The following is a 55,395-nucleotide window of genomic DNA, read 5'->3' on the forward strand; positions in this document are numbered from 1 at the left end:
GTAGGGGTCGCCGCCATCGGCCAGCGCCGCACCTTCCTCGCGCCGCAGACGCAGCACTTCGGCCAGCACCGGCAGGAAGGACGCGGCATCCTGGGTCGCGCGGGCGGTGGCCCATTGCCCCTGCGCCAGCGAGGTGACGCGCGCCAGTTCGGCGGCCAGCCGGGCGGGCACCTTGCGGTTGCGCTCGAAGGTCCGGCGTACCTCGCGCAGGTTGGCGCGGGCCACGTCGTCCGGGGCTTCGGCCGCCTCCAGCCACTCGCCCAGCCGGGGGTCGGTGCGGCGGGCGTGCAGCACCTCCTCCAGCGCGGCCATCTCCTCCGCCCGCTGGGGCGCGGCGCCGCGCGGCATCACCGTCTCCTGGTCCCAGCCGGTGCGGGCGGCCACTTCGGCCAGCGCCTCGGTCGTGCGCTGGAACGCCATCAGGTCGTCGTAGGCGGTCATGGTCTCAGGCCCTCACCGATTGGGGCAGCGGGTATTTCGCCCGATGCCGCGCGCGCACCGCCAGCGCCAGCAGGATCACCGCGCCGAACTGATGCAGGATCGCGAGATACCAGGGCGAGGAATGCATCACCGTCACGATGCCCAGCACCATCTGCACGATCGCCATGTGCATCACGCCCATGAAAGCCAGCGTCGTCTTGCGGTTGGCCGACCGGCGCGACACCCACCAGACGCCGACGATCACCGCGAACAGGATGTAGCCCGTGATGCGGTGGAAGAACTGCACGGTTCCGTCATTCTCGAACAGGTTGCGCCACCACGGCTCCAGATCCCACATGCCGGGCGGGGTGAAGCCGCCGGCCATGAGCGGCCAGTCGATGTAGTTGCGCCCCGCGTCGATCCCCGCCACCAGCGCGCCCAGCACCACCTGAAAGAACGTGAGCCCGATGAGCCAGGACCCCGCCCGCACCAGCCGCCCCTCCGACAGGCGGCGGGCCTGCATCAGCGCCCCGCCGGGCCGCGACATCGACAGCATGTACCAGGCGATCAGCCCGAGGATCACGAAAGCCAGCCCCAGATGGACGGCCAGCCGGTAGGAGGCGACCGACAGCATGGTGCCCGTCAGGCCCGACGACACCATCCACCAGCCGATGACCCCTTGCAGCCCGCCCAGCACGCCGAGCGCCAGGAACTGCCCCGTCCACCCCACCGGCATGCTCCGCGTCACCAGCAGGCCGAAGAACCCGATGGCCCAGACCAGCCCGATGATCCGGCCCAGTTGCCGGTGGCCCCATTCCCACCAGTAGATGAACTGGAACTCCGACAGCTCCATCCCCTTGTTGAGAAGCTGGTACTGCGGAATGACGCGATACTTGTCGAACTCCGCCTGCCAGGCTTCGGCCGACATGGGCGGCAGGGCCCCGGTCACGGGGCGCCATTCGGTGATCGACAGGCCCGAGCCCGTCAACCGCGTCAGCCCGCCCACGGCGATCATCGCCACGACCAGCGCGAACAGGACGGCGAGCCAGACGCGCGCCGCGCCGCGCGATCCGCGCCGCGCGGCGTCGATCGCGCCGCCGCGGGCCGCGGGGCGTTCCGCCGTGGTGACTTCCTCGAATATCGGACGTTTGGCCATGTCGCTTCCCCTTCGTCGGGCGTGACGTATCGCGTCAGCCCCGCTCCTTCCAGCGCACCATCTGTCGCATCATCCCGTGGAACGTCTGCACGTCCGCCCGCGTCAGCGGCAGCCGCGACCAGAGGTTCCTCAGATGCCGCTTCATCGCGGGCGCCTTGCCTTCGGGCCAGAAGAACCCGGCGGTGTCGAGCGTCCGCTCGAAATGCTCCGACAGGGCGGAAACCTCGGCCTGCGTGGCCCATTCGGTGCCTGCCATGGCCGTGCTGACCGGCACCTGCGCGGCGCAGGCCCGGCGCCATTCGTAGGCGATGAGCAGCACGCATTGCGCCAGGTTCAGCGACGCGAAGGCCGGGTTCGTCGGCACCGAGACGATGGCATTGGCCAGCGCGATGTCGTCGTTCTCGAGCCCCGTCCGCTCCGGCCCGAACAGGATGGCGACGCGTTCGCCGCGCAGGCCCCGCGCGCGGGCCTCGGCCATCGCCGCCTCGGGCGAGTAGACGGGTTTCGTCAGGTCGCGGTCGCGCGCCGTGGTGGCGAAGACGAAGCTGCAGTCGCCCACCGCCGCGCCTGTGTCCTGCGCCAGCATCGCCGCGTCCAGCACCCGCCCCGCGCCCGAGGCCAGGGCAACCGCGCGTTCGTTGGGCCAGCCGTCGCGCGGCGCCACGACGCGCATGTGATCCAGCCCGAAGTTGAGCATCGAGCGCGCGGCCGCGCCGATGTTCTCGCCCATCTGCGGGCGGACGAGGATGAAGGCCGGGGGGGTATCCGTCATGATCCGCGCCCTACCCCGGCCCGGCTTGCGGTGCAATGTCCGGCCCGCTAATCCGGGCGGCAACCAGGGGAACATGACCATGACCGAGACACCGCAGATCTACCTCGTCACCCCGCCCGAGATCGACGCCGCCTTCGCAGACCGCCTGTCGGCCGTGCTCGACGCGCGGGACATCGCCTGCCTGCGCCTTGATCTGGCGACACGGGACGAAGACCGGGTGATGCGCGCGGGCGATCTCTGCCGCGAGGTCGCGCATCGCTTCGACGTGCCGATCGTCGTCAGCGATCACGTCGCCCTCGTGCAGTCGCTGGGCCTCGACGGCGTCCATCTGACCGACCCGCGCCTGACGCGAAAGCTGCGCACCGATTGGGGACCGGACCCGATCATCGGGGCCTTCTGCGGCACCTCGCGCCACGACGGGATGGCGGCGGGCGAGGCCGGCGCCGATTACGTCGCTTTCGGTCCCGCCGGCCCCACACCCCTGGGCAGCGGCGAGCGGGCCGATCCCGAACTGTTCCAATGGTGGTCCGAGATGATCGAGCTTCCGGTCGTGGCCGAAGGCGCGCTCGACGCCGACACCATTGCCACGCTGGCGCAATCCACCGATTTCATCGCCCTGGGCGAGGAGATCTGGTCCAGCGACGACCCGGCCGCCGAACTGGCCCGCCTGACGGCAGCCTTCACCGCCTGACCGTCAGATGGTCCGGGGATCGCGGGGGGCTGGCCCCCCGCCTGCCGCCAGCAGACCCGACTCCCGCATTCCGTCGCGCACCGCCCGTTCCGCCGCCCGCGCCAGCGCCTTGCGGTCGCCGTGGTCGGCCACACGCAGCGGCGGGTGATAGATGACCTCCACCCGCCCATGGCGCGGCGCCGCGAGCATCCGCAGCAGATGCTCCCCGAACCCCTGCCCGCCCCACCAGCCATAGAAGGTCGCAGGCTCCCCCGGCGGCGCGTGATAGGCAAGCGTCACGGGCTGCACCTGCATGTCCGGCAACCCGTCCGAGAAGAAGGCCGCGAACAGCGTCGTCTTGAACGGCAGCACGCGCAAGCCGTCGGTGCTGGTGCCCTCGGGAAAGAACAGAAGCCTATGGCCCACGCGCAGCCGTTCCTCGAACACCGCCTTCTGCTGCCGGGCGTCGCGCGGGTCGCGGCGGATGAAGACCGTGCCCGTCGCCCGCGCCAGCCAACCGATGCCGGGCCAAGCGGCGACCTCGGACTTCGAGACGAAATAGATGCGCTTCGACGCGTTGAGCGCGAAGATGTCGAGCCAGGACGAATGGTTCGCCACCACCGCGCCCGTGCCGCGCATCACGGCGCCCTGCACCTCGCGCCGCAGGCCGATGATGACGAAGGCGCCCTTGCAGACGCCCTGCGTGATCCAGGGCGTCACCGAACGGCGCAGGCCGAACAGCGGCCGTTCGACCAGCCGCAGGAGAATGAGCAGAAGGAGACCGCCGAACACCAGCATCGCCAGCGCCGTGCCCCGCAGCGCCACGCGCAGCCAGGCGCCGGCCGTCATGCGGGGCGCGGGCGGGTCGATCCCGTCGTCCCAGGTCACGAGCCGTCGCCCGTCCATGCGCCCGCGAAGGCCGGCAGGCGGACCCGTGCGAGGTCGAGCACCATGCAGACGTCGACAGTGTTGAAGGCCCGGTCCACATAGGCGCCGTCGCCCACCCAGGCCCCGGCCCTCAGGTACGACTTGACCAGCGCGGGCACCTCGCCCATCGCGGCCCTGGGTGCCTCGCCCGTGACGGCGATGGCGCCCGGCCCGCGTGCGACGGGGCGCAGGTTCGGGGGTGCCAGCGCCTCCTGCCGGAGGCGGCGCAGGGCGGGCATGTGGCGGACAGGATCGGCGCCGGGGAAGGACGCGGCACCAACGGCGAAATCGACCTTGCGCGCACGAAGAACGTCCAGCATCCCCTTGAAAAGGATGAAACCTGCCGTGCCTCCGCGATAGTCGGGGTGCAGGCAGACCCGCCCCGGCTCGGCCAGCCGCGGCCCTTGGCGCTCGAGGACCGACAGGTCGAACTCGCGCGCGGTCAGGTCCGCGCCATCGGCGATCCGCAGGGTGGCCACGACGCCCAGGTCGGTGCGGGCGGGGTCGTGCAGGATCAGGTGGTCGCAGGCGTCGTCGAAGGCATCGCCCTCGGCCTCCGGCGTGGTCGCGCCCATCTCGTCCACGAAGACCGCGTGGCGCAGGGCGCGGGCGGCGCGCACCTGCTCGGGGTCGCGCGTCAGGGACAGGGTCAGGCGGGACATGGGCCGCTGCCTACGGCGCGCGCCGCCCCCGCGCAACCGCCGGCGACGTAGGGGAATTCGGGTTGGGTCAACCTTTTGGTAACCATTCCCGTGCGATCCGGAGATCAGTCATAGACGGGGACCAGCGCGATGACATTTCCATCCAGCACCAGCTTGCCGGTATTCTCGAAGTTGACGGTAATCCGCGCACCGATGACGGACTGCACCTGCCCCACGCCCCAGTCGGGTTGCGCGGGATGGCGGACCAGCATACCCGGCTCCAGAAACGAATTGAGATCCTGCATGACTCTGACCCGCCGATGAGGGATGCGATGGTGGACACGAACCGACCCGACGAACCGGAGGGGCCCGACCTTCTGGCCCTGCTTGGATCGCGGCTTTGCCATGATCTCGTCAACCCCATCGGTGCGATCGGCAACGGTCTCGAACTGCTGGAGATGGCCGAAGACGACGGCAAGGAGGAGATGAAGCTGATCCGCGCCTCGCTCGACGCCGCGATGGCACGGATCCGGTTCTTCCGCCTGGCCTTCGGCGCGGGTCAGGACGACGCGATGCTGCCCGCCCGCGACGTGCGCGATACGCTGGACGCGATGTATGCCGAGACGCGGACGCGGGTTCTCTGGCGCGACGACGCCGACCGGCCCCGCGCCGAAGTGCGGCTCGCCTGCCTCGCGCTCAACTGCATCGAGGTGGCGACCCCCTGGGGCGCCAAGGTCGAAGTCATCCGCAACGAGGCCGCCTGGGTCTGCCACGTCGACGCAAAGCGTCTGCGGATCGACGCGACGCTGTGGGAATCGCTCGGCCGGGGAAAGCTGCCGCAGGACCTCAAGGGCGCGGAGGTGCAGTTCGGCATCCTCGCCCGCGCCTCCCGCCGCCTGCGCCGCCCCGTCTCGGTCAGCGCGGACGAAACCCATCTGAGCCTGATCGTCTAGGCTCCGGCTCGGGTGCCACGGACAACTCGCCCCGGTTGCGGGGCAGCGAGTCCGGGTGGACCTCCTGCATCCAGGCCAGCATCCCCTCGCGCACGTTGCAGCGCAGGTCGAAGTTTGCGCCCGAATCCCGCGACGACATCACCGCGCGGACCTGCATGGTCTGCCGGTCCGCGTCGACGACCTGCACCCCCTTCGCCTGCCCGTCCCAGAGCGGGTCGGAGGCGATCAGTTCCTCCGCCTTGGCACGCATCTCCGCCATCGGCATCGTGTAATCGACATACCAGTAGACCGAGCCGAGGATCGTCGCGCTCTGCCGGGTCCAGTTCTGGAACGGTTGCTCGATGAAGTAGCTCAAGGGCACCACCATGCGACGCCAGTCCCAGATCTTGACGACGACGAAGGTGGCATAGATCTCCTCGATCCGGCCCCATTCGCCTTCGATCACCACGACGTCGTCCAGCCGGATCGGCTGCGTCAGGGCGATCTGGATGCCCGCGATCAGGTTCGACAGGACCGGCCGCGCGGCAATGCCCAGCACGAGGCCCGCCGCGCCGGCCGAGGCGAACAGCGACACGCCGTACTCGCGCACCCCCTCGAACGTCACCAGAACCGCGCCGATGGTCAGGATGACGACCACGATCTTGGCCGTCCGACGCAGGATGCGGACTTGCGTGACGTATTTCCGCGCCATCAGGTTGTCGGTGGCATCGAGCCGGTAGCGCCGGAAAGACCATTCCGCCAGCACGTCGATGACGATCAGGACGGCCCAGCCGATGAGGATCACGATGGCCACCGCCGCCATCTGCCGCAGCACGTCATGGAGTGACAACGGCAGCGTCAGGCCGGGCGCGACCATGGCCACCGCGAGCAGGACGGCCACCAGCCGCAGGGGCCGCCGCGCCCGGCGCAGCAGGATCGCAGCGAGGGTATCGCGCCGCAGCCTGCGCGCGAGGATCTTGTCGAAGATCACCGCATGAAGGGCGAGCGCCGCGCCGATGGCTATGAGAAGCACTCCGGCCGAGACGACCAGCGCCGGAAGCCCGTCACGCCAGGTCGCAAGGCGGTCGTAGAAGGTTTGAAGCCTGTCCATCAGGCGGCCCAACGGCCGTGGAGCGGGATCGGTTTCACCGCCTTACGCGGCCGAGGCGCGCAGCACGTGCAGCACCCGTTCGGCCGGCACATCGTCGGTCACGAAGGCCTGTCCAATGCCCCGCGCCAGCACGAACCGCAGCCGTCCGTCCACGACCTTCTTGTCCTGCCCCATCAGCGACAGCAGCGTCTCGGCCCCCGGCAGGTCGCCCGGGATGTCGCGCAGGTCGCGCATCATGCCCATCGCCTGCAGATGCGCGCGCACGCGGCTCGGGTCTTCCTGCGAACACAGGCCCAGCCGCGCCGACAGGTCGAAGGCCAGCGCGCAACCGATGGCCACGCCCTCGCCATGAAGCAGGCGGTCGCCGTACCCCGTTGCCGCCTCCAGCGCGTGGCAGAAGGTATGGCCCAGGTTCAAAAGCGCGCGGTCGCCTTGCTCGGTCTCGTCGCGCTCCACGATGTCGGCTTTCATCTGCACCGAATGGCGGACCGCGCGCACCCGAAGGCCGGGGTCGGAGGCGAGCGCGGTCGCGTTCTCCTCAAGCCAGGCAAAGAACTCCGCGTCGCCAAGAAGCCCGTATTTCACCACCTCGCCATAGCCCGCGCGAAAGTCGCGCGGCGTCAGCGTATCGAGGATGTCGACATCCGCCAGCACCAGCGCCGGCTGGTGGAACGCGCCCACCAGGTTCTTGCCGTGGCGCGTGTTGATGCCGGTCTTGCCGCCCACCGACGAATCCACCTGCGCCAGCAGCGACGTGGGGATCTGCACGAAGCGGACCCCGCGCCGCAGGACGGCGGCGGCGAACCCGGCCAGATCGCCGATCACGCCCCCACCGAAGGCCACGACGACATCGCCGCGTTCGCAGTTTTGGTCGAGCAGCCATTCCACCGTCTGCGTCAGCCCGGCCCAGTTCTTGGTCCCCTCCCCCGGCTCCAGCAGCAGGGCGGGCGCGTCGATGTCGCCCAGTCCCGCCCGCAGCCGCTCCAGATGCAGCCCGGCAACGCGGCGTTCGGTGACGACGAAGACCCGGCGCCGGCGCAGAAAGGGGGCGACCGCCTCGCCCGCGCGGCCGATCAGCCCCCGTCCGACGTGGACGTCATAGGCCCTGTCGCCCAGGGGAACATGCACGGTTTCGGTCATCGGGCCTCCAGCACCTCGTTGCGCGACAGGACGTCGATCACCCGGTCCACCATCTGCGGTATCGACAGCGCAGGGGCGCAATCGACCGTCAGCCGCGCCTGTTCGTAGGACGGCGTCCGCACCGCCAGCAGCGACAGCAGCGTCCCCTTGGGGTCGTCCGTCATCAAAAGCGGGCGCGTCGTCTTGTGCTTCACCCGGTTCCACAGCAGCTCGCCATCGGCGCGCAGCCAGACCGACACGCCCGCCCCGTCGATGGCCGCGCGGTTCTCGGGGCGCAGGAAGGCCCCGCCGCCGGTGGACAGGACGCCCGGCCCCTCCCGCAGAAGGCGGCGCAAAACCTCGGTCTCGCGCGCGCGGAAGAAGGCCTCGCCGTCGCGGGCGAAAATTTCGGGGATGGTCATGCGCGCGGCCGCCACCATCGCCTCGTCGGTGTCGCGGAACGGCACGCCGAGCCGCGTGGCGAGCGCCGTGCCCACCGCCGTCTTGCCGCAGCCCATCATGCCGACGAGAACGACCGGGCGCGTCAATCGCCCCCCCGGCGCGGAAGGCCCGCCCGGCATCTTGTCGCCCATCGCCTGCATGCCGCTTTCACGTCCTGTCGCCTGACACATTGCCATCTATATCTGCGCCCGCCACAATGGATGCAACGATAACGCGGCAAGGCAGGCATGTTCCGGTTCCTCAAATACCTCTTGATCCTTCTCGTCCTCGGCGCCTTGGCCCTGTTCGGTTATTCCTACCTGCTGGAGCCGGAGACGGCGCCCGTCACCGAGACGATCGAGATTGATGCGGGTTGACGTCGCGGCCCTGGCGCTGATCGCGACCTGTTCCGCCGCCACGGCGCAGCAGGCGCCCGACTCCGCCATCCCGTGGCTCTCCGACAGTCTGGCCGCCCCCCGCACCCAGCCCCGCACCGACGAGCCGGCGGCGACGCCGCTGACCGGCACCGACATCGCCGTGATGCCGCTGGGCCAGACCAGCCGCGATGCCGTCGGCCTGCTGGCGGCGAGCCTGACGGGGCTGCCGCGCGACGCCTTCGCCGGGTCCGATCCACGGCGGGTGGCCGCGCTGATCCGCGACCTGCCCAGCGACGCGATGCCCGCCATGCAGGATCTGGTGCTGATGCTGATGCTGGCGGAACTCGACCCGCCGAGAGCCACGAGCGACCCGGACCTTCTGTTCTTCGCCCGCGTGGACGCGCTCTTGCGGTTCGGCGCGCTCGACCAGGCGCAGGCGTTGATGGAGCGGGCGGGCGCGACCGATGCGGCGGCGTTCCGGCGGTGGTGGGACACGTCCCTTCTGACCGGGTTCGACACGCGGGCCTGCGACGTGATGACGGCCAATCCCGGCGTGGCGCCGACGCTGCCCGCGCGCATCTTCTGCCTGTCGCGCACCGGCGACTGGGCGGCGGCGGCGCTGACGCTCGACACCGCGCGCGCGCTCGGCGCCGTGACGGAGGAGGAGGAGCTCCTCCTCGCCAACTTCCTCGACCCCGAACTGTTCGAGGGGGAGCCGCCGCCCATCCCGCCCCGGCCCATGACGCCGCTGGCGTTCCGCCTGCTCGACGGGATCGGCGAGACGCCCCCGACCCTCGACCTGCCGCTCGCCTTCGCGGTGGCCGACCTGCGGCCCACGACCGGCTGGAAGGCGCAGATCGAGGCGGCGGAGCGTCTGGTCCGGGTTCAGGCGCTCGACCCCAACCGGCTGCTCGCGCTCTATACCGAAGGGCGGCCTTCGGCCTCGGGCGGCGTGTGGGACCGGGCGACCGCCATCCAGCGGCTCGACACGGCGCTGCTGGCGGGCGACCCGGATGCGGTGGGCGATGCGCTGCCTTCGGCGGTGGCGCGAATGCGCGACGCGGGGCTGCTCGTGCCCTTCGCCACGCTCTACGGCGAGCGGCTGTCGCAGATCGACCTGACCGGTGCGGCGGACGAACTGGCGTTGCGGGTGGGCCTCCTTTCGCCGTCCTATGAATCCGTCGCGCGGAGCGCCGACCCGAGCCTGCCCCGCGATACCTTCGCCGTGGCCCTGGCCCAGGGCGACCATGATGCCGCGCCGCCGCCCGGCCCGCTGCCGCAGGCCATCGCGGACGGCATGACCGGCACCCCGCCCGATCACCTGACGCGGCTGGCAAAGGACGGCCGGCTGGGCGAAGCGCTGCTGGAATCGGCCATCCTGCTCAAGGGCGGGGCCGGGGCCGACCCCCAGGACATCGCCGACGCGCTGGCCTTCTTCCGCTCCGTCGGGCTGGAGGACGTGGCGCGGCGCACGGCGCTGCAACTCCTGCTCGGATGACGGGGACGGGCGCCCTCTGGATCGACCTGTTCCTGGAGGCGCAGGCGGCCGAGCGTGGCGCGGCGCTGAACTCGCTGATGGCCTACCGGCGCGACCTCGACGACTATGCGGCGCATCTGACGGCGCGGGGGCAGACCGTCGCCACCGCCACCAAGGCGCAGATCGAAGCCTACCTGATCGCCTGCGAGGCGGCGGGACTGGCCGCATCGACCCGCGCGCGGCGTCTGGCGGCGATCCGGGGGCTTTACCGTTTCGCCTATGACGACGGGCTGCGGCAGGACGATCCGGCCATCCGCATTTCGGGCCCGCAGAAGCCGAAAAGCCTGCCCAAGACCCTGTCGGAGGCGCAGGTCGATGCCCTGCTCAACGCTGCCGAGGATATGGGCCGGACCGAGTTGGAGCGTCTGCGCGACACCTGCCTGATGCAGCTGCTCTATGCCACGGGCATGCGGGTGAGCGAGCTTGTGGGCCTGCCCGTCTCGGCGGCGCGGGGCGACCCCCGGATGCTGCTGGTGCGGGGCAAGGGCGGCAAGGAACGCATGGTCCCCCTGTCGCCCCAGGCGCGCGACGCCATGGCCGCCTGGCTGGCCTTTCGCGACGCCGAGGCCGACCGCAACCGCGTCGAACGCGGCACCCCCGCGCCCGCGCATCTGTTCCCGTCGCGCGGCAAGTCGGGGCACCTGACCCGCATCTGGTTTCACGGCCGGATCAAGGCGCTCGCCGCCTTTGCCGGGCTCGACCCCGCCAAGGTCAGCCCCCATGTCCTGCGCCACGCCTTCGCCACGCATCTTCTGTCGGGCGGCGCCGACCTCAGGGCGATCCAGACCATGCTGGGCCACGCTGACATCTCGACCACCGAAATCTATACCCACGTCCTTGAAACCCGCCTGCGGGAGCTGGTGCTGACGCATCATCCGCTGGCCGGTTCGTGATCTGAAGGAGACCCCGATGACCCTCAACGTCTATCTGTCCGGCGAAATCCACACCGACTGGCGGCAGGACATCCTCGACGGCTGCGACCGGGCTGGGCTGGATGTCGCGTTTTCGGCGCCCGTCACCGATCACGAGGCCTCCGACGATTGCGGCGTCGCGATCATGGGGGCCGAAGCGGACAAGTTCTGGCATGACCACAAGGGCGCCAAGCTGAACGCCATCCGCACCCGACGGGGGCTGGAGCAGGCGGATATCGTCGTCGTCCGCTTCGGCGAGAAGTACAAGCAATGGAACGCGGCCTTCGATGCGGGCATGGCCGCCGCCCTGGGCAAGTCGCTGATCGTGATGCATGGCCCCGAGCATCAGCACCCCCTGAAGGAAGTGGACGCCGCCGCCCTCGCCGTGGTCGAGACGCCCGAGCAGGTCGTGCAGATCCTGACCTATGTGGAGCGTGGCACCCTGCCCGGCTGACGGGCGCAAGCCTAGTCCCTTGCCGCAGGACGGACGCGCGCCCATAACCCCCCCATGGACACCGCCATTCAGACGATCAACTGGGGCGCGACGCTGGGCACGGCGGCCGCGATCCTGTTCCTTCTCATGCTGTCGGCCTTTTTCTCGGGGTCGGAAACGGCGCTGACGGCGGCGAGCCGCGGCAAGCTGCGCAGCCAGGCCGACAAGGGCAACGGCAGCGCCGAACGCGCGCTGGCCGTGACCGAGGACAGCGAGCGCCTGATCGGGTCGGTCCTTCTGGGCAACAACATCGTCAACATCCTTGCGGCATCGCTGGCCACGGCGCTTTTCACCACGTTGTTCGGCCAGCAGGGGGTCGCGGTGGCGACGCTGGTGATGACGGCGCTGGTGCTGGTCTTCGCCGAAGTGCTGCCCAAGACCTATGCGATCACGAACCCCGAACGCGCCGCCGCACTGGTCGCGCCGCCGATTTCGGTGGTGATCCGGGTGTTCAGCCCGGTGGTGTCGGCGGTTCGCGCGCTGGTGCGCGGCGTGCTGCAGCTGTTCGGCGTGGCCACCGACCCCGACAGCAGAATCATGTCCGCGCATGAGGAGATCGTGGGCGCGATCACGCTGGGCCATACCGAGGGGGGCGTGGAGAAGGAGGACCGCGACCGCCTGCTGGGCGCGCTCGACCTGTCGGACCGCTTCGTGGAGGAGATCATGCTCCACCGCTCGGGGATCGAGATGATCGACGTGGAGGCCCGGCCGGGCGACATCCTGGATCAGGTGCTGGCAAGTTCGCACACCCGGATGCCGGTCTATCGCGGCGAGCCCGAGAACATCATCGGAGTGCTGCATACCAAGGACCTGCTGCGCGCCATCCACCGCATCGCCAAGGCCGAGGGGGCGAACGCCGACGCCCTGACGCGTTTTGACGTGACCGAGGTGATGATGGAGCCCTATTTCGTCCCCGAGACGACGACGATGGACGACCAGATGCGCCAGTTCCTGCGCCGCCACACGCATTTCGCGCTGGTGGTGGACGAATACGGCGCGCTTCAGGGCCTCATCACGCTGGAGGACATCCTGGAGGAGATCGTGGGCGAGATCACCGATGAGCATGACCGTGCGGAGGAGCCGGTGCTCAAGGCCGATGCCGACGGCACCTATCTGATCGACGGCGCCATGACGATCCGCGACCTGAACCGGGCGACCGAATGGGGCCTGCCCGACGACGAGGCGAATACCGTCGCGGGCCTCGTCATCCACGAGGCGCAGACGATCCCCACGCGCGGCCAGGTCTTCAGCTTCCACGGCTTCCGCTTCGAGGTCGCCGAGCGCAAGGCCAACCGGATCACGCAGTTGCGGATCAGGCCGCTGGGCTAGGCCGATGCAGGACGACGACATCGGGCGCACGCCGCCCTGTTTCGCGCAGGACCTGATCGCGGGTCATCCCGTCGATCAGGCGACTTGGCGCGACGTGACCCGGTTCCGCCGGGCCGAGCGCGAACGCCTTTATGCCCTGCGGCGCGGCATGGCGCAGGACGACCGCGCAGCCCAGACGGCGCAGGTGCTGCGGATGATGGACGAGACGCTGGGCGAGGTGCGCGGCCGCACAATCGCCGCCTGGTGGCCTATTCGGGGGGAGCTGGACCTGCGCGACTGGATGGCGGACGCGCACCGGCGCGACGCTCAGATGGCGCTGCCGGTCGTGGTCGAAAAGGGGCGGCCCATGGTGTTCCGCCCGTGGTCGCCGGGCTGCGCCATGGAGCGCGGCGCGTGGAACATTCCGGTGCCGAAGGCGACAGGGGCGTTGACACCCGACACCGCGCTGGTGCCGCTGGTGGGGGTGGACGCGGCCTGCTTCAGGCTCGGGAACGGCGGCGGCTACTACGACATGACCTTCGCCGCCATGTCCCCGCTGCCGCGTCGCATCGGTGTGGGCCAAGGCTTCTGCGAAATGTCCACGATCTTTCCGCAGCCGTGGGACGTGCCGATGGACACGGTCCTGCTGGGCGACGGACGAATCCTGTCGGCGTCGGCCTGACTCCTACTCCGCCGCCTCGGCCGCGCGCCTCGGCGCCCATATCCGCAGGACGGCGGAGGCGCGGTGGTCGGCGGCCGAAAGGTGCAAGCTCTCACTCGCGTCCAAACCGACGACGCGGCGACGGCGGGCGAGGAAGACGGCCCCGAAGCCGCGCCAGTTGCCGACCGACGGGGCAGTCGCATCGGTGGGAAAGCGGTCCTGCCAGCCGTCGGGCAGGTCCAGGCCAACCGACTGCAACCGCGACAAAAGCCAGACCAGCGGGATGTTCGACAGCGGCCGCGAATCCGCCGCGCCGCCAAGCTGTCCGCCCAGGTCGCCGTGGGTTCCGCGGAACCAGACCTGCTCGACGCTGGCGGTCCGCGTGCCGTTGGTGCGCCAGCGGTCGAGCGCATAGGCCATCCGCGTCTCGTCCAGCGCCATGGCGTGAAAGCCGTGTTCGATGGTCCGGCCCAGCCGGTGCGACCGGAAGGCGTGGACCTGGGGGAACAGGCGCCAGAGGAGCGGCGAGCGAATGCCCACGGCCTGCACGGTATCGAACACGCCGACGGCCGTGACCCCCGCACGGGGTTGGCAGTACCGGGCAGTGAAGCTGCGCGCTTCCGGCCGGGTCGGATCGCCGCGGTAATGATCATAGGCGTGGTGCACCATGGCGTCGTCCACGTTTTCGGGCAACAGCAGGCCCACACGGTCGATCATCCCCGCCAGCGCCCGCACGCCGTAGGCGCCGCGCGAATAGCCCAGCACGAACACCCGGTCGCCGGGACGATAATGCGTGGCCAGAAACGCATAGGCGCGGCGGATCTGGTGGTTGATGCCGACGCCGGCCATGATCTCGGCCACATGGCGCCAGCCGCGCCATTCGATGCCCGGCTCATAATAGAGGTTGTGGTCCGTATCGGCGTCCAGCAGGCGATAGATCAGGCCGATCGACGTCTCGCGTCCCGGCACCAGCGACGACATGGTTCCGTCCAGCAGGACGACATGCGTGCGCGACGACGGCTCGGGCCGTTTGACCGTCAGGTCGCCTCGTCGCCAGATGCGCCGGAGGAAGTCATTCAGCGGCAAGGGAACCCTTCGCCTGCTGAAGCATCGCCCAGACCCGCGCCGGGGTGAACGGCATGTCCACCCGCCGCAGCCCCAGCGGCCAGAGCGCGTCGAGCGCCGCGTTGCCCACGGCCGCCATGGCGCCCACGGTCCCGGCCTCGCCGCAGCCCTTCATCCCCAGCACGTTGGCGGTGGAGGGCACGGGTTCGGAATGGAACGCGATCATCGGCAGGGCCACGGCGCGGGGCATCCCGTAGTCCATGAATGACGCGGTCAGAAGCTGCCCGTCCTCGTCGTAGACCACATGCTCGGACACTGCCTGCCCGATGCCCTGCGCCACGCCGCCGTGGACCTGGCCTTCGGCCAGCATGGGGTTCATCAGGTTGCCGAAATCGTCGACCACGGTGTATTTCACCACGTCCAGGTGCCCGGTGTCGGGGTCGATCTCGACCTCGCAGAGATGGGCGCCGTTGGGATAGGACCGCCCCGGCAGCTTCGTCGTCTCGCGCGTGCGCAGCAGGTCCTCGCGCCCGGCCTTGCGCGCCTCGGCCGCAGCCTCCAGCACGTCGATCACGCGGTTCGATCCGGGGGAACGGAACGCGCCGTCCTCGAAGGCGACCTCCTCCACCTCCATCAGGTCGGCGACGAAGGGCGTGAACTTCTCGACCACCTTCTCGGCCGTGGCGCGGTTGGCGGTGCCCTGCGTGGTGACGGAGCGCGACCCGCCGGTGCCGCCGCCCGTGGCGATGCGGTCGCTGTCGCCCTGCACGATGTCCACCATCTCGGGCGCCACGCCCAGATGGGTGGCGAGGAACTGGCGATAGACCGTCTCATGCCCCTGCCCGTTCGACTGCGTTCCGACATAGAGGGACACGCGGCCGTCTGCGGTAAACTCGATCTCGGCGTGTTCCGTCGGGTTCCCCAGGATCGATTCGATATAATAGCAAAGGCCCAGACCCCGCAGCCGCCCCCGCGCCCCGCTCTCCTGCCGCCGTGCGTCGAAGCCGGCCACGTCGGCCTCGGCCATGGCGCGGCCGAGGACGCGGGGAAAATCGCCCACGTCATAGGTCTCGCCCATGGCGCTGACATAGGGGAATTGGTCGCGCTGGATGAAGCACCGGCGGCGCAGGTCGAAGCGGTCGACGCCCAGCTTCTTCGCAGCGTAATCCATCGCGCGTTCCAGCACATAGATGGCTTCGGGCCGGCCGGCCCCGCGATAGGCATCCACCTGCGTAGTGTTGGTGTAGACGCCCTTCGACGTCATGAAACACGCCTGCACGTCATAGCAGCCGGGCATGACCTTGCTGAACAGCTCCGACTGGATGTGCTGGGCGTAGCCGGAGTTGTAGGCCCCCATGTTCGCCACGTTGTCCATCCGGTAAGCGATCAGGCGGTTGTCCTCATCGAAGCCGAGCTTCGCGTGACAGATCAGGTCGCGGCCCGCGTTGTCGGACAGCATCGCCTCCGACCGGTCGCCCATCCAGCGGACGGCACGGCCGAGCGCGCGGGCGGCGTGCGGAACCAGCACCGTTTCGGGATACATGTTCGCCTTCATGCCGAAGCCGCCGCCCACGTCCGGGGTCGTTACCCGCACCGCTTCGCGGTCCAGCCGCAGCGAGTCGGCCACCTGGTCGCGGATGCCCCAGACGCCCTGCCCGTTGACGCAGACGTGCAACCGCTCACCCTCCGGTTCGGCCCAGACACCGCGCGGCTCCAGCGAGGCGCAGATGATGCGGTTGTCGTCCACCGTCAGCTCGACCACCCGCGCCGCACGGGCCAGCGCCGCTTCGCAGGCCTCCTCGTCGCCCTTGGCATAGTCGTAGGCCACGTTGTCCGGCGCCTCCTCGTGCAGGGCCGGACCGCCGGGCGCTACGTCCACTTTCACGGGCAGGTCGTCGAAATCGACCATGATCGCCTCGGCCGCGTCGCGCGCCTGCGCCAGCGTGTCGGCGACGACCAGCGCCACCGGCTCGCCCACGAACCGCACGACGTCACGCGCCAGGATCGGCCGCTGCGGGTCGGCGGCCGACGATCCGTCGCGGTTCTTCGCGACCGTGGTCGGCAGATGGTTCAGGACGTCCGCCGCTTCGATGTCCGACGCCAGCAGGATGGCGGCTACCCCCGGCATCCCCCGCGCATCCTCCGCGTCGATTTCCGCGATGCGCGCGTGCGCGACGGGCGAGCGCAGGACATAGGCGTAGAGCGCCCCCGCCGGTGCGGTGTCGTCCACATAGGCGCCCCGCCCGGTCAGCAGGCGCGGGTCCTCGGCGCGGCGGGTCGACTGGCTCAGGCCGAACTTCTGGATCATCGCATCGCTCCGGGTATCAGGGGTCGCGGCAGACCTTAGCGTTCCGCACCCGGCACGCAAGATGCGCCGCCCTTCCCCTTGGCCGGGCCATTCGCTATCCCCGCAGGCGACAGCGACGCGGAGTACCCAGATGGCGATGGAAAAGACCTTCAACCCGGCCGAGGCCGAGGCCCGGATCAGCGCCAGGTGGATCGAAGGCGGCCATTTCCGCGCAGGCGCCGGGGCGAAGCCGGGGGCCGAGACGTTCTCGATCCTCATCCCGCCGCCCAACGTCACCGGCAGCCTGCACATCGGGCACGCCTTCAACAACACGTTGCAGGACATCCTCGTCCGCTGGCACCGGATGCGGGGGTTCGACACGCTGTGGCAGCCCGGCACCGACCACGCCGGCATCGCCACGCAGATGGTGGTGGAGCGGGAACTGGCCGCCGAAGGCAAGACCCGCCGCGACTTCACGCGGCAGGACTTCACCGCCCGCGTCTGGGACCAGAAGGTGAAATCCGGCGGCCGAATCCGCGAACAGCTGACCCGACTGGGCGCCTCCTGCGACTGGGACCGGATGGCCTTCACCATGTCGGGCGCGCCGGGCGCCCCCGCGGGCGAGGAGGGCAACTTCCACGACGCCGTCATCAAGGTCTTCGTCGAGATGTATCGGCAAGGCCTGATCTACCGCGGCAAGCGCCTCGTGAACTGGGACCCGCATTTCGAGACGGCGATCTCGGACCTCGAGGTCGAGAACATCGAGACGGCGGGCCACATGTGGCACTTCAGGTATCCGCTGGCCGGGGGCGAGACTTATACCTACGTCGAGCGCGACGAGGACGGCGAGATCCTGTTCGAGGAGGAGCGCGACTACATCTCCATCGCCACGACGCGCCCCGAGACGATGCTGGGCGACGGCGCGGTGGCGGTGCATCCGTCCGACAAGCGCTATGCGCCCATCGTCGGCAAGCTCTGCGAGATTCCGGTGGGGCCGAAGGCGCAGCGACGGCTGATCCCGATCATCACCGACGACTATCCGGACCCCGACTTCGGTTCCGGCGCGGTCAAGATCACCGGGGCGCATGATTTCAACGACTATGCGGTCGCCAAGCGGAACGGTATCCCCTGCTATCGCCTGATGGATACGCGCGGCGTGATGCGCGACGACGGCCCCCCCTATGCCGAGGCGGCGGCCAAGGCGCAGGAGATCGTCGACGGCGCCGAGATGACCGAAGGCGAGATCGACGCGATCAACCTCGTGCCCGACGCCTACCGGGGGCTCGACCGGTTCGACGCGCGCCGTGCCGTGATCGCGGATATCACCGCCGAGGGACTGGCCGTCATGGTTCCCGCCACCGACCCGCGCCTGGGCGCGGGCGCGGGGTCGGCCACGGCGGATGTCACCGGCGCGCCGCCGCTCGACGCCTCCGAAGGGGGCGACATGCGGACGGAGGACGAGGCGCTGGTGCCGCTGGTCGAGGCGCGGCCGATCATGCAGCCCTATGGCGACCGTTCGAAGGTCGTGATCGAGCCGATGCTGACCGACCAGTGGTTCGTGGATACCGCCAAGATCGTGCAGCCCGCCATCGACGCCGTGCGCAACGGGGACGTCACGATCCTGCCCGAGAGCGATCGCAAGGTGTATTTCCACTGGCTGGAGAATATCGAGCCGTGGTGCATCTCGCGCCAGCTCTGGTGGGGGCATCAGGTGCCGGTGTGGTACACGCTCGACCCCGACGGGGATGCCGACTGGCTGCCGATCTGCGCGCCGGACGCGGACGATGCCCTGCGACAGATCCGCCTGATCCACGGCGAGGACGCGGACGTGCGCTTCGTGCCCGACGAGGATGCCGCGCTCGACGTGATCCGCGACGACCTGTCGGGCCTGCGGACCCGCACCGGTGGCCGCATCCGCCAGCAGCAGGGCCCGCAGTCCATTCCCGCGTTCCGCGACCCGGACGTGCTGGACACCTGGTTCTCCTCCGGGCTCTGGCCTATCGGCACGCTGGGCTGGCCCGAACGGACCACGGCGCTGGAGCGGTATTTCCCGACCTCGACCCTCGTGACCGGGCAGGACATTCTGTTCTTCTGGGTCGCGCGGATGATGATGATGCAGCTGGCCGTCGTGGGCCAGGTGCCGTTTCGCACCGTCTATCTGCACGGGCTGGTCCGCGATGCGAAGGGCAAGAAGATGTCCAAGTCGCTGGGCAACGTCGTCGACCCGCTTGAGGTGATCGACGAATACGGCGCCGATGCCCTGCGGTTCACCAACGCGGCGATGGCGTCGATGGGCGGGTCGCTGAAGCTCGACCCGCAGCGGATCGCGGGCTATCGCAACTTCGGCACTAAGCTCTGGAACGCCGTCCGTTTCGCGGAAATGAACGGCGTGACCTTCGCCGGGTCGACGCCCCCCGCTGCGGATTTGACCGTCAACAAGTGGATCATGGGCGAGGTCGCCCGCGTGCGGCAGGAGGTGGACGAGGCGCTCGCCGCCTATCGCTTCGACGATGCGGCGAACGCGCTCTATCGCTTCGTCTGGAACGTGGTCTGCGACTGGTATGTCGAACTGTCGAAGCCCGTCCTGCAGGACGAGGGCGTGGCCGGCAAGGACGAGACGCAGGCCGTCATGGGTTGGGTGCTGGAACAGTGCATGATCCTGCTGCACCCCTTCATGCCCTTCGTGACCGAGGAACTCTGGACCGTCACGGACCACGACGGGATGCTGGTGACGGGCGACTGGCCTGTGAAGATCACCCCGGACCTGATTGATCCGGCTGCGGAATCGGAGATGCGATGGGTCATCGGCTTCGTCGAGGCGGTCCGCTCCGCGCGCGCCCAAATGAACGTGCCGGCCGGCGCCGTCATCCCCGTGATCGCCGTCGACCGCGATGAGGCCGCCCGTCAGGCGGCCGACCGGAACATGGCGTCGATCCAACGGCTTGCACGGATTTCCGGCATTGCCGACGGCCAAGCCCCGCGCGGGTCGATCGCGGTGACGGCGAAGGGCGCCCGATTTGCCCTGCCTCTGGACGGGGTGATCGACGTGGCCGCCGAAAAGGCGAGGCTGGAGAAGTCGCTGGCGAAACTCGGCAAGGAGATCAAGGGCATGGAAGGTCGCGTGAACAACCCGAACTTTGCCGCTTCCGCCCCGCCCGAGGTGGTCGAGGACACCCGCGCGAACCTTGCCGCCCGGCAGGAGGAAGCGGGCGTGATCCGCGCGGCGCTCGACAGCCTCGCGCAACTCGGGTGACGTTCAACATCCTGATAATAGGGCAGAAAGGCCGCCTTACACACGAGGCGGCGCTGTTCGCCGCGACGCTGCGCCACAACTCGCCCGGCTGGTCCGGCCGCCTGATCGTGGCCGAGCCGGAACCGGGCGACCGCTGGCCCGACGACCCTCGCATCCCCGACGGGCCGCAGCGCGACCTTCTGACCGATCTCGGCGCCGAGATCGTGCCGTTCCGCAACTGGCACTTCGGCCACTACTATCCGCAGGGCAACAAGATCGAGGGCCTTGTCACCCTGCCCGACGAACCCTTCGTATTCTTCGACACCGACACTGTCATCACGGCGGAACTGGCCGATCTGGACATCGACTTCACCCGCCCGTCCGCGTCGATGAAGCGTGAGGGAACATGGCCAGAGATCGAACTTTATGGCCCAGGTTACAATGACATATGGGGCGTTCTTCATGCACGGCGCGGCGGCCGGTTGGAGGATACGATCGACGAAAGCTGGCCCGACGAATACTGGCGCCGGTATCTCTATTTCAATGCCGGCTGGTTCTTCGGCGCCAACCCCCGCGCCTTTCACGACGCCTTCCGCGATGCCGCGCTGATGATCCGCGACGACCCGCCGGAGGAGATCGTCTGCCAGACGCTCGACCCCTGGCTCGACCAGGCCGCGCTGCCGCTGGCCATCCACGAACTGGGCGGCGGACGTCCGGGCGACAAGGGCGGCATCGCGGACGGCGTCTTCGACGGAAGCCACTCCTTCCACTACCGTTTCCTGCCGCTGATGTTCGCCACCGCCCCTGATCATGCGGTCGAGGCGGTCACGGCCGCGACCGCCCCCAACCCGGTCAAGAAGGTCCTGAAGGACTATGAGCCCTTCAAGCGGTTCCTCTATCAGCCCAAGGGCGCCAAGGCGCGCGCGCTGTTCGACCGCGCGGACCTGCCGCCCAAGGAACAGGCGATCCGCAACCGATTGAAACGCGAAGGGCTCTGGCTGCGCTAGAAGTTCGACAGGCTGGAGTTGGCCGCGGCGGCGAAGCGGTCGAGCACGGTATCCCACATGGCAGCCGTGTCGCCGTCGTCCGCATCGTGGGTCAGCGTGAGGCGCGAGCCGCCCGGTTCGGCCGCGAAGGCCAGCGCGACGACGGACCCGTCGGGCGTGCCCAACCGCCAGTCGAGCATCAGCTGCTCCGGCACGACGGCCCGCGTCACCCGTGCCCAGTCGCCCTGCGTGCCGTCGAACAACACCTCGCGCAGGATGCCGCCCTCCGCCGCGTCGAGCGTGACGCCCTGCGGCAGGGCCCCGTCGCTGCGGGCCGACAGCGACACGCGGGCCACGGGCCACCAGATCGCGATGTCGTCGCAGAACAGCTTCCATGCCTCGGCCGGGGTCAGGCGCGTCGTCAGGCTGCGCTGAAGGCCGCCCGCGGGGCCGGGCGCCGGCCGGTCGGCCCGCAGGTCGCCCAGCCAGTCGCCCAGCGGCGCCGCGCCCCCGGGCACGAGCGCATAGAGGTTGCGGGTGCCCTTGCCCTGGACCGACACGAGACCCGCATCGAGAAGGATCTTCAGGTGCTGCGACACGGCCGGGCGCGAGACCGGCATCCCGTCCGCGATCCGGCCCACGGCCATCGGTCCGCCCCGGAGGCGGTCGAGAACGGCCCGCCGCGTCGGGTCCGCAAGGGCCGTCAGGATCGTGTCGTATGTCATGGCTTTCCCTAGTCTCGTCCGCGACATGCGGTCAATCGCGACCCCGGAAGGGCGCGCTGTGCGGCGCAGGTCCGCCAGCCGGGGCGCGCGCGAAGACCGCCGGGATCGCCTTGAAGCCCCCCCGCCGCGCGCATAGGTTCGCGCCCGATGCCGCCGCGACAGGCGCGGGCCGGTTGGAAAAAGGGACAGCTCCATGATCGACCCGGTCGACCAATTCCACAACAACCTCGTGCCCATGGTGGTCGAACAGACGTCGCGCGGCGAGCGGGCCTATGACATCTTCTCGCGCCTTCTCAAGGAGCGGATCATTTTCGTGAACGGCCCCGTCCACGACGGGATGAGCCAGCTTGTCGTCGCGCAGCTGCTGCACCTGGAGGCGGAGAACCCGTCCAAGGAAATCAGCATGTACATCAACAGCCCCGGCGGCGTGGTAACGGCCGGCCTGTCGATCTACGACACGATGCAGTACATCCGGCCCGCCGTGTCCACGCTGGTCGTGGGCCAGGCCGCGTCGATGGGATCTGTCCTGTCGGTCGCGGGCGCCAAGGGGATGCGATTCAGCCTGCCCAACAGCCGGATCATGGTCCACCAGCCGTCCGGCGGCTATCAGGGTCAGGCCACGGATATCCTGATCCATGCGCGCGAGACCGAGAAGGTCCGCAAGCAGCTTTACGAGATCTACGTCAAGCACACCGGCAACGACTACGAGGAAGTCGAGAAGACGCTGGAGCGCGACCGCTTCATGTCGCCGCAGGAGGCGAAGGACTGGGGTCACATCGACGAGATCGTCGAGAGCCGCGGCGACGCCAAGCCCGACGACAAGGCGTCGGACGACAAGGGCTCCGACAAGAAGTAACGCGGGCCCCCGGCCCCCGATGACGCAGGGCCCGGCGGCCGTCGCCGCCGTGCCCGACCCGCCCCCGGGCGGCACGATCCGCCGGGCGGCGCACGGGATTTTGGCATTGTGGCCCCCGTTGCTTCCGCCTAGGCTTTGCGACAAATCGAATTCAAGCGGCGGGGACGATGGCCCCCGGGGTCGGCGGTCCCGGCAGGGCCGCACGGACCAAGGAGGCGACGATGGCCAACACATCCAATTCGGGCGACGGCAAGAATACGCTCTATTGCAGCTTCTGCGGCAAGTCCCAGCATGAGGTCCGCAAGCTGATCGCGGGGCCGACGGTGTTCATCTGCGACGAATGCGTCGAGCTGTGCATGGACATCATCCGCGAGGAGACGAAGGCCGCGGGCCTGAAATCCTCCGACGGCACGCCCACCCCGCGCGAGATCTGCAAGGTGCTGGACGACTACGTCATCGGGCAGGAGCACGCCAAGCGCGTCCTGTCGGTGGCGGTCCACAACCATTACAAGCGGCTCGACAATTCGGGGAAGTCCGACATCGAGCTGGCAAAGTCGAACATCCTGCTGATCGGCCCCACGGGCTGCGGCAAGACGCTGCTGGCGCAGACGCTGGCGCGCATCCTCGACGTGCCGTTCACCATGGCCGATGCGACGACCCTGACCGAAGCCGGATACGTGGGCGAGGATGTCGAGAACATCATCCTCAAGCTGCTGCAAGCCAGCGAATACAACGTCGAGCGGGCGCAGCGGGGCATCGTCTATATCGACGAGGTCGACAAGATCACGCGCAAGTCCGACAACCCCTCGATCACCCGCGACGTGTCGGGCGAAGGGGTGCAGCAGGCGCTGCTCAAGATCATGGAGGGCACGGTCGCCTCCGTCCCGCCGCAGGGCGGGCGCAAGCATCCCCAGCAGGAGTTCCTGCAGGTGGACACGACCAACATCCTGTTCGTCTGCGGCGGCGCCTTCGCGGGCCTGGACAAGATCATCGCGCAGCGTGGCAAGGGGTCCAGCATGGGCTTCGGCGCGGACGTGAAGGCACCCGACGAGAAATCCGTGGGCGAATACTTCAAGGACCTGGAGCCGGAGGACCTGCTGAAGTTCGGCCTGATCCCCGAATTCGTCGGCCGCCTGCCCGTCATCGCGACGCTGACCGATCTGGACCTCGACGCGCTGGTCATCATCCTGACGCAGCCCAAGAACGCCCTGGTCAAGCAGTATCAGCGCCTGTTCGAGCTGGAGAACGTCAAGCTGACCTTCACCGAGGACGCGCTTCAGGCGATCGGCAAGCGCGCCATCCAGCGCAAGACCGGCGCTCGCGGCCTGCGGTCTATCATGGAGGACATCCTGCTCGACACGATGTTCGAACTGCCGGGTCTGGATACCGTGGACGAAGTCGTGGTGAACGAGGAGGCCGTGCGCCGCGAGGTGAAGCCCCTGCTGATCCACTCCGACGACAAGACGAGGGAGTCGGCGACGGCGGGCTGACGGGGCGGAATCGGCGGTCCGCATCTTGCGGCCGCCGCTGACGCGGCAGACATAATCGCCACGTTTTTCCGCGAATTGTCGCGCCCTTCGCAACGGACTTCACAGGTTCGCGATCCTTCGCTACGGTCGGACGCAAGGCAGCTCCGGTCAACGGGGCGCCATGGGCAGTAGCAGATCATGGGACATTCGACAGTGCGACAGGCATTCGACGGGGCGAGGACGCCCGCTTCCATCCGGTTTTCGACATCTCTGGCGCTGATCGCCCTGATCGCGGGCTGTCAGCCGGGCGCCACCGGCGGCGGCGACGCGACGCGCGCCGCATCGCCCAGGGGCAGCGTCCAGCTCGTCGACCGCGACGTCGAGGCGCCCGAGATATTCCAGGTCAAGGACAGCGCCCTGTGGGACGGACGGCCGTCGCTGGGCGGTGTCTGGGTCGCGGCGCCTGGCGTCACGGACCCGGAGCGCGTCCTGATCCGCAATCCAGGAAACGGCAAGACCGTGGTCGGTGCCCTGTTCAAGCGCGAACGCGACAACCCCGGCCCGCCGCTGCAACTGTCGTCGGACGCGGCAGCGTCGCTCGGCATCCTTGCCGGATCGCCCAGCCCGATCGACGTGGTCGCCCTGCGCCGCGAGGAGGTGTCCGCGCCCGCCGTTCCGCCCGTCGTCCCGGCCGAGACCGGAGCGATCCTGACCGCCGGGGCCGATCCGACGATGGCGGAAGCCACCCCCGAGGTTGCCGCCGTCGAACCCGCGCCGCAGGAAGCGACCGCCGTGGCCACCGCCGCCGTCGCCGCGCTCGACACCTCCGGGACACCCGCCCCGGTCGCCGTGGTGCAGGCCGAACCGCGTCGCGGCAACATCTTCACCCGCATCTTCCGGCGCGGACGGCAGGCCCCCGCGCCCATGCCCGACGAGACAGCGATGCCGGAGCCGGTCGCGGCCACGGCGGTGGCGGTCACGCAGACCTCGCTCGACGCACCTGCGGCACCGACGACAGGCGGCGGAGTGGTCCAGGTCGCCACCTTCTCGGTCGAGAAGAACGCCCGGGCCGCCGGGCAGAAGTTGACGGACGCGGGCCTTTCGGCCACGGTTCAGGCTCAGGACAGCGGAAATCGTCAAGTCTGGCGTGTGCTGGCGACGCCTTCGGGGTCGACGGGCGACCGGGCGGCGGTTATCCGCAAGGTAAGGGACCTGGGCTTTCCGGACGCTTTCGCGACCCGCGGCTGAGGGCCTATAGCGCCTCGATTCCCATTCCGTACCGAAGGGTTCCGCCATGCTTCGCCCCTTGATCGCCGCCCTTCTGCTCGCCTCGCCCGCCCTGGCGCAGGAGTTTTCGACCCAGGCCGGCTCCGCCGTCGTGGTGGACCACAACACAGGGCAGACGCTGCTGTCCAAGAACGCCGACGTGCCCCTGCCGCCGGCGTCCATGTCCAAGCTGATGACCCTCTACATGGTGTTCGAGGCGTTGGAGGACGGGCGCCTGACGCTCGACACCGAACTGCCGGTCTCGGCCCACGCGGCGCAATACGGCGGCTCGACCATGTTTCTCGATCCGCGCGACCGCGTCCGGGTCGAGGACCTGATCCGCGGCGTCGTCGTCCTGTCGGGCAACGACGCGACCGCCGTGCTGGCCGAGGCCCTGTCGCCCGACGGGACCGAGGACGGTTTCGCCCAGATGATGACGGAACGCGCGCATGAGATCGGCATGGGCAATTCGATGTTCCGCAACTCCAACGGCTGGCCCGCCGCCGGGCACGTCATGTCGATGAACGACCTGGCGATCCTGGCCGAAAAGCTCATCACCGACTTTCCGCAATACTACCCCTATTTCGCGGAGCGGGAGTTCGCCTTCGACGGCCGCTCACCTTCCAACCGCTTCAACCGCAACCCCCTTCTGACGCTGGGCATCGGGGCCGACGGTCTCAAGACCGGTCACACGCAGGAGGCGGGCTACGGCCTTGTCGGCAGCGCGGTGCAGGGCGACCGGCGCGTGACCTTCGTAATCTCGGGGCTCGAAAGCCCCAGCCAGCGGGCGGACGAGAGCGAGCGCATCGTGAACTGGGCGTTCCGCCAGTTCGCCGAGGTGGACCTGGCGGTCGATGCGATTCCCGCGATGACCGCCGACGTCTTCATGGGCGAGGCGGCGACGGTGCCGCTGGTTCCCGAAGTCGGTCTCACGATGCTCCTGCCCACGTCCGGGCGGGAGGCGGTCTCGGGCGAGATCGCCTACGACGGCCCGATCGAGGCGCCGGTCGAGGCCGGCACCCGGCTCGGCACCCTGACGCTCGCCCATCCGGGGATCGAGCCGATGGTCGTGCCGCTGGTCGCAGGCGCCGATGTGCCCCGCGCCGGTCCCCTGCGCCGCATCCAGATTGCGGGCGGTCGTGTCGCGGGCGAGGTTCTGGGCACCGCCATGGAACGTTTCCGGTAGAGGGCGGCACTGGGGGCTGATAAGGCTCCGGCCCATGTTCATATCGCTCGAAGGCATCGACGGGTCCGGCAAGTCGACCCAGGCGCGTCGGCTGGCCGACACCCTGCGCGCACGCGGCCATGCCGTGACCCTGACGCGGGAGCCAGGCGGCAGCGAAGGTGCGGAGGCCATTCGCCGCCTGCTGGTCGAGGGGGAGCCCGATCGCTGGTCGGCCGAGACCGAGCTTCTTTTGTTCAACGCCGCGCGGCGGGACCATTTGGAGCGGCTGATCGACCCCGCGCTGGCGCGCGGCGACTGGGTGGTGACGGACCGTTTCGCCGATTCGACCCGGGTCTATCAGGCCACGCGCGGCGGTTCCCGCGATACGGTGGACGCGCTCCACCACCTCATGATCGGACGCGAGCCGGATCTGACCGTCCTGATCGACATGGACCCGCGCGAGGCCCTGTCGCGTGGCCTGGCCCGCGCCTCGGGCGAGGATCGGTTCGAGGATCTGGGCCTGGCCTTTCAGGAGCGTCTGCGCGCCGGATTCCTGTCGCTGGCGCAGGAGTTCCCCGACCGCATCCGCACCGTCGACGGCGCCGCCGACGCGGGTACCGTGGCCGCGCGCATCGAGGCCCTGTTGTGAGCGACCTGCCCCAAGCCGACCGCGCGGGCGACGCCCCGCATCCGCGCAAGACGAAAAGACTGTTCGGCCAGGAAGCGGCGGAAACCGAATTCCTGGACGCCTGGAACAGCGGCCGGCCACACCACGGCTGGCGCCTGACCGGTGCGCGCGGGGTGGGCAAGGCGACGCTCGCCTGGCGGATCGCGCGGTTCCTGCTCACCGATCCGCCGGCGCGGGCCGAGACGTTGGACCCCCCGCCGGGCCACCCCGCCCTGCCCCGCATCCGCGCGCTGTCGGACCCCGCGTTGATGCTGCTGCGCCGGCCCTGGGACGACAAGACGAAGAAGCTGAAGACCCAGATCACGGTGGATGAGGTGCGGCGGCTGAACGGCTTTTTCGGCCTGTCGGCGGGCGGGCGCCGCGTGGTCATCGTCGATCCGGCCGACGACCTGAACCCCTCGGCCGCGAACGCCATCCTCAAGCTGCTGGAGGAGCCGCCGGCGGGCGCGACCCTGCTGCTCATCAGCCACCAGCCGGCGCGCCTGCTGCCCACGATCCGCTCGCGCTGCCGGGTGCTGCGGCTTGCCCCGCTCGACGCGCAGTCGCTGGAGGCGGCGGTGGTTCAGGCCGGGGGGCATCCGGCCGCCGCCTCACCTTTGGCGGAGGGGTCGGTGGGCGCGGCGCTGCAACTGTCGCAGGGCGGGGCCGAGACCTACGAGGCGCTGATCGACCTGTTCGCCCGGCCCCAGATGGACCGTGCGCGTGCCCGCAAGCTGGCCGATGCCTGCGCCGGCAGGACGGGCGCCGCCGCCTATGACGCGACGATGGCCGCCATCGACCGCTTGCTGCACCGCGCCGCCCGCGCGGGCCTGCTCGGCCCGCCCGGCGACGCGCCCGAGAACGAGGTACGGACCCTGACGCGGCTTGCCCCCCACGATGCCGCCGCCCGCGACTGGGCGCAGCTGTCGCAACAGGTCGGCGACCGCGCGGCGCACGCCCATGGCGTCAACGTGGACCCCGCCGCCATCGTCTGGGACGCGCTGGCCCGGATCGACGCGCAGGCCCGCCGCGTCTGAGGTTGCGTCCCGCAGGACACGGGCCTAGGTCGCGGCCATGGAACCGAAAATCACCGACAGCCATTGCCACCTGGACTTCCCGCAGCTCGCTGAGGAGCTTCCGGAGATCATCGACCGCGCCGCCGCCGCGGGCGTGCACCGCATGGTCACGATCTGCACGAAACTCCGCAACGCCCCCGCCGTCCGCACCATCGCCGAGAGCCATCCCGCGGTCTTCTGGGCCGCCGGGACGCATCCGATGTCGGTGGCGGAGGAGCCGATGGCCACGGTGGACGACCTTGCCGGGCTGGCCGGGCATCCGCGCATGGTGGGCATCGGCGAGACGGGGCTCGACTATCACTACACCGCAGACAGCAAGGCCGCGCAGCAGGAAAGCCTGCGCGTGCACATCGAGGCCAGCCGCCGCACCGGCCTGCCCCTCATCATCCACGCGCGGGACGCCGACGACGACATGGCGCGCATCCTGTCCGAGGAGCATCGAGCCGGGCCCTACCGTTGCGTCATGCACTGCTTCAGCAGTGGCGCCGCGCTGGCCGAGGCGGCGCTCGACCTGGGGTTCTATCTGTCGATGTCCGGCATCGTGGCCTTCCCCCGGTCGCAGGAGTTGCGCGACATCTTCGCGCGCGCGCCGCTCGACCGCGTGCTGGTCGAGACGGACAGCCCCTATCTCGCCCCCCCTCCCCATCGCGGCCGCCGGAACGAGCCGTCCTTCGTCAACCTCACCGCCCGCAAGGGCGCGGAGATCTTCGGAATGGACTACGCCGATTTCGCCGCCGCGACCGAGGCGAACTTCGAGCGGTTGTTCACCAGGGCACGGGTCTGACGCGCAAGGCTACGTGCGGATTTCCGACATGAGCAGCGTCTCCAGCATCCGGGGATCCTGACGCTCCGTCATGCCGGCGCGGCGGGCCATCAGGTGACCGGGCGCCACCAGCGCCTGCGGATCGGCCAGGCTGTCGTCGGCGGAGACGTCGAGCACCAGCGTCCGCCCCTCCTCCGTCGGGATCGACACCCATTTCCAGCCGTCGTTCTTCATCCTCAGCGCCTCGCCCCAGACGATGCCGAAGGCGAAGAACTCCTCGCCACCGTATTCCGCGATGAAATCCTCGGCCAGAAGGCCGGTCAGGTGGTCCATGATGGCGTCGTGACTGTCGAGGACGGCCGCAGGCTCCGCATGGTCGGCGACCCAGGCTGTCCAGCCGTCGATCAGGGCGAGATCCTCGTCAGTCGCGGGCTGGCGGTCGTCGGTCATGGGCGCGGTCCTCGGCTCGGCAACATGGCGCGCACCCAACAGGTCGGGCGCCGCGACGTCAACCGCCGGCGTTCACCGCGACATCTGACGCGCCAGGCGGCGCGAGTTGGCACGGGTGGTCCGCCCGATCGGCGTCAGACCCATGCCGTAAGCCTGCGCCGGGGTCTTGCCGGCCATCAGCGCACCCATCACGGCCATGCCCGATTCAGTGAACGCAGTATGCTTTTCGCTGACCATGCGCGTGGTTTCACCCGCGTCGGCGGGGAACATGCCGGTCATTCCCATCATCCGCATGCCGATGACGCCCTGCGCCTCGACGAGCATCTGCGCGGTCCGCATTTGTAGGCGAAATAGTTCCATCATGTGTCGGTCTCCCGTGACCTTGTGGATCGCTCCGCGCACCCCGGTCCCCGCGACGCGACATGAGGTGATCGCGCGAAGTCCCATCAGGTTCCCGGAAATCCTGTCCTCCCGGGCCGACACAGCCAGCGGACCCTGTGCCGACATGCCCCCCGCCGTCAATATGTAGCCGACGATTTATTAACATCGCGTGAAGCATGCGTGCCGAAGCTCTGGCCTCGCGGGCGAGATCCCGCTAGGCGATGCGCCATGGACATGCTGACGATCCGACGACCCGACGACTGGCACCTACACCTGCGCGACGGCGACATGCTGCGCCTCGTGGCGCCCCAAAGCCGCCATTTCGCGCGCGCCATCGTGATGCCCAACCTCGTACCGCCGGTGGTCACGGGCGCGCAGGCCGCGGCCTATCGCGACCGCGTCGTCGCGGCGGGCTTCGCGCGGCCCCTCATGACGCTCTACCTGACTGAGGAGACCGATCCGGCCGACGTCGTCGCCGCCCATCGGGATGGCATCATCACGGCGGTGAAGCTCTATCCCGCCGGCGCCACGACCAATTCCGCCTCCGGCGTGTCCGACTTCGCCCGCGTCCGGCCCGTGTTCGACGCGATGGAGAAGGCGGGCGTGCCCCTCTGCCTCCACGGGGAGGTGACGGACCCCTCGGTGGACATCTTCGACAGGGAGGCGGCGTTCCTCGACCGGGTGCTGACCCCGCTCCGCGACGCGCATCCTGCGCTGAAACTGACGCTGGAGCATGTGACGACCTCCGACGCGGTCGACTGGGTGCGCGCGCACCCCGGCACGGGCGCCACGATCACCGTCCAGCACCTGATGGCCAACCGCAACGACATGCTGGTGGGCGGGATGCGGCCGCATTTCTACTGCCTGCCGATCCTCAAGCGCGCGGCCCATCAGGCCGCGCTGCGGCAGGCGGCCACCTCGGGCGAGGCGCAGTTCTTCCTCGGCACCGACTCGGCGCCGCATCCGACCCACGCCAAGGAAAGCGCCTGCTGTTCGGCCGGCTGCTTCACCGCGCCCCACGCGCTGCCCCTGCTCGCCCACGTGTTCGAGGAGGAGGAGGCGCTCGACCGGCTGGAAGGCTTCGCCTCGCTCCACGGCCCCGGGCACTACGGACTGCCCGCCAACGACGATACGATCACGCTGGCGCGCGGCGCGCTTGAGTTTCCGCCCGCAATCGAGGGGCACGGCCAGCGCGTCACCCTGTTCGACCCCGGCCACCCCGTGAACTGGCACGTCAAGGACACCGCATGATCCCCACCAGCTTTCCCCCCGCGCCCGAGATCGCGCGCCTGACCGCCCGCGCCCTGCTGGAAGTCGAGGCCGTGCACTTCAACGCGCGCGAGCCGTTCACCCTGGCCTCCGGCCTGCCGAGCCCGACTTACATCGACTGCCGCAAGCTCATCTCGTTTCCCCGCATCCGCGCGACGCTGATGGATTTCCTCGCCGTCACCGTGATGCGCGACGCGGGGTTCGAAGCGTTCACCAACGTCGCGGGGGGCGAAACGGCGGGCATCCCCTTCGCCGCGCTGATCGCGGAACGCCTGTCGCTGCCGATGACCTATGTCCGCAAGAAGCCCAAGGGCTATGGCCGCAACGCCCGGATCGAGGGCGTGATGGGCACAGGCGACCGCGTCCTGCTGGTCGAGGATCTGACCACCGACGGGGGCAGCAAGCTGTCCTTCGTCGACGCGATCCGCGAGACGGGCGCCACCTGCGCGCATACCGCCGTCGTCTTCAGCTACGGCATCTTTCCCGAGACGGAACAGACGCTGGGCGATCACGGCGTCGCGCTGCATGCGCTCTGCACCTGGTGGGACGTGCTGGCCGAGGCGCGCGCGCAGAGCAGCTTCGACGCCGAGACGCTGGAAGGGGTCGAGGCGTTCCTGAACGATCCCCGCGCCTGGCAGGCGGCGCGCAAGGGCTGAGGCGCCGATGCGTCTTGTCCCCGCTATCCACAGGCACCCGGCGTTGCCGAAATCGGACCGGCGGGGTATCGTGCTGGCAACCAGAAAAACCGGGGCGGGGATGCAGGCATGAACACGGTCGCACGATTGGAGTCCGGGATTCCCGCCGCCGCGGACGCCCAGCTTCCCCACAACATCGAGGCCGAGCAACAGCTTCTGGGCGCGCTGCTGACCGACAACGACCTCTATGACCGCGCGGCCAGCGTGATCCGGGGCGAACACTTCTACGACCCTGTCCATGCCCGCATCTTCGAGATCTGCGCCGCCCGCATCCAGAAGAACGCGCTGGCCTCCCCCGTCACCCTCCGCCCCTTCCTGGAGGAGGACGAAGGGCTGAAGGCGCTCGGCGGGCCGGCCTATCTGGTGACGCTCGCGGCCTCGGCCGTCGCGGCCTACGCGGTGCGGGACTATGCCCAGATGATCTACGACCTGGCGATCCGCCGGGAGCTCATCGCACTCGGCCGCGACATCAGCGCGCAGGCCAACGACGTGACCGTCGATCGGGAGCCTTCCGACCAGATCGTCGATGCCGAATCCAAACTCTACGCATTGGCCGAACAGGGCCGGTCGGAATCGGGGTTCCAGTCGTTCCTGTCGGCCATCAAGCAGGCCGTGGATATCGCCAACGCCGCCTATCAGCGCGACGGCGGGCTGGCTGGCATCTCCACCGGCCTGATCGACATGGACAGGAAGCTGGGCGGTCTCCACCGCTCCGACCTCCTGATCCTCGCCGGGCGGCCGTCGATGGGCAAGACCTCGCTCGCCACCAACATCGCCTTCAACGTGGCCAAGGCGTACCGCCGCGGCAAGACCTACGACGGGCGCGACGGCGCGGTCGAAGGCGGCGTGGTCGGGTTCTACTCGCTTGAAATGTCGGCCGAACAGCTTGCCGCCCGCATCCTGTCGGAGGCGGCCGAGGTGCCGTCGGAACAGATCCGCAAGGGCGACATGACCGAGGCCGAGTTCCGCCGCTTCGTCGAGGCGGCCAAGGCGCTGGAATCCTGCCCGCTGTTCATCGACGACACGCCGGCGCTGCCCATCTCGCAGCTCGCCGCACGGGCCCGTCGGCAGAAACGGACGCATGGCCTCGACCTGCTGATCGTGGACTACCTGCAACTGGTGACGGCACCCGGCAAGGGCGACAACCGCGTAAACGAGGTGTCGGCCATCACGCAGGGCCTGAAGGCCATCGCCAAGGAGCTCGACATCCCCGTCATCGCCCTGTCCCAGCTTTCGCGCCAGGTCGAGAACCGGGAGGACAAGCGCCCGCAACTGTCGGACCTGCGCGAATCCGGCTCCATCGAGCAGGACGCGGACGTCGTGATGTTCGTCTACCGCGAGGAATACTACAAGGAACGCGAAAAGCCGGGCGACCACCAACTCAACAAGATGGCCGAATGGCAGGCCGCGATGGAGGCGGTGCACGGCAAGGCCGAGGTCGTCATCGGCAAGCAGCGTCACGGCCCCATCGGCACCGTGGAACTCAGCTTCGAGGGGCGGTTCACGCGCTTCGGCAACCTCGTCAAACCGTGGCAGGAAGGCCGCGGCTGACTTGACGCAGGCGCCCGCCCCGCGCATCACCGCGGCATGGCGACCGGAACCCTCCTCATCGATCTAGAAGCCATTGCGGCCAACTGGCGCGCGCTGGACGCGATGTCGTCGCCTGACTGCGAGACGGGCGCCTGCGTCAAGGCCGACGCCTACGGTCTGGGCGTGGCCAAGGTCGCGCCGCGCCTGTTCCGCGCCGGCTGCCGCGCGTTCTTCGTGGCCACCGCGGAGGAAGGGATGGAGCTGCGCCGGGTCCTGGGGCCGGAGCCGCGCATCTATGCCTTCTATGGACACATGGCGGGCGATACGGCGACGCTGAAGCGCGGCGACGTGGTGCCGATGATCTGCTCCGTCGATCAACTGGCCCGCCATCTGGAAAGCCTGCCGCGCCATCCCTTCGGGTTGCAGCTCGACACCGGCATGAACCGCCTCGGACTCAAGCCTGCCGAATGGGCCGCCGTCGCCGAACTGGCGCTCCGGGCCGATCCGGTGCTGGTGATGTCGCACCTTGCGTCCGCCGATGAACCCGACTCTCCGCAGAACCTCGCGCAGCTTGCGCTTTTCAACGACCTGACCGAAGGCATCGACCCGCCGCGCAGCCTGGCCGCCACCGGCGGGATCCTTCTGGGCGAGGACTGGCATTTCGACATGGTGCGCCCCGGCATCGGCCTCTACGGCGGGCTGCCCTGGGCGGAGGCCGACCCGGTCGTGTCGCTCGACCTGCCGGTCATCACCTGCTTCGACGTCGAGACGGGGGACAAGGTCGGCTACAACGGCACCTGGACCGCGCCCGAGACATCGCGCATCGCCACGGTCGCGGGCGGCTATGCCGACGGCCTGTTCCGCGCGCTGTCGCCGGGAATGGACGTCATGGCCGGGCCGGTGCCCTGCCCCGTCGTCGGCCGGGTGTCGATGGACGTAATGGGCGTCGACATCAGCCATCTGGACGCCGACCCCGAATCGGTGCGCGTGCTGGACGCCCATCGCACCGTCGACGCGGTCGCCGCCCACGCCGGAACCATCGGCTACGAGGTGCTGACGTCGCTCGGTCGCCGCTACGACCGGCGGTATCGCGGCGACACGGACCAGGTCTAGCGGTCGGCGGATTTTCACCGACCAGATTTGCCAGTTCACGGTGAAATCACGGAACCCTTTCAGATTTGTGACGTTTGATAGGCGGAATCCTGCTAATGTGGTGACACGAGCAGCCAGGAATTCGACTGACACCGCAACTCGAAGGGTCCGGCCAGATGAACGATATGTCCCGCTCCGTCGCCATGGCGACCACCATCATCCAGCAGATCAGCGGTCTCGTGCTGCTGTTCGTCGCCGCAGCACTTCTCGTGGCGACGGGCGGCGCGGCCCTGGGGCTGCTGCCCTGGATCGACCTGCCCGTTTCCATCGGCGGCGCCGAAGTGGCGCAGGCCGGGATGATCGCCCAGATCGGCCTGACGCTCCTCGTCCTCCTGCTCCTCGGGTTCCTGCCCGCCAACGCCCGCGTCCGCCGGTTGGAGCTGACGAGCCGTCGCTTCCATCTGTCCATGGACGACGTCACCCGCGCCTATGCGGCCGTCCACGCCGCCGACCGCGACGGGGTCTTCGGCCTCAGCCGCGAATTCGACGCGATGCGCGAACGCATCGAATGGATGCGCAACCACCCCGACCTCGCCACGTTGGAGCCCGACGTGATGGAAGTCGCCGCACAGATGTCGGTCGAGAGCCGCGACCTCGCGCAGGTCTATTCGACCGAGAAACTGGACCGCGCGCGGACGTTCCTCAAAAGCCGGCAGGAGGAGATCGACGGCTACCGCGAGCGCATCGACATGGCGCGCTCCACCGTCGAGGAGATCCGCCGCTGGACGCAGGCCGTCTCGGTCGAGGAACGGACGGTCGAAAAACAGCTCGACCGCCTGAAGCGCGACTTCGCGGAACTGATCGACGGCCTGCCGCAACCCGGCCGCGCCCGTCCACGCAACGTCGTCGGCATGCCGCGCCCGCGCCGCGACGGGTCCGACCGGCTGGTGACGCCCGCCGAATGATCCGGACTGCTCCGCGCGATCGGCCTTGCGCCGCCGCGCGGATTGGACCAAAACGCGAACATGGCCAAACCCGTGACCCAGTTCGCCTGCGCCGAATGCGGTGCGATCCACAAGAAATGGACCGGCCGTTGCGACGGTTGCGGTGCCTGGAACTCCATTCAGGAGGAAGTGCCCCTGTCGCAGGGGCCGTCTAAGAAGTCGCTGGGCGGGATGAAGGGCAAGCGAATGGCCCTCACCGACCTCGCAACGGAGGAAGCGCCACCGCCGCGGACCCTTTCGGGCCTCGGTGAGCTCGACCGCGTGCTGGGCGGCGGCCTCGTGCCCGCCTCGGCCACGCTGGTGGGCGGCGATCCGGGCATCGGCAAGTCCACCCTGCTCCTTCAGGCCGCCGCCGCCTTCGCCAACGCCGGCCACAGCGTCGTCTATGTCTCGGGCGAGGAGGCGACGGCGCAGGTCCGCATGCGCGCCCAGCGGCTGGGTCTGGGCGACAGCGCCGTCAAGCTGGCCGCGGAAACCAACCTGCGCGACATCCTGACGACGCTGGAAGCCGAGAAACCCGACCTTTGCATCATCGATTCGATCCAGACGATGTGGGTCGACACCGTGGACAGCGCGCCGGGCAGCGTCAGCCAGGTCCGCGCCTCCGCGCAGGAACTCACGAGCTTCGCCAAGCGCTTCGGCACCTCGGTCATCCTCGTGGGCCATGTCACCAAGGAAGGCCAGATCGCCGGCCCCCGCGTGGTGGAGCACATGGTCGACACCGTCCTCTATTTCGAGGGGGAGCGCGGCCACCAGTTCCGCATCCTGCGCGCCGTCAAGAACCGCTTCGGCCCAGCGGACGAGATCGGCGTGTTCGAGATGACGGGCATGGGCCTGGCCGAAGTCGCCAATCCATCGGCCCTGTTCCTCGGCGACCGCGACGCCCCCGCCCCCGGCAGCGTCGTCTTCGCCGGGATCGAGGGGACGCGCCCCGTGCTGGTCGAGATCCAGGCCCTCGTGGCGCCCAGCCAACTGTCGCAACCCCGTCGCGCGGTCGTCGGCTGGGACGGCAGCCGCCTGTCGATGATCCTGGCCGTGCTTGAGGCGCGGACCGGCGTCGGGTTCCAGGGTCTAGACGTCTATTTGAACGTCGCGGGCGGCATCCGCATCAGCGAGCCTGCGGCCGACCTCGCCGTCGCCTGCGCCCTGCTCAGCGCGCGCGAAGACGCCGGCATCCCCCCCGACACCGTCGTTTTCGGCGAGCTGTCGCTGTCCGGCGCCCTGCGTCCGGTGGCTCAGGCTGAAAATCGGTTGAAAGAAGCCGCCAAACTTGGTTTTACCGCCGCAATGGCGCCCAAAGGGTGCAAGACCGGGGATGCGGGCGGCATGGGGCTGCGCCTGCTTCCGGACCTCGCCACGCTTGTGGGTGAGGTGTTCGGGGCGGGCTGACCGTTCCCGGTGACAAGGGGACGACATGGACGGCTTCACCATCGTGGACGGCATCGTTGCCGCCATCATCCTCATTTCCGCCATCCTCGCCTATTCCCGCGGCCTCGTGCGGGAGGCGATGGCAATCCTCGGCTGGATCCTCGCGGGTTTCCTCGCCTTCACCTTCGCCGCCGTCGCCGCCCCGCTGGTTCAGGAAATCCCCTATGTGGGCAACGTCCTGGGCGACAACTGCGAACTGACGCTGATCGCGGCCTTCGCGCTCGTCTTCGTGGTGGCGCTCATCGTGGTGTCGCTGTTCACGCCGCTTCTGTCGGGCGCGGTGCGCGGCTCGGTGCTTGGCCCTGTCGACCGGGGGTTCGGCTTCCTGTTCGGCGTGCTGCGCGGTCTGCTCCTCGTCGCGGTGGCTTTCCTCGTCTACGAACGGGTGACCGTGGGCGAAGCCATGCCCGAAGTGGCGAACAGCCGGTCCGCCGTGATCTACGACCGTGCCCGCGGCGGGATCGAGAACCGCATCCCCGAGGACGCGCCGGGCTGGGTCATGCTGCGTTATGAATCGCTCGTCGGCACCTGCGGCGCGCCGGTCGCCCCCGTCGAAGGCACCGTGCCCCCCGCCGCCACGCAATAGGTCCGGCCGCGCGCGCAGGGTGGTGACAGCGGCGCCGCCGCCCCCTATGTGGGGCGCAACGCTCCGATCACAGCAGGACACGCGCGATGACCGACTGGCGCAGCACTCCCTTCGACGACGACAAGCTGCATGAGGAATGCGGCGTCTTCGGCGTGGTCGGCGTCAGCTCGGCTGCCAATTTCACCGCGCTCGGCCTTCACGCCCTGCAACACCGCGGGCAGGAGGCGGGGGGCATCGTCGTCCACGATCCCGAACAGGGGTTCAATTCCGAACGCCGCTTCGGCTACGTCCGCGACACCTTCACGAGCCAGGACGTGATGGACCGCCTGCCCGGCCCCATCGGCATCGGCCACGTCCGCTACTCCACCTCCGGCTCCAAGGGCGCGACCGCCATCCGCGACGTGCAGCCCTTCTTCGGCGAATTCGCCATGGGCGGTGCCGCCATCGCGCACAACGGCAACATCACCAACGCCGATGCCCTGCGCCGCGAGTTGATCCAAAGCGGGTCGATCTTCCAGTCGTCCAGCGATTCCGAATGCATCATTCACCTGATGGCGCGGTCGCTTCAGCGCAACATCCCCGAGCGGATGAAGGACGCCCTGCGCCGGGTCGAGGGCGCGTTCAGCATCGTGGCCATGACGCGGACCAAGCTCATCGGCGTGCGCGATCCGTTGGGCGTCCGTCCCCTGGTGCTGGGCCGCGTCGATCCGGAGGAGGACGGCGGCTGGTGCCTCGCCTCCGAGACCTGCGCGCTCGACATCATCGGCGCCACCTTCGTGCGCGAGATCGAGCCGGGCGAGATGGTCGTGATCTCCGACGCCGGCGTCACCTCGCACCGCCCCTTCGACCCTCGGAAATCACGGTTCTGCATCTTCGAGCATGTCTACTTCAGCCGCCCCGATTCGATCTTGGGCGGCCGCAGCGTCTATGAAACGCGCGAGGCGATCGGCCGCGAACTGGCCAAGGAAGCCCCGGTCGAGGCCGATCTGGTCTGCCCCGTCCCGGATTCCGGCACGCCCGCCGCCATCGGATACAGCCTCGAATCGGGTATCCCCTATGCGATGGGCATCATCCGGAACCAGTATGTCGGTCGCACCTTCATCGAACCCAGCGAGTCGATCCGCAACATGGGCGTGCGCCTCAAGCTCAACGTCAACCGGGCGCTGATCCGGGGCAAGCGCGTGATCCTGGTGGACGATTCCGTCGTGCGCGGCACCACGTCGCGCAAGATCAAGGAGATGATCCTCGACGCCGGCGCGGCCGAGGTCCATTTCCGCATCGCCTCGCCCCCGACGGCCTGGCCCTGCTTTTACGGCGTCGACACGCCGCAGCGTGAAAAGCTGCTCGCCGCCACCATGACGGCGGAGGAGATGCGCGCCCATCTGGGGGTGGACAGCCTGCGGTTCATCACGCTCGACGGCCTCTATCGTGCGGTGGGCGAGGCAGGCGGCCGCGACGACGCCAGCCCGCAATACTGCGATGCCTGCTTCTCGGGCGACTACCCGGTTTCGCCTTCGGACCAGATCACCAACGGCTTTCAGTTGAAGGCAGCAGAATAGACTGTATCCATTTGACCGACTTGAAGATGCCATCCACCCGCGCCAATGTGTCGCGGATGACCCTTCGCCTGCGCCCGCATCACGTCCTCTGCTCCGTCGGCTTCGAGGGAGTCGGATACGACGATGCGTTCACCGCGAACATGAGCAATCTGGTCCGCGGTCAGCTTCGCGCGCCCGGCGGGCAGGACATGAACATCCTCATCAGCGGCCACGCCGACGCGATCTGCGCCCCCTGCCCCAAACGTCGCGGTCTGGGCTGCGCCTCGCAGGACCGGATCGACCGCTTCGACGCGGACCACGCCGAACTTCTCGACCTGGCGCCCGGCCAGTTGCTCACCTGGGGCGAATGTCTGGAGAAGGTGCGTGAAAACGTGGTGCCCGACGACCTTGACCGCATCTGCCGCGACTGCCCATGGCTGCCGGGCGGCATGTGCAAGGCGGCGGTCGCCCGCCTGATCCAATGACGAAAGCCGGCCCGAAGGCCGGCTTTCCGAACCGTTCCGATACGCCGTGTCAGGCGCGTTTGCCAAGCACCGCCAGGCCGCCCGACACGATCACCGCCGCCAGCACCGCCTTGACCGCGTCGCCCAGAAGGAACGGCGCCGCGAAAGCGCCGAAAAGCGCGCCCGGCCCCATGTCGGCGCCCGGAACCGTCACGCCCATCGCCGAGGCCACGCCCAGCGGCCAGGCAAGGCCCGGCACATAGAGCAACGCCGAGGCCGCAAGGCCCACGCCCGCCAGCTTCAGCGGCCCGGTCACGCCCCGGTCCGTCGCCAGACCCGCCAGCCACGCCATGCCCACGAAGCCCACGAGGAACCCGGCCGTCGGCCCGAAGAACGCCGCGCCGTTGCCGAAGTTCGCCAGAACCGGCGCGCCCATCGCCGCCTGCGCCAGCCAGGCCAGCACCGTCAGCGCGCCCAGCCGCGACCCGAGCGCGAAGCCCACCGACAGGATGGCCAGCGTCTGCAACGTCACCGGCACGGGATAGAACGGCACCGTCACCTGGCTCGCGGTGGCCAGCACGGCGGTTCCGGCCAGCACCAGGGCCGCCTGTTTCGTCAGGGTCATGCGGCCCAGGGCCGTCGCGGTGGGGGTCATGTGGTCCTCCTTCGGGGGATCTGCGCTCCCCGTCCTTTTCCGCGCCCGCCCGGTGCCTGTCAATGTGGCTGTCAATCTTGAACCCGGCGCGCGGCCGTGCGACCGGAGGCGCATGACAGATCATCCGACTCTCGCGCTGGTCACCGGCGCCTCGCGCGGCCTCGGGGCCGCCATCGCCGAACGCCTGGCCGCGAACGGCACCCACGTCGTCGCGGTCGCCCGCACCCAGGGCGCGCTGGAGGAGCTCGACGACCGGATCCAGGCCGCCGGCGGCCAGGCGACGCTGGCGCCCATGGACATCTGCGACGCCGGCGCGATGCAGCATCTGTGCCGTAACATCCACGACCGTTGGGGCGCGCTGCCGCTCTGGGTCCACACGGCCGTGCAAACGCCGCCGCTGTCGCCCGCGACAATGGCCGACGACAAGGATTTCGCCAAGGCGCTCGACACCAACGTCACTGCACTGCAACGGCTCATCCCCTATGTCTCGCCGCTCCTGATGGCGTCGGGGGGCGGGCAGGCGGTGTTCTTCGACGACGACCGGCCGCTGAAGTTCGCCTCGGCCTACATGGCGACGAAGGCCGCGCAGCGCGCCCTGATCAACGCCTGGCAGGCGGAGGCGACGACGGCCCGGGCCGCGCGCGTCCATCTGCTGACGCCGCGCCCCATGCCCACCGCGGTCCGCGGACGCTTCCACCCGAGCGAGAACCGCGACGCGCTTGCCAGTCCGCACGACGAGGCCGCGCGCCTCATGGGCGGCATCGGTCTCTGACGGGTCAGTTGCCCGCCATCTCCCGCGCGCGGGCGGCCAAGTCCTCGGCGCGGGCGGCCAGCGTGTCGATGCGGTCGATGGCCGACTGCGGCACGACTTCCTTCACCACTTCGCGGACCTCGGGTTCCGGCTTCGGATGGGCCTGCATCTCGTCCAGAAGCTGCGTCTGCTGCACCAGCCGCCGGTCGAGCGTCCGCAGCTCCTCCTCGGCGGAAATCGCCTTGTCGGCCAGCATCAGCCCCGCCATCAGCAGCATCCGGTCCTGCGTCAGCCGCGTGCCGCTGGCGACCAGCGCCTGCGCCTCGCGGTCGAGCATCTCGGCCGCCGCGTTCAGATAGCCTTCCTCGCCCGGCTGGCAGGCGACCTGGAACGACCGGCCGCCGATCTCGATGGTCATGTCAGGCATCCGCAGTCTCCAGCATGGGTTCCAGTTCGGCCAGCAGGGCCTTCATCTCGGTCAGGTCCTGCGCCCGCGCCGCACGCATCGCGTCCAGTTCGGCGCGCAGCCGCGCGACCTCTCCGTCATCCGCGGGGTCGGCGTCATCCTGCCGCTCCGCCCGCTTCGTGACCCGCCTGAGCTTGGCCTCCCGGTCGCGGGCCTCCTGCTCCAGCGCCTCGATCCGCTGACGGGCCTCCGCCAGTTCGGCCGGGTCCGCCGCGGGTGCCGCGGGCCCGCTCGACGCGGCGGTCGCCGCCTCCAGCGCATCCGCCGTCGCGGCGAGCGCCGCCTCCAGCCGTGCGATGCGGGTGTCGAATTCCGCCTGTTCCGCCATGTTCCGTCCCTTGGTCTGGGTTGCGCGCCCAAGGGAACGCAAATGCGCGCCCATGTCAAAGGCCGCGCGCGCGATCCTTGCACAGCGGCCACGGCCTGCTAGGGAAGGTCCAAAGCGACGGAGAACCCCGATGACCGATCAGAGCCCCGACCTCGACGCCCTGCGCGCCGCCCATCCCGACCACTGGCGCCGGGCCGCCGCCATCCGCACCCTGACGCTCGACGCCGTTGCCGCCGCCAATTCCGGGCATTCCGGGATGCCCATGGGCATGGCCGACGTGGCGACCGTGCTCTGGGAAAAACACCTCAAGTTCGATGCGAGCCGCCCCGAATGGCCCGACCGCGACCGCTTCGTCCTGTCGGCCGGCCACGGGTCGATGCTGCTCTATTCGCTGCTCTACCTGACGGGCTACCCCAAGATGACGCTCGACCAGATCCGCGACTTCCGCCAACTCGGCGGGATCACGGCGGGCCATCCCGAATACCGCCACGCCCCGGGGATCGAGGCGACGACCGGCCCGCTGGGCCAGGGCATCGCCATGTCCGTCGGCATGGCCATCGCCGAGGAGGTGCAGCGCGCCCGCTACGGCCGCAAGATCGTCGACCACTACACCTGGGTCATCGCCGGTGACGGCTGCCTGATGGAGGGGGTGAGCCAGGAAGCCATCGCGCTCGCCGGCAAGCTGGAGCTTTCGAAGCTGATCGTGATGTGGGACGACAACCGCATCACCATCGACGGCAAGGTCGAGCTGTCCGACGTCACCGACCAGAAGCAGCGGTTCAAGGCCAGCGGCTGGGACGTGATCGAGGTGGACGGCCACGACCCCGACGCCATCGACGTGGCGCTGAACCAGGCCAAGAAGGGCAAGAAGCCCACCATGATCGCCTGCCGCACGCATATCGCGCTCGGCTCCGGCGCGCAGGACACGGCCAAGGGCCACGGCGCCCTGACCGACCCCGACCTGATCTCCGCGACCAAGCGCGCCTACGGCTGGGAGGAGGCGCCCTTCGACATTCCCGCCGACCTCAAGTCCCAGTGGGAGGCCATCGGATCGCGCGGCGCCGAGGCCCGCGCCGAATGGGAGACCCGCCTGGCAGAGATGGGGTCCGGCAAGCGGGCCGATTTCGAGCGCGCGCTCAAGGGCGAGGCCCCGCGCCGCCTCTCCGCCACGATCAAGGCCCTCAAGCGCCAGATCGCCGAGGGCCAGCCGTCGGTGGCCACGCGCAAGTCGTCGGAAATGGTTCTGGAAGTCGTCAACCCGATCATGGCCGAGACCATCGGCGGATCGGCCGACCTCACCGGGTCGAACAACACCCTGACCGAGGGGCTGGGCATCTTCGACGCGGACAACCGCGCGGGCCGCTACATCCACTACGGCATCCGCGAACACGGCATGGCCGCGGCGCTGAACGGGATGGCGCTGCACGGCGGCGTGCGCCCCTATGGCGGGACGTTCTTCTGCTTCACCGACTACGCCCGCCCCGCGATGCGCCTGTCGGCGCTGATGGGCGTGCCCGTCACCTATGTGATGACCCACGACAGCATCGGACTGGGCGAGGACGGCCCGACCCATCAGCCGATCGAACACCTGGCCATGTGCCGCGCCACGCCGAACACCCACGTCTTCCGCCCCTGCGACACCGTCGAGACGGCGGAGGCGTGGGAACTCGCGCTGACCTCCGAGCGCACCCCCTCCATCCTGACGCTGACGCGGCAGAACGTGGCGACGCTGCGCAAGGACTACACCAGCAAGAACCTGGTCGCGCAGGGGGCTTACGTTCTGGCCGATGCGACCGCCAAGCGCATGGTCATCCTGATGGCCACCGGCTCCGAGGTCGAGATCGCCATGGCCGCCCGCGACCTGCTGGAGCGTGACGGCATCGGCACGCGCGTCGTCTCCATGCCTTGCTGGGAGCTGTTCGAGGAGCAGGACGAGAAGTACCGCCGCAAGGTCCTGCCCGCCGGCCCCGTCCGCGTGGCGGTCGAGGCGGCGACCCGCTTCGGCTGGGACCGCTGGCTCTATGGCGAGCGGGGCCGCCGCGACAAGGGCGCCTTCGTCGGCATGCACGGCTTCGGCGCCTCCGCCCCGGCGGAAGACCTCTACAAGCACTTCGGCATCACCGCCGATGCGGTCGCACAGGCGGCGCGCGACATGCTCTGATGCACTTCGGGCGCGCGTCGGCCAGTCGCCGCGCGTCCGTCCCCATCGGGCCGCAATTCGGCCGGATTACCGCGCCATCCCGATGGCATGAACGCCGTTACCCCCCTGTCCGGCCCCGTTGCTCTGTTCGTCGATGGCGACAACCTGTCGCCCGATCACGCGTCCCGCATCGCCGCCTTCGCCGCGCGCCAAGGGTCCGCGGACATCCGTCGCGTCTACGGCGACGTCACGCGGTTGGGCGGCTGGCGCGACGCCCCCGGCTTCCGCACCATCCACGCCGGCTGCGGCAAGAACGCGGCCGACGTGCTCCTTTGCATCGACGCGATGGAGGTGGCCTTGACCGGCCGGGCCGCGACCGTGATCGTCGCAAGCTCCGACGGCGATTTCGTGCATCTGGCGCAACGCCTGCGCGAAGGCGGCATCCACGTGGTCGGCATGGGCGAAGCGAAGGCACCGGCCGCCTTCCGCGACGCCTGCCATCGGTTCGAGGTTCTGGCGCTGGAAGGCGTGGCGTCCGGGATCACGACCCTGGATCGCGGTATCCGCAAGATGATCGCGCAACACAGCACTGAAGGCAAAGGCATGGCCATCGCAGCCTTGGGTGCGCATATGAGCAGCCTTCACGGCACGGTCATCGGCTCACTGCCCGAAAAGACATGGCGCGCCTATCTTTCCGCCCGGCCCGCGCTCTATGACCTCGACCCTCGCGGTCCGGACGCCCGCGTCCGGTTCCGACCAGCGCCGTTTCAAGCCACGACCTGAGCTCAATGCGCCTCCGCCCCGTGGCCCGGCAACAGCCCCACCAGCGGGATCAGCGCGAACCCGAGCGTCAGCCCGACCACCCCGTCCAGCACCGCCGTCACCAGCCATTCCACCGCGCCCTTCGCCCCCGGCGCCACGCCCGCCACCGCGACGGCAGCGTGATGGATCACGTCGTAGGGGCCGGACCACGCGATCTCGCCCAGGGCGTGCACCACGATGTTGCCGCCGACCCAGATCATCGCGGCGGTGCCCACCATGGTCAGCCCCCGCAGGAACCCCGGCATCCCCCGCACCACGCCGCGGCCGAAGGCGCGGGTCGGCTCCAGCCGCGCGTTCTCGGCCAGGGCCAGCCCCATGTCGTCGGCCTTCACGATCAGCGCGACCGCGCCGTAGACGATGACGGTGATGCCGATACCCGCCACGCCGAGGGCCGCCGCCTCGAACCAGATGGGCCGGTTCGGGTCGAGTGCCGCGAGGATGATCGTCATGATCTCGGCCGACAGGATGAAGTCCGTCTTGATCGCCCCCTTGACCCGCTGCTCCTCCAGATGCGTGGCGTCGAGCGGGGTCGTGGCCGGGTCGATCTTCGCCTCGGTCCCCTTGCCGAACAGCGACCGATAGACCTTCAGCCCGCCCTCGTAACACAGGTAAAGCCCCCCCATCAGCAGGAACACGGGGATCAGCCAGGGCGCGAAGCTCGACAGCAGCATGGCGATGGGCAGCAGGATCACCAGCTTGTTGAACACCGACGCCCGCGCGATCTTGTAGACGATGGGCAGTTCGCGCGCGGCCTGAAACCCGTGGACGTACTTGGGCGTCACGGCCGCGTCGTCGATCACCGCGCCCGCCGCCTTGGCCCCCGCCTTGGCCGCCTGCCCCGCGATGTCGTCGATCGAGGCCGAGGCCACCTTGGCGATGGCCGCCACGTCGTCGAGTAGTGCCAGAAGTCCGCTCATCGCGCCCGAATCCCCCGTGTTGCGTCGGGCGACGATCAACCGCCCGCCCCGAGCCGTCAACGAAGGACCGCCGCCGGGTTAGCGCAAACCGTTAGCGCCACCGGCGACCTTTAACGCTAACACCCTGCTCTGCGGGGCTTTTCAAGGTTGCCGCGGCACGTCACGCCGGCCTATCGCCTTGCCATCGAAACGGAGGCGGACATGACGGTCACAATCGGCATCAACGGATTCGGTCGCATCGGACGCTGCACCCTGGCCCATATCGCCAGCGCCGGCCGCAACGACGTCAGCGTCGTCAGGATGAACGCCACCGGCCCCATCGCCACCAACGCCCACCTCCTGCGCTACGACAGCGTGCACGGGCGCTTCGGCGGCGAGGTGCGGGTGAACGACGACACCATCGACCTGGGCCACGGGCCGATCAAGGTCTTTTCCACCTACGATCCGCAGGAGCTGGACTGGGAAGGCGTGGACGTGGTGCTGGAATGCACCGGCAAGTTCAACGACCGCGAGGCCGCCGCCGTCCACCTGTCGCGCGGCGCCAAGCGCGTGCTTGTCTCGGCGCCGGCGAAGAACGCCGACCTGACCGTGGTCTACGGCGTGAACCATCGCGCGCTGACCCGCGACCATCACGTCGCGTCGAATGCCTCCTGCACGACCAACTGCCTCGCGCCGCTGGCCAAGGTGCTGAACGACGCCATCGGCATCGAAAGCGGCATCATGACCACGATCCACAGCTACACCGGCGACCAGCCGACGCTCGACCGGCGGCATGACGACCTGTACCGCGCACGGGCGGCGGCGATGGCGATGATCCCGACCTCGACCGGCGCGGCCCGCGCCCTGGGCGAGGTGGTGCCGGAGCTTGCCGGCAAGCTCGACGGGACGGCGCTGCGGGTGCCCACCCCGAACGTCAGCGCGGTCGATCTGACCTTCCAGGCGTCGAAGGACGTGACCGTCGCCGACGTGAACGCCGTGGTGGCCGAGGCGGCGGCGGGCCACATGGGCGCGGTCCTCGCCTACGATCCGGAACCGAAGGTCAGCGTGGACTTCAACCACACCACCCACAGCAGCATCTTCGCCCCCGACCAGACCAAGGTCGTCGGCCGCACCGTGCGGGTGCTGGCATGGTACGACAACGAATGGGGCTTTTCCTGCCGCATGGCCGATGTCGCGGCACATATGGGCCGCCTGATCTGACGGCTTGCAAACCGGGGCGGCGGGCGCGAAGGGTCGCGCCATGACCAATTCCGTCGCCGCCCTTCTCGCCGTCCTGATCGTCGTTCTGATCGGGGCGGACTGGGCGCTGAATGACGCCGACGCGCTGACGTTCCTCGGACGCAAGCTTGTGGAGTTGATCGAATACATGGCCTTCTGGCGCTAGCGACGCGACGCGGTTGCGCGGCGGGGCCGGCCCATGCTAGCGCGGACCGGAACCGTTAGCGGTAACGACCCGTTGCGGCGCAAGTCAGTCATCACCCGCACGGAGGTCAACATGGTCAAGGTCGCAATCAACGGATTCGGGCGCATCGGGCGCAACATCCTGCGCGCCGTCGTCGAATCGGGCCGAGAGGATATCGAGGTCGTCGCGATCAACGACCTGGGGCCGGTCGAGACCAACGCCCATCTTCTCCAGTTCGACAGCGTGCACGGCCGCTTCCCGGCCGAGGTGACGACGGGCGACGACTGGATCGACGTGGGGCGCGGCCGCATCAAGGTCACGGCCATGCGCGACCCCGCCGACCTGCCTTGGACGGACGTGGACATCGCCCTGGAATGCACCGGCATCTTCACCAGCAAGGAACAGTGCCAGGCGCATCTGGACAACGGATCGAAGCGCGTCCTGATTTCAGCCCCGGGCAAGGACGCCGACAAGACCGTGGTCTATGGCGTCAACTCCGACCAGCTGACGGCCAAGGACATCATCGTCTCGAACGCCTCCTGCACCACGAACTGCCTCGCCCCCGTCGCCTCCGTCCTGCATGACGCAATCGGGATCGAGCGCGGGTTCATGACCACGATCCACAGCTACACTGGCGACCAGCCGACGCTGGACACGATGCACAAGGATCTCTACCGCGCCCGCGCCGCGGCCCTGTCGATGATCCCGACCTCGACCGGCGCGGCCAAGGCGGTGGGGCTGGTGCTGCCCGACCTGAACGGCAAGCTCGACGGCGTGGCGATCCGGGTGCCGACGCCCAACGTCTCCGTCGTGGACCTGACGTTCACCGCCGCCCGCGACACGACGGTGGAGGAGATCAACGACGCCATCCGCAGCGCGGCCGACGGCAAGCTCAAGGGCATCCTGGCCTATACGGACCGCAAGCTGGTCAGCAGCGACTTCAACCACGATCCCCATTCCTCGACCGTCGCGATGGACCAGACCAAGGTGATGGACGGCGGCAAGATGTGCCGGATCCTGACGTGGTACGACAACGAATGGGGCTTCTCCAACCGGATGGCGGATACGGCCGTGGCGATGGGCAAGCTGATCTGAAAATGTTTCGCGTGCGAAACATCGTTTATTGACAAAAGGTTAAGTTGACGGCCGTCAACACTGGGGGATGCGATGGGCTTCAGGACACTCGACGACATGGAGCTTTCGGGAAAGGTCGTCCTGACCCGCGTGGACATCAACGTCCCCGTGGAAAACGGCCGCGTGACCGACACCACCCGCATCGACCGGATCGTCCCCACCGTCCGCGACCTGCGGGCGGCGGGGGCCAGGGTCGTGCTCCTGGCGCACTTCGGCCGACCCAAGGGCAAGGTCGTGCCCGAGATGTCGCTGAAGCAGGTCGTGCCCTCTCTGTCCGACGCGCTCGGGGTCGAAGTGGGGTTCGCGGATGGCAACTACGGCCAGGCGGTGAGCGGGATGGAGGACGGCGACGTCCTCCTGTTCGAAAACGTGCGCTTCAATCCGGGTGAGGAATCCGACGACGAAGGTTTCGCAAGACGGCTGGCGGGCCTTGGCGACGTCTACTGCAACGACGCCTTCTCGGCCGCGCACCGGGCCCATGCGACGACGCACGCGCTGGCCCGGATGCTGCCCGCCTGCGCCGGCCGGTCGATGGAGGCGGAGCTGAAGGCGCTGGAGGCGGCGCTCGGCTCGCCCAGGCCCCCGGTCGCCGCCGTGGTCGGCGGGGCCAAGGTGTCGTCGAAGCTCGACCTGCTGGCGAACCTCGTGACCAAGGTGCAGCACCTCATCATCGGCGGCGGCATGGCGAACACCTTCCTGGCCGCGCAGGGCGTGGACGTGCAGAAGTCGCTTTGCGAACATGACCTCCTCGACACCGCCCGCGACATCGCCGCGCGGGCCGAACAGGCCGGTTGCGCCATCCTGCTGCCCCGCGACGTCGTCGTGGCACAGGAGTTCCGCGCCAACCCCGAGACGCGCACCGTCAAGGCCGAGGAGGTTCCCGAAGGCTGGATGATCCTCGACGCGGGGCCGGACTCGGTCATGCACATCCGCACCGTGCTGGACGGCTGCGCCACGCTGGTCTGGAACGGCCCGCTCGGCGCCTTCGAGATGGAGCCTTTCGACCGCGCGACGACCGCCGCCGCGCAGCACGCCGCCAAGCTGACGCGCGACGGGGCGCTGGTGTCGGTGGCGGGCGGCGGCGACACGGTCGCGGCGCTGAACCACGCGGGCGTGGCGGAGGACTTCACCTATATCTCCACCGCCGGGGGCGCGTTCCTCGAATGGATGGAAGGCAAGGAATTGCCGGGCGTCGCGGCGCTGTCGGCCTGACCGCCGCCCCGACGGCGCGTTAGCGCAACCACGCTTGCGGCAGCATCCGCCCCGGCCTACTCCGCTTGGCAACCAGTCATCGCCGGAGGGGCCATCATGACCGATCAGGACAAAGCCGCGAAAATCCGCGCGGGCAACGGCTTCGTCGCCGCGCTGGACCAGTCGGGGGGGTCGACGCCCAAGGCGCTGCGGCAATACGGCATCTCCGAAGACCGTTACTCCGGCGAGGAGGAGATGTTCGACCTGATCCACGGCATGCGTGAGCGCATCGTGCGCTCGCCCGCCTTCACCGGCGACAAGGTCGTCGGCGCCATCCTGTTCGAGCAGACGATGGACCGCACCTTCGACGGCGTGCCCGCGGCCGAGTACCTGTGGAAAAAGCGCGGCGTGGTGCCGTTCCTCAAGATCGACAAGGGGCTGGAGGATGCGGCCAACGGCGTGAAGCTGATGAAGCCCATGCCGGACCTCGACGCCACGCTGGCGCGGGCGAAGAAGCTGGGCATCTTCGGAACCAAGGAACGCTCGGTCATCGACGCGGCGAACGAAGGTGGCATCGAAGCCATCGTGGCGCAGCAGTTCGACATCGGCCGGCAGGTGCTGGCCCACGACCTGGTGCCCATGCTGGAGCCGGAAATCACCATCAGCATCCCCGACAAGGCCGAGGCCGAGAAGATCCTGCGCGACTGCATCCTGCGCCATCTGGACGGGATGAAGGGCGACGATCAGATCATGCTCAAGCTGACCCTGCCGGAGGAAGCGGGCTTCTACGCTCCGTTGGCCGACCACCCGAAGGTGATGCGCGTCGTGGCCCTGTCGGGCGGATACTCCCGGGAGGAGGCGAACGCCCGGCTGGCGAAGAACCCCAAGGTGATCGCCAGCTTCAGCCGTGCCCTGACCGAGGGCCTGTCGGACGCCCAGAGCGATGCGGAGTTCGACGCGACGCTGCGCGATACCATCGACAGCATCCACGCGGCATCGGTCGCCTGATCGGGAATTCACAGGCGCGATCCCCTGTGGCATAAGAAACCGGAGCGGCCCGTCAGAGGCCGCCCGCACAACGGCACGAGCAGGACGGCAGATATGGCGAACCCCCGCAGACGCGCAGGATACGGCGTGATCCTTCCGCTGGCCCTGATCGGTTTCGGCGGATATTTCGTCTTCGCGGCGGTTCAGGGGGAATACGGCGTGTTCCGGCGGGTGGAACTGGACGCGCAGCGCGAGATGCTGATCGCGGAACTTCGGCTGCTCGACGCGGAGGCCGCGAAGATGCGCGACCGGACGCTGCGCCTGTCGGACGAATACCTCGACCTCGACCTTCTGGACGAGCGGGCGCGGCTGGTCCTCGGGCTTGCGCGGACCGACGAGATCGTCGTCGAATAGGCTTCGATGGGTCTCGCGTCCGCGATCCGCAAAGACGCTTTCCCCTGCGAAACGACTCTGCTAGCAAATAGTTTAACGTTGAACGTTTCCGCGACCATGGGAGGGGGCGCCGCGATGGCCACCAGGAAAACCGCCGAGAAGGCGAAGTCGAACGTCTCGAAGGACGAGCTTCTTCAATACTACCGGGACATGCTGCTGATCCGCCGCTTCGAGGAAAAGGCGGGCCAGCTTTACGGCATGGGCCTGATCGGCGGTTTCTGCCACCTCTACATCGGTCAGGAAGCGGTCGTCGTCGGGCTGGAGGCCGCGGCCAAGGAAGGCGACAAGCGCATCACCAGCTACCGCGATCATGGCCACATGCTCGCCTGCGGCATGGACCCCAAGGGCGTCATGGCCGAGCTGACCGGCCGGGAGGACGGGTACAGCAAGGGCAAGGGCGGCTCGATGCACATGTTCTCGAAGGAAAAGCACTTCTACGGCGGCCACGGCATCGTCGGCGCGCAGGTTCCGATCGGCGCGGGGCTGGCATTTTCGGACAAGTACCGCGGCAACGACAACGTCACCTTCACCTATTTCGGCGACGGTGCGGCGAACCAGGGCCAGGTCTACGAGACCTACAACATGGCGGAACTCTGGGACCTGCCGGTGATCTTCGTGATCGAGAACAACCAGTACGCCATGGGCACCTCGACAAAGCGGTCGACGAAATCGCCCAGCTACTGGAAGCGTGGCGAGGCCTACGGGATCGAGGGGGAGGAAGTCGACGGCATGGACGTGCTCGCCGTGCGCGACGCGGGCATGCGGGCGGTGGAATACTGCCGCGCCGGCAAGGGCCCCTACATCCTGGAGATCAAGACCTACCGCTATCGCGGCCACTCCATGTCGGACCCGGCGAAGTACCGGACCCGCGACGAGGTTCAGAAGATGCGCGAGGAGCGCGATGCCATCGAGATGGTCCGCCAGATGCTGCTGACCGGCGACCACGCGACCGAGGAAGACCTCAAGGCCGTCGACAAGGAAATCAAGGACATCGTGAACGAGAGCGCCGAGTTCGCCAAGGAGAGCCCGGAGCCGGCCGTCGAAGAACTCTGGACCGATATCTACGCCGATGAAATTCCGCAGGAGGCCGTGTGATGGCGACCGAGATCCTGATGCCCGCCCTGTCCCCCACCATGGAGGAAGGCACGCTGGCCAAGTGGCTGGTCAAGGAGGGAGACACCGTATCCTCCGGTGACATCCTGGCCGAGATCGAGACCGACAAGGCCACGATGGAGTTCGAGGCCGTCGATGAAGGCGTGATCGGCAAGATCATCGTTGCGGAAGGGACGGAGGGGGTGAGGGTCAACTCGCCCATCGCCGTCCTGCTGGAAGAAGGCGAGAGCGCTGACGACATCGAGGTGTCGGAGGCCCCGAAGCCTGCAAAATCCGACAACGAGGACGACAAGGCCCCCGCGCCCAAGCCCGCCCAGGCGCGCTCCGACGACACGCCCGCGCCGCAGTCCAAAGCCTCGCCCGACTGGCCGGAGGGCACCGAGATGGTGACCATGACCGTCCGCGAAGCCATCCGCGAAGCCATGTCCGAGGAGATGCGCCGCGACGAGGACGTGTTCCTGATGGGGGAGGAGGTGGCCGAATACGAAGGCGCCTACAAGATCAGCCAGGGGATGCTGGACGAGTTCGGGGCGCGCCGCGTCATCGACACGCCGATCACCGAGCACGGCTTCACCGGCATCGCTGTCGGCGCGGCCTTCGGCGGCCTGCGTCCCATCGTCGAGTTCATGACCTTCAACTTCGCCATGCAGGCGATCGACCAGATCATCAACTCCGCGGCCAAGACGCTCTACATGTCCGGCGGCCAGATGGGCGCGCCGATGGTGTTCCGCGGCCCCAATGGTGCCGCCGCCCGCGTGGGCGCCCAGCACAGCCAGGACTACGCGGCGTGGTACGCCTCGATCCCCGGCCTGAAGGTGGTGATGCCCTATTCGGCCGCCGACGCGAAGGGCCTGATGAAGACGGCGATCCGCGATGCGAACCCCGTCATCTTCCTCGAGAACGAGATCCTCTACGGCAAGTCGTTCGAAGTGCCCAAGCTGGACGACTTCACCGTGCCCTTCGGCAAGGCGAAGATCTGGCGCGAGGGCAAGGACGTGACGCTGGTGAGTTGGGGGATCGGCATGACCTATGCCCTGGAAGCCGCCGACAGGCTCGCCGAAGACGGCATCGAGGCCGAGGTCATCGACCTGCGGACGCTGCGGCCCGTCGACTATGACACGGTGCTGGCATCGGTCATGAGGACGAACCGCTGCGTGCTGGTCGAGGAAGGCTTCCCCGTCGCCAGCTTTTCGGACCACATGGCGTCGACGATCATGCAGCGGGCGTTCGACTACCTCGACGCGCCGGTCCTGACCTGCACCGGCAAGGACGTCCCCATGCCCTATGCGGCCAACCTTGAAAAACTGGCGCTGGTGACGACCGACGAAGTGGTCGAAGCCGTCCGCAACGTCACCTACCGCTGAGGGAGAACAGACATGGCAACCGAGATCCTCATGCCCGCCCTGTCCCCGACGATGGAGGAGGGGACGCTCGCGAAATGGTTGGTCAAGGAAGGGGACACCGTCTCCTCCGGCGACCTTCTGGCCGAGATCGAGACCGACAAGGCCACGATGGAATTCGAGGCCGTCGATGAAGGCGTGATCGGCAAGCTGATCGTGGCCGAGGGCACCGAAGGGGTGAAGGTCAACTCGCCCATTGCCGTCCTGCTGGAGGAGGGCGAGGATGCGTCGGCCATCGACAGCGCCTCTTCCGGCGGATCGTCAAACGCGGCCCCCGCCGAACCCTCGCCCGCGACCGAACCCGCCAAGGGCTACGGCCGTGACGGGGGCGCGGCGGCTGAAAAATCGTCCAGCCCCGAACCGAAAAAGGGCGACCGCATTTTCGCGACCCCCCTCGCCCGGCGCATCGCCAAGGATAAGGGCCTCGACCTGGCCGAGATAAACGGCTCCGGTCCGCGCGGCCGGATCGTCAAGTCCGACGTGGAAAACGCCCAGCCCGGCACCTCCGCCAAACCCGCGCAGCAAGAGGCGCCGAAAGCGGCCCCCGAAGGCCAGAAACCCGCCATGCCCGCCGGCATGACCGCGGACCAGGTCGCCAAGATGTACGAAGGGCGCGAGTACGAGGAGGTCAAGCTCGACGGCATGCGCAAGACCATCGCCGGCCGCCTGACCGAGGCCAAGCAGACCATTCCACATTTCTACCTTCGCCGCGACATCCGGCTGGACGCCCTGCTCAAGTTCCGCAGCCAGTTGAACAAGCAACTCGAAGGCCGCGGGGTGAAGCTTTCTGTCAACGACTTCATCATCAAGGCCGGCGCCATCGCGCTCCAGCAGGTGCCCGACGCGAACGCCGTCTGGGCCGGGGACCGCATCCTCAAGCTGAAGCCTTCGGACGTGGCCGTGGCCGTGGCCATCGAAGGGGGGCTGTTCACCCCCGTCCTGAAGGACGCGCAAATGAAATCCCTGTCGGCCCTCTCGGCCGAGATGAAGGACCTCGCCGCCCGTGCCCGCGATCGCAAGCTCGCGCCGCACGAATATCAGGGCGGCAGCTTCGCCATCTCGAACCTCGGCATGTTCGGCATCGACAACTTCGACGCGGTCATCAACCCGCCCCACGGCTCGATCCTCGCGGTCGGCGCGGGCGTGAAGAAGCCCGTCGTCGGCGCCGACGGAGAGATCACCTCCGCCACCGTCATGTCCGTGACGCTGAGCGTGGATCACCGGGTGATCGACGGCGCTCTGGGGGCAAACTTCCTCCAGGCGATCGCCGACTGCCTCGAAAACCCGATCACGATGCTGGCCTGATCCGGAAACACCGGTCTGCCGGGGGCGTCATGCCTCCGGCGAACCCACCCCGAACAGCTGGTCCATCATCACCGATGGCTGCACGCAGCCCGCTTCGCCCACGATCCGTGCGGGAACGCCGGCGACCGTCTTCATCGGCGGCACCTCCTCCAGCACGACGGACCCGGCCGCGATCCGCGAGCAATGGCCCACGCGGATGTTTCCAAGGATCTTGGCGCCCGCGCCGATCAGCACGCCATCGCCGATCTTCGGATGCCGGTCGTCGTCCTCCTTGCCGGTCCCGCCCAGCGTAACGGAATGGAGCATGGAGACGTTGTCGCCCACCACCGCCGTCTCGCCGATCACGATGGCATGGGCGTGGTCGATCATGATGCCCCGGCCGATGCGGGCGTTTGGGTGAATATCCACCCCGAACGTCTCGCTCACCTTCATCTGCACGAACAGTGCAAGGTCCCGCCGGCCGCGCCGCCAAAGCCAATGCCCGATCCGATAGCATTGCAGCGCCTGAAAGCCCTTGAAGAAAAGGAACGGCTCGATGAAGCGCTCGCAGGCCGGATCCCGCTCGAAGACGGCCACGATATCGGCCCGCGCGGCCTGCGCGATGGAATCGTCGTCCGCCATGGCATCGTCCGCGATCTCCCGCAGAACCTGCTCGCTCATCTCACCCGACGCCAGCTTTTGCGCGAACCGGCACGCCAGTGCCTTCTCGAACGACGCGTGGTGCAGCACCGCGGAATGAATCAAACCGCCCAGCAGCGGCTCATCGGCAACCGCCTGACGGGCTTCCTCCGTCGTGCGGCTCCAGACCGGGTCGATCGCCTGAACGCGCTTGTCAGCCAATGGCATACGATCCCTTTCCGT

At 68.8% G+C, this 55,395-nt stretch carries 57 protein-coding genes (1 of these 57 cut by a window edge); 38 read left to right on the forward strand and 19 right to left on the reverse strand.

All coding sequences use genetic code 11. The features are described 5' to 3' along the window. The 3 genes in view from JAN5088_RS14595 to JAN5088_RS14605 are tightly spaced (at most 34 nt apart) and all read right to left on the reverse strand, a layout consistent with a single transcriptional unit that may run on beyond the window. Positions 1-441: the 5' end (the start) of a carboxypeptidase M32 gene (locus JAN5088_RS14595; RefSeq protein WP_055683556.1), read on the reverse strand. The gene continues 1,026 nt to the left of window position 1, outside the view; 441 of the gene's 1,467 nt are visible here — the first part of the coding sequence; its start codon is at positions 439-441; the stop codon falls past the left edge of the window. A gap of 4 nt (positions 442-445) precedes the next feature. Beyond that, positions 446-1,576 carry a heme A synthase gene (ctaA, locus tag JAN5088_RS14600; protein WP_055683557.1) on the reverse strand — a complete coding sequence of 377 codons (1,131 nt, stop codon included), beginning with the start codon at positions 1,574-1,576 and terminating at the stop codon, positions 446-448. 34 nt (positions 1,577-1,610) lie between these two features. Beyond that, positions 1,611-2,348 carry an RNA methyltransferase gene (locus JAN5088_RS14605; protein WP_055683558.1) on the reverse strand — a complete coding sequence of 246 codons (738 nt, stop codon included), beginning with the start codon at positions 2,346-2,348 and terminating at the stop codon, positions 1,611-1,613. A 73-nt stretch (positions 2,349-2,421) separates the two neighbouring features. Between JAN5088_RS14605 and JAN5088_RS14610 the strand changes: the two genes are divergently transcribed. Continuing rightward, entirely contained in the window at positions 2,422-3,039 is a 618-nt protein-coding gene (locus JAN5088_RS14610) for a thiamine phosphate synthase (RefSeq protein ID WP_055683559.1), read from the forward strand. Positions 3,040-3,042: 3 nt separating this feature from the next. On the opposite strand, the gene olsA is transcribed toward JAN5088_RS14610, so the two are convergent. The 3 genes from olsA to JAN5088_RS14625 all read right to left on the reverse strand — a co-directional run bounded on the left by olsA (position 3,043) and on the right by JAN5088_RS14625 (position 4,891). Further along, entirely contained in the window at positions 3,043-3,906 is an 864-nt protein-coding gene (olsA, locus tag JAN5088_RS14615; RefSeq protein ID WP_503089867.1) for a lyso-ornithine lipid O-acyltransferase, read from the reverse strand. Further along, positions 3,903-4,607 carry a GNAT family N-acetyltransferase gene (locus tag JAN5088_RS14620; protein ID WP_055683561.1) on the reverse strand — a complete coding sequence of 235 codons (705 nt, stop codon included), beginning with the start codon at positions 4,605-4,607 and terminating at the stop codon, positions 3,903-3,905. Before JAN5088_RS14620 ends, olsA begins: the two co-directional genes overlap by 4 nt. Before the next feature lie 104 nt (positions 4,608-4,711). Then, entirely contained in the window at positions 4,712-4,891 is a 180-nt protein-coding gene (locus JAN5088_RS14625) for a DUF3553 domain-containing protein (RefSeq protein WP_055683562.1), read from the reverse strand. Positions 4,892-4,918: 27 nt separating this feature from the next. On the opposite strand from JAN5088_RS14625, the gene JAN5088_RS14630 reads away from it, so the two are divergent. After that, complete coding sequence (locus JAN5088_RS14630; protein WP_074962561.1) at positions 4,919-5,539, forward strand: histidine phosphotransferase family protein; 621 nt, start codon at positions 4,919-4,921, stop codon at positions 5,537-5,539. On the opposite strand, the gene JAN5088_RS14635 is transcribed toward JAN5088_RS14630, so the two are convergent. Genes JAN5088_RS14635 through JAN5088_RS14645 form a run of 3 tightly spaced genes read right to left on the reverse strand, consistent with a single transcriptional unit; the run spans position 5,502 to position 8,350 of the window. After that, positions 5,502-6,629: a mechanosensitive ion channel family protein gene (locus JAN5088_RS14635; RefSeq protein WP_055683564.1), complete on the reverse strand. Its 1,128-nt coding sequence runs from the start codon at positions 6,627-6,629 to the stop codon at positions 5,502-5,504. The genes JAN5088_RS14630 and JAN5088_RS14635 overlap by 38 nt on opposite strands. Positions 6,630-6,671: 42 nt before the next feature. Beyond that, complete coding sequence (gene aroB, locus JAN5088_RS14640; protein ID WP_055683565.1) at positions 6,672-7,769, reverse strand: 3-dehydroquinate synthase; 1,098 nt, start codon at positions 7,767-7,769, stop codon at positions 6,672-6,674. Further along, entirely contained in the window at positions 7,766-8,350 is a 585-nt protein-coding gene (locus JAN5088_RS14645) for a shikimate kinase (protein WP_074962536.1), read from the reverse strand. Before JAN5088_RS14645 ends, aroB begins: the two co-directional genes overlap by 4 nt. An 87-nt stretch (positions 8,351-8,437) precedes the next feature. Between JAN5088_RS14645 and JAN5088_RS19465 the strand changes: the two genes are divergently transcribed. The 6 genes from JAN5088_RS19465 to JAN5088_RS14670 are packed head-to-tail and all read left to right on the forward strand — an operon-like array spanning position 8,438 to position 13,497. Further along, positions 8,438-8,566 carry a hypothetical protein gene (locus JAN5088_RS19465; protein ID WP_267885385.1) on the forward strand — a complete coding sequence of 43 codons (129 nt, stop codon included), beginning with the start codon at positions 8,438-8,440 and terminating at the stop codon, positions 8,564-8,566. Then, positions 8,556-10,064 (forward strand): hypothetical protein, encoded by a 1,509-nt coding sequence (locus JAN5088_RS14650; protein WP_055683566.1) that lies wholly within the window; start codon positions 8,556-8,558, stop codon positions 10,062-10,064. The genes JAN5088_RS19465 and JAN5088_RS14650 overlap by 11 nt, the downstream gene beginning before the upstream one ends. Beyond that, complete coding sequence (locus JAN5088_RS14655) at positions 10,061-10,996, forward strand: site-specific tyrosine recombinase XerD (RefSeq protein ID WP_055683567.1); 936 nt, start codon at positions 10,061-10,063, stop codon at positions 10,994-10,996. Before JAN5088_RS14650 ends, JAN5088_RS14655 begins: the two co-directional genes overlap by 4 nt. A 16-nt stretch (positions 10,997-11,012) precedes the next feature. After that, positions 11,013-11,468, forward strand: a complete 456-nt coding sequence (locus JAN5088_RS14660) for a YtoQ family protein (RefSeq protein WP_055683568.1) — start codon at positions 11,013-11,015, stop codon at positions 11,466-11,468. A 54-nt stretch (positions 11,469-11,522) separates the two neighbouring features. After that, positions 11,523-12,836: an HlyC/CorC family transporter gene (locus JAN5088_RS14665; RefSeq protein ID WP_055683569.1), complete on the forward strand. Its 1,314-nt coding sequence runs from the start codon at positions 11,523-11,525 to the stop codon at positions 12,834-12,836. A 4-nt stretch (positions 12,837-12,840) separates the two neighbouring features. Next, the gene (locus JAN5088_RS14670) at positions 12,841-13,497 is read left to right on the forward strand and encodes a 5-formyltetrahydrofolate cyclo-ligase (RefSeq protein ID WP_055683570.1); all 657 of its coding nucleotides are present in this window, start codon (positions 12,841-12,843) and stop codon (positions 13,495-13,497) included. A 3-nt stretch (positions 13,498-13,500) separates the two neighbouring features. Here the strand turns inward: JAN5088_RS14670 and JAN5088_RS14675 are convergent, their stop codons facing one another. Together JAN5088_RS14675 and JAN5088_RS14680 are read right to left on the reverse strand one after the other, a co-directional pair. Next, complete coding sequence (locus JAN5088_RS14675; RefSeq protein WP_074962535.1) at positions 13,501-14,562, reverse strand: T6SS phospholipase effector Tle1-like catalytic domain-containing protein; 1,062 nt, start codon at positions 14,560-14,562, stop codon at positions 13,501-13,503. After that, entirely contained in the window at positions 14,549-16,846 is a 2,298-nt protein-coding gene (locus JAN5088_RS14680; RefSeq protein ID WP_055683802.1) for a xanthine dehydrogenase family protein molybdopterin-binding subunit, read from the reverse strand. Before JAN5088_RS14680 ends, JAN5088_RS14675 begins: the two co-directional genes overlap by 14 nt. A gap of 133 nt (positions 16,847-16,979) precedes the next feature. On the opposite strand from JAN5088_RS14680, the gene JAN5088_RS14685 reads away from it, so the two are divergent. Then, positions 16,980-20,081 carry a valine--tRNA ligase gene (locus JAN5088_RS14685; RefSeq protein ID WP_055683571.1) on the forward strand — a complete coding sequence of 1,034 codons (3,102 nt, stop codon included), beginning with the start codon at positions 16,980-16,982 and terminating at the stop codon, positions 20,079-20,081. Further along, positions 20,078-21,067 (forward strand): GT-B fold glycosyltransferase domain-containing protein, encoded by a 990-nt coding sequence (locus tag JAN5088_RS14690; protein ID WP_055683572.1) that lies wholly within the window; start codon positions 20,078-20,080, stop codon positions 21,065-21,067. The genes JAN5088_RS14685 and JAN5088_RS14690 overlap by 4 nt, the downstream gene beginning before the upstream one ends. Here JAN5088_RS14690 and JAN5088_RS19070 read toward each other — a convergent pair. After that, positions 21,064-21,771: an ArsR/SmtB family transcription factor gene (locus tag JAN5088_RS19070; RefSeq protein WP_055683573.1), complete on the reverse strand. Its 708-nt coding sequence runs from the start codon at positions 21,769-21,771 to the stop codon at positions 21,064-21,066. The genes JAN5088_RS14690 and JAN5088_RS19070 overlap by 4 nt on opposite strands. Positions 21,772-21,964: 193 nt before the next feature. Here JAN5088_RS19070 and JAN5088_RS14700 point away from each other — a divergent pair, with 193 nt between their 5' ends. The 7 genes from JAN5088_RS14700 (at position 21,965) to JAN5088_RS14730 (ending at position 29,054) form a co-directional block, all read left to right on the forward strand. Further along, a complete protein-coding gene (locus JAN5088_RS14700; RefSeq protein ID WP_055683574.1) occupies positions 21,965-22,627 on the forward strand; it encodes an ATP-dependent Clp protease proteolytic subunit in 663 nt (220 codons plus the stop codon). Between the two features lie 221 nt (positions 22,628-22,848). Beyond that, positions 22,849-24,117, forward strand: a complete 1,269-nt coding sequence (clpX, locus tag JAN5088_RS14705) for an ATP-dependent Clp protease ATP-binding subunit ClpX (protein ID WP_055683575.1) — start codon at positions 22,849-22,851, stop codon at positions 24,115-24,117. 192 nt (positions 24,118-24,309) lie between these two features. Further along, positions 24,310-25,344: an SPOR domain-containing protein gene (locus tag JAN5088_RS14710; RefSeq protein ID WP_233489803.1), complete on the forward strand. Its 1,035-nt coding sequence runs from the start codon at positions 24,310-24,312 to the stop codon at positions 25,342-25,344. A gap of 46 nt (positions 25,345-25,390) precedes the next feature. Next, positions 25,391-26,548, forward strand: coding sequence for a D-alanyl-D-alanine carboxypeptidase family protein (locus tag JAN5088_RS14715; protein WP_055683577.1), 1,158 nt, complete (start codon positions 25,391-25,393; stop codon positions 26,546-26,548). Positions 26,549-26,582: 34 nt separating this feature from the next. Then, positions 26,583-27,176 (forward strand): dTMP kinase, encoded by a 594-nt coding sequence (gene tmk, locus JAN5088_RS14720; RefSeq protein ID WP_055683578.1) that lies wholly within the window; start codon positions 26,583-26,585, stop codon positions 27,174-27,176. Continuing rightward, positions 27,173-28,231: a DNA polymerase III subunit delta' gene (locus JAN5088_RS14725; protein ID WP_055683579.1), complete on the forward strand. Its 1,059-nt coding sequence runs from the start codon at positions 27,173-27,175 to the stop codon at positions 28,229-28,231. Before tmk ends, JAN5088_RS14725 begins: the two co-directional genes overlap by 4 nt. A gap of 37 nt (positions 28,232-28,268) precedes the next feature. Next, positions 28,269-29,054, forward strand: coding sequence for a TatD family hydrolase (locus JAN5088_RS14730; RefSeq protein ID WP_055683580.1), 786 nt, complete (start codon positions 28,269-28,271; stop codon positions 29,052-29,054). Positions 29,055-29,063: 9 nt separating this feature from the next. On the opposite strand, the gene JAN5088_RS14735 is transcribed toward JAN5088_RS14730, so the two are convergent. Continuing rightward, entirely contained in the window at positions 29,064-29,483 is a 420-nt protein-coding gene (locus tag JAN5088_RS14735; RefSeq protein ID WP_055683581.1) for a DUF3806 domain-containing protein, read from the reverse strand. 72 nt (positions 29,484-29,555) lie between these two features. Further along, positions 29,556-29,807: an antifreeze protein gene (locus tag JAN5088_RS14740; protein WP_143114691.1), complete on the reverse strand. Its 252-nt coding sequence runs from the start codon at positions 29,805-29,807 to the stop codon at positions 29,556-29,558. A 285-nt stretch (positions 29,808-30,092) separates the two neighbouring features. Between JAN5088_RS14740 and pyrC the strand changes: the two genes are divergently transcribed. The 9 genes from pyrC to JAN5088_RS14785 all read left to right on the forward strand — a co-directional run bounded on the left by pyrC (position 30,093) and on the right by JAN5088_RS14785 (position 39,491). Next, on the forward strand, positions 30,093-31,115 hold the full coding sequence (gene pyrC, locus JAN5088_RS14745; protein WP_055683583.1) for a dihydroorotase: 1,023 nt from the start codon (positions 30,093-30,095) through the stop codon (positions 31,113-31,115). After that, positions 31,112-31,789: an orotate phosphoribosyltransferase gene (locus tag JAN5088_RS14750; RefSeq protein WP_055683584.1), complete on the forward strand. Its 678-nt coding sequence runs from the start codon at positions 31,112-31,114 to the stop codon at positions 31,787-31,789. The genes pyrC and JAN5088_RS14750 overlap by 4 nt, the downstream gene beginning before the upstream one ends. A 108-nt stretch (positions 31,790-31,897) precedes the next feature. Beyond that, positions 31,898-33,379 carry a replicative DNA helicase gene (locus tag JAN5088_RS14755; protein WP_055683585.1) on the forward strand — a complete coding sequence of 494 codons (1,482 nt, stop codon included), beginning with the start codon at positions 31,898-31,900 and terminating at the stop codon, positions 33,377-33,379. Positions 33,380-33,415: 36 nt separating this feature from the next. Next, positions 33,416-34,471 (forward strand): alanine racemase, encoded by a 1,056-nt coding sequence (gene alr, locus JAN5088_RS14760; RefSeq protein WP_055683586.1) that lies wholly within the window; start codon positions 33,416-33,418, stop codon positions 34,469-34,471. Between the two features lie 155 nt (positions 34,472-34,626). Further along, on the forward strand, positions 34,627-35,415 hold the full coding sequence (locus JAN5088_RS14765; RefSeq protein ID WP_055683587.1) for a hypothetical protein: 789 nt from the start codon (positions 34,627-34,629) through the stop codon (positions 35,413-35,415). A 60-nt stretch (positions 35,416-35,475) separates the two neighbouring features. Further along, a complete protein-coding gene (gene radA / locus JAN5088_RS14770) occupies positions 35,476-36,843 on the forward strand; it encodes a DNA repair protein RadA (protein ID WP_055683588.1) in 1,368 nt (455 codons plus the stop codon). A 25-nt stretch (positions 36,844-36,868) separates the two neighbouring features. Further along, complete coding sequence (locus tag JAN5088_RS14775; RefSeq protein ID WP_055683589.1) at positions 36,869-37,468, forward strand: CvpA family protein; 600 nt, start codon at positions 36,869-36,871, stop codon at positions 37,466-37,468. An 86-nt stretch (positions 37,469-37,554) separates the two neighbouring features. Continuing rightward, on the forward strand, positions 37,555-39,027 hold the full coding sequence (purF, locus tag JAN5088_RS14780; protein ID WP_055683590.1) for an amidophosphoribosyltransferase: 1,473 nt from the start codon (positions 37,555-37,557) through the stop codon (positions 39,025-39,027). 11 nt (positions 39,028-39,038) lie between these two features. After that, positions 39,039-39,491, forward strand: coding sequence for a DUF1284 domain-containing protein (locus tag JAN5088_RS14785; RefSeq protein ID WP_233489804.1), 453 nt, complete (start codon positions 39,039-39,041; stop codon positions 39,489-39,491). A gap of 49 nt (positions 39,492-39,540) precedes the next feature. Here JAN5088_RS14785 and JAN5088_RS14790 read toward each other — a convergent pair whose 3' ends face one another. Then, positions 39,541-40,125: a biotin transporter BioY gene (locus tag JAN5088_RS14790; protein ID WP_055683591.1), complete on the reverse strand. Its 585-nt coding sequence runs from the start codon at positions 40,123-40,125 to the stop codon at positions 39,541-39,543. Between the two features lie 112 nt (positions 40,126-40,237). On the opposite strand from JAN5088_RS14790, the gene JAN5088_RS14795 reads away from it, so the two are divergent. Then, the gene (locus tag JAN5088_RS14795; RefSeq protein WP_055683592.1) at positions 40,238-40,897 is read left to right on the forward strand and encodes an SDR family NAD(P)-dependent oxidoreductase; all 660 of its coding nucleotides are present in this window, start codon (positions 40,238-40,240) and stop codon (positions 40,895-40,897) included. 4 nt (positions 40,898-40,901) lie between these two features. On the opposite strand, the gene JAN5088_RS14800 is transcribed toward JAN5088_RS14795, so the two are convergent. Both JAN5088_RS14800 and JAN5088_RS14805 read right to left on the reverse strand, forming a co-directional pair. Continuing rightward, on the reverse strand, positions 40,902-41,303 hold the full coding sequence (locus tag JAN5088_RS14800) for a cell division protein ZapA (RefSeq protein ID WP_055683593.1): 402 nt from the start codon (positions 41,301-41,303) through the stop codon (positions 40,902-40,904). Next, complete coding sequence (locus JAN5088_RS14805) at positions 41,296-41,670, reverse strand: hypothetical protein (protein WP_055683594.1); 375 nt, start codon at positions 41,668-41,670, stop codon at positions 41,296-41,298. Before JAN5088_RS14805 ends, JAN5088_RS14800 begins: the two co-directional genes overlap by 8 nt. 130 nt (positions 41,671-41,800) lie before the next feature. Here JAN5088_RS14805 and tkt point away from each other — a divergent pair, with 130 nt between their 5' ends. Together tkt and JAN5088_RS14815 are read left to right on the forward strand one after the other, a co-directional pair. Continuing rightward, positions 41,801-43,831, forward strand: a complete 2,031-nt coding sequence (tkt, locus tag JAN5088_RS14810) for a transketolase (protein WP_055683595.1) — start codon at positions 41,801-41,803, stop codon at positions 43,829-43,831. 87 nt (positions 43,832-43,918) lie between these two features. Further along, complete coding sequence (locus JAN5088_RS14815; RefSeq protein ID WP_233489805.1) at positions 43,919-44,593, forward strand: NYN domain-containing protein; 675 nt, start codon at positions 43,919-43,921, stop codon at positions 44,591-44,593. Between the two features lie 2 nt (positions 44,594-44,595). Here JAN5088_RS14815 and JAN5088_RS14820 read toward each other — a convergent pair whose 3' ends face one another. Next, entirely contained in the window at positions 44,596-45,549 is a 954-nt protein-coding gene (locus JAN5088_RS14820) for a DUF808 domain-containing protein (protein ID WP_055683596.1), read from the reverse strand. Positions 45,550-45,750: 201 nt separating this feature from the next. Here JAN5088_RS14820 and gap (JAN5088_RS14825) point away from each other — a divergent pair, with 201 nt between their 5' ends. The 9 genes from gap (JAN5088_RS14825) to JAN5088_RS14865 all read left to right on the forward strand — a co-directional run bounded on the left by gap (JAN5088_RS14825) (position 45,751) and on the right by JAN5088_RS14865 (position 54,534). Further along, positions 45,751-46,749, forward strand: a complete 999-nt coding sequence (gene gap / locus JAN5088_RS14825) for a type I glyceraldehyde-3-phosphate dehydrogenase (RefSeq protein WP_055683597.1) — start codon at positions 45,751-45,753, stop codon at positions 46,747-46,749. A gap of 40 nt (positions 46,750-46,789) precedes the next feature. Beyond that, positions 46,790-46,933: a hypothetical protein gene (locus JAN5088_RS19075; protein WP_055683598.1), complete on the forward strand. Its 144-nt coding sequence runs from the start codon at positions 46,790-46,792 to the stop codon at positions 46,931-46,933. Between the two features lie 111 nt (positions 46,934-47,044). Further along, on the forward strand, positions 47,045-48,046 hold the full coding sequence (gene gap, locus JAN5088_RS14835; protein WP_055683805.1) for a type I glyceraldehyde-3-phosphate dehydrogenase: 1,002 nt from the start codon (positions 47,045-47,047) through the stop codon (positions 48,044-48,046). Between the two features lie 72 nt (positions 48,047-48,118). Continuing rightward, the gene (locus JAN5088_RS14840) at positions 48,119-49,297 is read left to right on the forward strand and encodes a phosphoglycerate kinase (protein ID WP_055683599.1); all 1,179 of its coding nucleotides are present in this window, start codon (positions 48,119-48,121) and stop codon (positions 49,295-49,297) included. A gap of 96 nt (positions 49,298-49,393) precedes the next feature. After that, on the forward strand, positions 49,394-50,284 hold the full coding sequence (locus tag JAN5088_RS14845; protein WP_055683600.1) for a fructose bisphosphate aldolase: 891 nt from the start codon (positions 49,394-49,396) through the stop codon (positions 50,282-50,284). Between the two features lie 93 nt (positions 50,285-50,377). Continuing rightward, positions 50,378-50,677 carry an FtsB family cell division protein gene (locus tag JAN5088_RS14850; RefSeq protein ID WP_055683601.1) on the forward strand — a complete coding sequence of 100 codons (300 nt, stop codon included), beginning with the start codon at positions 50,378-50,380 and terminating at the stop codon, positions 50,675-50,677. 114 nt (positions 50,678-50,791) lie between these two features. Further along, positions 50,792-51,811 (forward strand): pyruvate dehydrogenase (acetyl-transferring) E1 component subunit alpha, encoded by a 1,020-nt coding sequence (pdhA, locus tag JAN5088_RS14855; protein WP_055683602.1) that lies wholly within the window; start codon positions 50,792-50,794, stop codon positions 51,809-51,811. After that, positions 51,811-53,193 carry a pyruvate dehydrogenase complex E1 component subunit beta gene (locus JAN5088_RS14860; protein WP_055683603.1) on the forward strand — a complete coding sequence of 461 codons (1,383 nt, stop codon included), beginning with the start codon at positions 51,811-51,813 and terminating at the stop codon, positions 53,191-53,193. The genes pdhA and JAN5088_RS14860 overlap by 1 nt, the downstream gene beginning before the upstream one ends. A gap of 12 nt (positions 53,194-53,205) precedes the next feature. Then, positions 53,206-54,534, forward strand: a complete 1,329-nt coding sequence (locus tag JAN5088_RS14865) for a pyruvate dehydrogenase complex dihydrolipoamide acetyltransferase (protein WP_055683604.1) — start codon at positions 53,206-53,208, stop codon at positions 54,532-54,534. A gap of 27 nt (positions 54,535-54,561) precedes the next feature. Here JAN5088_RS14865 and cysE read toward each other — a convergent pair whose 3' ends face one another. Further along, complete coding sequence (gene cysE, locus JAN5088_RS14870; protein WP_055683605.1) at positions 54,562-55,380, reverse strand: serine O-acetyltransferase; 819 nt, start codon at positions 55,378-55,380, stop codon at positions 54,562-54,564. Positions 55,381-55,395 lie beyond the last annotated feature (15 nt).

Origin of the sequence: Jannaschia rubra, assembly GCF_001403735.1 — a bacterium.
In the GTDB taxonomy this organism is placed as follows: Bacteria; Pseudomonadota; Alphaproteobacteria; order Rhodobacterales; family Rhodobacteraceae; genus Jannaschia; species Jannaschia rubra.

Bases quoted from the DNA above. Each gene is read 5' to 3' on its own strand.
- ctaA (WP_055683557.1), bottom strand. From the start codon at position 1,576: ATGGCCAAACGTCCGATATTCGAGGAAGTCACCACGGCGGAACGCCCC.
- JAN5088_RS14605 (WP_055683558.1), bottom strand. From the start codon at position 2,348: ATGACGGATACCCCCCCGGCCTTCATCCTCGTCCGCCCGCAGATGGGC.
- JAN5088_RS14610 (WP_055683559.1), top strand. From the start codon at position 2,422: ATGACCATGACCGAGACACCGCAGATCTACCTCGTCACCCCGCCCGAG.
- JAN5088_RS14620 (WP_055683561.1), bottom strand. From the start codon at position 4,607: ATGTCCCGCCTGACCCTGTCCCTGACGCGCGACCCCGAGCAGGTGCGC.
- JAN5088_RS14625 (WP_055683562.1), bottom strand. From the start codon at position 4,891: ATGCAGGATCTCAATTCGTTTCTGGAGCCGGGTATGCTGGTCCGCCAT.
- JAN5088_RS14630 (WP_074962561.1), top strand. From the start codon at position 4,919: ATGGTGGACACGAACCGACCCGACGAACCGGAGGGGCCCGACCTTCTG.
- JAN5088_RS14635 (WP_055683564.1), bottom strand. From the start codon at position 6,629: ATGGACAGGCTTCAAACCTTCTACGACCGCCTTGCGACCTGGCGTGAC.
- aroB (WP_055683565.1), bottom strand. From the start codon at position 7,769: ATGACCGAAACCGTGCATGTTCCCCTGGGCGACAGGGCCTATGACGTC.
- JAN5088_RS14645 (WP_074962536.1), bottom strand. From the start codon at position 8,350: ATGCAGGCGATGGGCGACAAGATGCCGGGCGGGCCTTCCGCGCCGGGG.
- JAN5088_RS19465 (WP_267885385.1), top strand. From the start codon at position 8,438: ATGTTCCGGTTCCTCAAATACCTCTTGATCCTTCTCGTCCTCGGCGCC.
- JAN5088_RS14650 (WP_055683566.1), top strand. From the start codon at position 8,556: ATGCGGGTTGACGTCGCGGCCCTGGCGCTGATCGCGACCTGTTCCGCC.
- JAN5088_RS14655 (WP_055683567.1), top strand. From the start codon at position 10,061: ATGACGGGGACGGGCGCCCTCTGGATCGACCTGTTCCTGGAGGCGCAG.
- JAN5088_RS14660 (WP_055683568.1), top strand. From the start codon at position 11,013: ATGACCCTCAACGTCTATCTGTCCGGCGAAATCCACACCGACTGGCGG.
- JAN5088_RS14665 (WP_055683569.1), top strand. From the start codon at position 11,523: ATGGACACCGCCATTCAGACGATCAACTGGGGCGCGACGCTGGGCACG.
- JAN5088_RS14670 (WP_055683570.1), top strand. From the start codon at position 12,841: ATGCAGGACGACGACATCGGGCGCACGCCGCCCTGTTTCGCGCAGGAC.
- JAN5088_RS14685 (WP_055683571.1), top strand. From the start codon at position 16,980: ATGGCGATGGAAAAGACCTTCAACCCGGCCGAGGCCGAGGCCCGGATC.
- JAN5088_RS19070 (WP_055683573.1), bottom strand. From the start codon at position 21,771: ATGACATACGACACGATCCTGACGGCCCTTGCGGACCCGACGCGGCGG.
- JAN5088_RS14700 (WP_055683574.1), top strand. From the start codon at position 21,965: ATGATCGACCCGGTCGACCAATTCCACAACAACCTCGTGCCCATGGTG.
- clpX (WP_055683575.1), top strand. From the start codon at position 22,849: ATGGCCAACACATCCAATTCGGGCGACGGCAAGAATACGCTCTATTGC.
- JAN5088_RS14715 (WP_055683577.1), top strand. From the start codon at position 25,391: ATGCTTCGCCCCTTGATCGCCGCCCTTCTGCTCGCCTCGCCCGCCCTG.
- tmk (WP_055683578.1), top strand. From the start codon at position 26,583: ATGTTCATATCGCTCGAAGGCATCGACGGGTCCGGCAAGTCGACCCAG.
- JAN5088_RS14730 (WP_055683580.1), top strand. From the start codon at position 28,269: ATGGAACCGAAAATCACCGACAGCCATTGCCACCTGGACTTCCCGCAG.
- JAN5088_RS14735 (WP_055683581.1), bottom strand. From the start codon at position 29,483: ATGACCGACGACCGCCAGCCCGCGACTGACGAGGATCTCGCCCTGATC.
- JAN5088_RS14740 (WP_143114691.1), bottom strand. From the start codon at position 29,807: ATGCTCGTCGAGGCGCAGGGCGTCATCGGCATGCGGATGATGGGAATG.
- pyrC (WP_055683583.1), top strand. From the start codon at position 30,093: ATGGACATGCTGACGATCCGACGACCCGACGACTGGCACCTACACCTG.
- JAN5088_RS14750 (WP_055683584.1), top strand. From the start codon at position 31,112: ATGATCCCCACCAGCTTTCCCCCCGCGCCCGAGATCGCGCGCCTGACC.
- JAN5088_RS14755 (WP_055683585.1), top strand. From the start codon at position 31,898: ATGAACACGGTCGCACGATTGGAGTCCGGGATTCCCGCCGCCGCGGAC.
- alr (WP_055683586.1), top strand. From the start codon at position 33,416: ATGGCGACCGGAACCCTCCTCATCGATCTAGAAGCCATTGCGGCCAAC.
- JAN5088_RS14765 (WP_055683587.1), top strand. From the start codon at position 34,627: ATGAACGATATGTCCCGCTCCGTCGCCATGGCGACCACCATCATCCAG.
- radA (WP_055683588.1), top strand. From the start codon at position 35,476: ATGGCCAAACCCGTGACCCAGTTCGCCTGCGCCGAATGCGGTGCGATC.
- JAN5088_RS14775 (WP_055683589.1), top strand. From the start codon at position 36,869: ATGGACGGCTTCACCATCGTGGACGGCATCGTTGCCGCCATCATCCTC.
- purF (WP_055683590.1), top strand. From the start codon at position 37,555: ATGACCGACTGGCGCAGCACTCCCTTCGACGACGACAAGCTGCATGAG.
- JAN5088_RS14790 (WP_055683591.1), bottom strand. From the start codon at position 40,125: ATGACCCCCACCGCGACGGCCCTGGGCCGCATGACCCTGACGAAACAG.
- JAN5088_RS14795 (WP_055683592.1), top strand. From the start codon at position 40,238: ATGACAGATCATCCGACTCTCGCGCTGGTCACCGGCGCCTCGCGCGGC.
- JAN5088_RS14800 (WP_055683593.1), bottom strand. From the start codon at position 41,303: ATGCCTGACATGACCATCGAGATCGGCGGCCGGTCGTTCCAGGTCGCC.
- JAN5088_RS14805 (WP_055683594.1), bottom strand. From the start codon at position 41,670: ATGGCGGAACAGGCGGAATTCGACACCCGCATCGCACGGCTGGAGGCG.
- tkt (WP_055683595.1), top strand. From the start codon at position 41,801: ATGACCGATCAGAGCCCCGACCTCGACGCCCTGCGCGCCGCCCATCCC.
- JAN5088_RS14815 (WP_233489805.1), top strand. From the start codon at position 43,919: ATGAACGCCGTTACCCCCCTGTCCGGCCCCGTTGCTCTGTTCGTCGAT.
- JAN5088_RS14820 (WP_055683596.1), bottom strand. From the start codon at position 45,549: ATGAGCGGACTTCTGGCACTACTCGACGACGTGGCGGCCATCGCCAAG.
- gap (WP_055683597.1), top strand. From the start codon at position 45,751: ATGACGGTCACAATCGGCATCAACGGATTCGGTCGCATCGGACGCTGC.
- JAN5088_RS19075 (WP_055683598.1), top strand. From the start codon at position 46,790: ATGACCAATTCCGTCGCCGCCCTTCTCGCCGTCCTGATCGTCGTTCTG.
- gap (WP_055683805.1), top strand. From the start codon at position 47,045: ATGGTCAAGGTCGCAATCAACGGATTCGGGCGCATCGGGCGCAACATC.
- JAN5088_RS14840 (WP_055683599.1), top strand. From the start codon at position 48,119: ATGGGCTTCAGGACACTCGACGACATGGAGCTTTCGGGAAAGGTCGTC.
- JAN5088_RS14845 (WP_055683600.1), top strand. From the start codon at position 49,394: ATGACCGATCAGGACAAAGCCGCGAAAATCCGCGCGGGCAACGGCTTC.
- JAN5088_RS14850 (WP_055683601.1), top strand. From the start codon at position 50,378: ATGGCGAACCCCCGCAGACGCGCAGGATACGGCGTGATCCTTCCGCTG.
- pdhA (WP_055683602.1), top strand. From the start codon at position 50,792: ATGGCCACCAGGAAAACCGCCGAGAAGGCGAAGTCGAACGTCTCGAAG.
- JAN5088_RS14860 (WP_055683603.1), top strand. From the start codon at position 51,811: ATGGCGACCGAGATCCTGATGCCCGCCCTGTCCCCCACCATGGAGGAA.
- JAN5088_RS14865 (WP_055683604.1), top strand. From the start codon at position 53,206: ATGGCAACCGAGATCCTCATGCCCGCCCTGTCCCCGACGATGGAGGAG.
- cysE (WP_055683605.1), bottom strand. From the start codon at position 55,380: ATGCCATTGGCTGACAAGCGCGTTCAGGCGATCGACCCGGTCTGGAGC.